Genomic DNA, 56,879 nt, shown 5'->3' with positions numbered 1-56,879 from the left:
ACCACCGAGCGTTTTATCGGTAACTGGTTCAAGGAACGCGGTGATCGTGCCGACTGGGTGCTGGCGAGCAAGATCGCCGGCCCCGGCAACGGCATCGACTACATCCGTGACGGCCACCTCAAGCACAACCGCAGCCATATCGTGCAAGCCCTGGACGCCAGCCTCAAGCGCCTGCAAACCGACTGGATCGACCTCTACCAGTTGCACTGGCCCGAGCGCAGCACCAACTTCTTCGGCCAGTTGGGTTACACCCACAACGCCGACGAAGACTTCACCCCGCTGGAAGACACTCTCGAGGCACTCGACGAGCAGGTCAGGGCCGGCAAGATCCGTCACATCGGCCTGTCCAATGAAACGCCGTGGGCCACCATGAAGTTCCTGCAACTGGCCGAAAGTCGCGGCTGGCCGCGCGCCGTATCGATCCAGAACCCCTACAGCCTGCTCAACCGCAGCTTTGAAGTGGGCCTGGCGGAAATCGCCATTCGCGAACAATGCGGCCTGCTCGCTTACTCGCCCCTGGCGTTCGGCATGCTCTCGGGCAAGTACGGCGGCGGCGCCCAACCACCAAAAGGCCGCCTGACCCTCTACAGCCGCTTCTCGCGCTATTCAAACCCGCAGGCCGTGGCTGCCAGCGAGCGTTATGTGGCACTGGCCCGCGAACATGGCCTGGACCCTGCGCAAATGGCCCTGGCCTTCGTCATCCGCCAACCGTTCGTCACCAGCAATATCATTGGTGCCACGACCATGGAGCAACTCGAAAGCAATATCGCCAGCTTCGACCTGAAACTGTCGGATGAGGTGCTGGCCGGTATCGACGCCATCCACAAGGACCAGCCAAACCCGGCACCTTGACCCACCGCCCCCTTGCGGGAGCGGGCTTGCTCGCGATGCAGGCGACGCGGTGTTTCAGAGAAACCCCATGGATGCCATCGCGAGCAAGCCCGCGGCTACAAAAGCAGCAACCTCTGGACACACAGGAAAAAACATAAGACGATCCAGCCGTAAGTTGACCAATTTCACCTATAAGAATAATCAAAATATGTCTATGTCTAATCAACTCTCCACGCCGCTGCGGCGTGTCAGCATTTTGGCCATCGATCGGGTTTTCGCGTCGACCCTGATGCATGCCAAGGATTTCTTTCACCTCGGCAGCCTGCGTCACGGCAAGCAGCTGGGACAAGGCCTGACCCCCACTTTCGAGACACGCCTGGTCAGCCCCGACGGCAAACCGGCCACCAGCTTCAGCAATGTGGTGCTCCCTGTGGACGGCGGCCTGGAGGATAGCGACATCATTATCCTGCCGGCCTTCGGTGACGATTTCGACACCCTCTGCCAGCGCTATCCGCAAGTACTGCCCTGGCTGCGCGAACAGCATGCCCGTGGCGCTGTCCTGTGCGCTGAAGCCACCGGAGTCTTCTGGCTCGCTGAAGCCGGGCTGCTCGATGGCAAAGAGGCCACCACCTACTGGCGTTTCTTCGACACCTTTGCCCGGCGCTACCCCCTGGTGCACCTCAACCAGGACAAACACCTTACCGACGCCGACAACCTCTATTGCGCCGGCGGGCCTACCTCAGCCTGCGACCTCTACATTTACATGATCGAGCGTTTTTGCGGCGCCAATATCGCCCAGGCCGTGGCCCGCGACATCCTTTACGAAGTACAGCGCAATTACACCCCGGGGCGCATCGGCTTTGGCGGCCAGAAGCTGCACCAGGACGTGATCATCCTGCAAATCCAGCATTGGCTCGAAGAGCACTTCGCCGACAAGTTCCGCTTTGAAGATGTCGCCCGCGATCACGGCATGAGCATCCGCAACTTCATGCGCCGCTTTCAGCTGGCCACCGGCGACAAACCCTTGCACTACCTGCAACGCCTGCGCATAGAAACCGCCAAGGGCCTGCTCTCGGCCACCCGCAAAAGCATCAAGACCATCAGCTATGACGTGGGCTACGACGACGCAAGCTTCTTCGCGCGCCTGTTTCGCCAACACACAGAGCTTTCACCAAACCAGTATCGTCAGCAGTTCCTGCATGCAGGCCTCAATCAGGTCGCTTAAATCTAAGCGTTGTACTACACACCAAGCGGAACAATCTGATTTCTCCGCCAGCCCAAAAAGCCTCTGATGAAATGCCCTCCAACCAGGGGCACTCACAAGAAGAGGCTTCACCGGCCACTGGCGGAGGTACGCAGCATGGCGCAAAGACTCAATCACAACTCCCTGCCCATCCTTTCCATAGGAGCCCTGGGTGGCACCGTGAGCATGCGCACAACACAGCCCGGCTCAGGCGCACAACCCGTGATCACTGGCGAAGCACTGCTTGACGGCATTTCGCAGCTGCACGAAGGGCTGGACGTTCATATCGAGACCCTGTGCCTGGTTCCCAGCGCCTCCCTGGATTTCAATCTGCTGCTTGAAGTGCTGATCTGGGCCCAGGAGCAAGTGAAGCTGGGCGCGCTGGGCATCGTCATCACCCAAGGCACCGACACCCTGGAAGAAACTGCATTCTTCCTTGACCTGTTATGGGATGCCGATGTGCCACTTGTGCTGACCGGCGCCATGCACCCCAGCGATCATCCCGGCGCAGATGGCCCCGCCAATCTGCTGGATGCCTCCAGGGTTGCGCTCGATACACAGAGCCGCAAGCGAGGCGTTCTAGTGGTAATGAACGGCCAGATTCACCAGCCGCTGCATGTGCGCAAATGCTCATCAATAACGCTGGACGCCTTCAACTCGCCGTTTTTCGGCCCTGCCGGGCTAATGCTCGAAAATCGCGTGCTTTATCTGCGCAAAGCCTGCGCACGCACTGTCCTGCCCATGCCCCGCAGCATTCATCACAAGGTCGCATTGCTGCCAGCAACACTGTCTGCCGACACGGTACTGCTGGAGCATGTGCTGGCCCTGGGGTATGACGCGCTGGTGGTCAGTGCTTTCGGGGCCGGGCATGTCAGTGTCGAATGGGTCGACCTGATCGAACAGGTCACCACGGAAATTCCGGTTCTGGTGGCGTCACGAACAGGCTCAGGCCCCACCGCCGAAGCGTCTTACGGGTTTATCGGCAGCGAGATGGACCTGATCGACCGCGGCGCGCTGATGTGCGGGTTTCTCTGCCCGTACAAGGCGCGGATCCTGATATGGCTGCTGATAGGTTGCGGGCATGCCCGCGACATTGCCAAGTACGTGCAGCGCCTGGGGTTCAAGGCCGCCGAGGCCTGAGGCGGGCATAAAAAAGGCCTGCAATGCAGGCCGTTTTTTTGACTAGGGTTTGTGCGCCCGCGTCAGATATTCATGGGACTGCATTTCCAGCAAACGGCTGAGGGTACGCTGGAACTCGAAGTTCAGGCGCCCGCCCTTGTAAAGGTCTTTCAGCTCGACTTCAGCCGAGATGATCAGCTTGACGTTGCGGTCGTAAAACTCATCGACCATGTTGATAAAGCGTCGGGCGATGTCGTCCGTTTTCACTTCCATCTGCTCTACACCGCTGAGGATTACAGCGTTGAAGATCTTGCCAAGCTCGATGTAATCATTCTGGCTGCGCGGGCCGTCGCACAACTCGCGAAACTCGAACCAGGCCACATCATCACAGGTACGCAAGGCACGGATGGTGCGGTTCTCGATGATCAGATCATCGTTTTCGATCGCCCTGTTGGAGTTGTGAGTCAGCGCCTTGAAGCTTTCTCTCAAGCTCTTCTCGGACTCTTCGTTCAACGGAAAGTGAAACAGTTCGGCCTGCTCAAGGTGACGCAAGCGATAGTCGACGCCGCTGTCGACGTTGACGATTTCGGTGTTCTGCTTGATCAGCGCAATGGCGGGCAAGAAGCGCGCACGCTGCAAGCCGTCCTTGTACAAACCGTCAGGCACAATGTTCGACGTAGCCACCAGGGTGACACCGTTTTTGAACAGTTCTTCCATCAAGGTGCCGAGAATCATGGCGTCGGTAATGTCCGACACAAAGAATTCATCAAAGCAGATCACCCGCGCCTCGTCAGAAAAACGCTTGGCGATAATGGTCAGCGGGTTCTTTTCGCCATTGAGGGTGCGCATTTCTTCATGCACGCGCTTCATGAAGCGGTGGAAGTGGGTACGCACCTTCTCCTTGAACGGCAGGGCATCGAAAAACGTATCGACCAGATATGTCTTGCCACGGCCTACACCGCCCCAGAAGTAGAGGCCCTTGACCGGCGTCTGCTCCTTTTTGCCGAACAGCTTGCCGAAAAGGCCCGGCTTGCTCTGCGAGGAAGCGACCAGGTCGTCGTACAGGCGCTGCAAATGGCGCACAGCGTTTTCCTGCGCGGCATCGTGGAAGAAGTCCGGGCGTTTCAGATCTGCTTGATATCGTTCTAGAGGCGTCATAATTCGTTAGCAAGGCAACAAAAACGGGCCGACACTGTAGCGACGACCCTTGGGAATGGCAATCAAACCTGAGACGAAACGTCGCACTTTCTCAGTCTTGAACGGGTACCAGCGCAAGGCGCAACGCTTCGATTGCCTCATCTCTGGCTGTGGCATCGGCAAATACCGGGCTGTCAGCCACGCAGGTGTCGCCCAGCCAGACACTGAAGCTCAACGCGTCACTGCGCACATCCAGAGGCTCGCCGGATTGCAGCTGCTTGGTCACCTGACCGGCGGTTTTACCGTCGGCAAAGCTGCGCGACAGCAGCAATTGTTCGCCAGCAGCGGCCAGCAGGCGGAAACGGAAGCTGCCGTCTTCGTCGCGGAAGCTGACAAAGCGCGGGCCCTTGGCGGCTTTCTTTTTGCTCGCAGCAGTGGTTTGCGCGGCACTGACAAACGAGCGCAAGCCAACGGCTTCACGCAATTCGACAAGGAAAGGCGCTGCGATCTTGCGAGCTTTTTGGGCGCCAGCCAGCAGGATGTCTTCCATATCATCAGGACGCGACATCAAGTCGTGGTAACGCTCGCGGGACTCGCCCAGCTCGGCGTCCAGCAGCTTGAACAGGCGCTCTTTCGCTTCGCCCCAGCCCAGGCCCTGCAACAGCTCGCTGCGGAACTCAACCGACTGCTCAGGCGTGGAGAATGCCTGGTACAGGGTGAACAGGTGCGAGTTGTCCGGATCCTTCGCCTCGCCCGGTGCACGGGAGTCGGTAACGATGCGCGAAATCGCGCTTTTCATGTCCTTGGCGCTGCTGAACAACGGAATGGTGTTGTCATAGCTCTTGGACATCTTGCGACCGTCCAGACCCGGCAAAGTGGCCACGCTTTCTTCGATCAGCGCTTCGGGCATGGCGAAAAACTCTTTGCCATTGCCGAACAGGTGGTTGAAGCGCTGGCCAATGTCACGGGCCATTTCAACGTGCTGGATCTGGTCACGCCCCACAGGCACCTTGTTGGCATTGAACATCAGAATGTCCGCAGCCATCAGCACCGGGTAGCTGTACAGGCCCATGGTGATGCCCGCATCCGGGTCTTCGCCGTTTTCCAGGTTCTTGTCTACCGAGGCCTTGTAGGCATGGGCCCGATTGAGCAGGCCCTTGGCCGCTACGCAGGTCAGCAGCCAGGTCAGCTCGGGGATTTCCGGAATATCGGACTGACGGTAGAAGGTCACACGCTCGACATCAAGGCCGGCCGCCAGCCAGGTTGCAGCGATTTCCTGACGCGAACGCTGGATGCGCAGCGGGTCATCGCACTTGATCAGGGCATGGTAGTCAGCCAGGAAGTAAAACGAATCGGCGTTGGGGTCGCGGCTGGCCACGATCGCAGGGCGGATGGCCCCGGCGTAGTTGCCCAGGTGCGGCGTACCGGTGGTGGTGATGCCGGTGAGGATACGAGTACGAGAGGTCATGGGTAATCGCTTATCAGGCTGCAATCAATTCGAAAGGCGTGGCGCTACCAACTCTTTGAGCTCGGGCAGCTTGCCGTGAAAAAAGTGTCCGCATTCTGCCACTTTCAGCAGCTCATGGGGGCGCGACAGGTCGTTTGACCAGTTATAGACCAGCTGCGGGTCGATCACTTCGTCGGTTTCAGGCTGGATAACGGTCAGCGGGCAGTTATGTGGCAAGGCATCTTCGTCACGCAAACGCATCACCGCAGGGGCGATCATAAACACGCGCTCAAGCTTTTCGCCCTGGGCTTCAAGGCGACCACCCAGGCTGGCGGCAACAAAACCACCAAACGAAAAACCGAACAGGGTGATCGGCAAGTCAGGGTGTCTGGCGCGCAACCACCGGGCTGCTGCAAAGGCATCGTCGACTTCGCCGGTGCCCATATCGTGGCTGCCTTCACTGGCGCCGGTGCCGCGGTAATTAAATCGCAAGGTAATCAGGCCAGCATCGCGGGCAGTGCGTTGCAAGGTCGAAACCACTTTATTCATCATGGTGCCGCCCTGTACCGGATTGGGGTGACACAGCAGCGCAAGGCCCTTTGGCTCAGCACAATCAAGGTACAAGGCTTCCAGTTGGCCGACCGGGCCAGCAATTACTACGGGGGTTTCGCGGGTAAGCAAGAGGGAACTCCGTGACCTCAGATTGGGTCGACTCGTCTAGCTGATAGATTCTGTCTGACATATTTGCGAGTGCATCGCGGTATACAGCGCAGGTCCGAGCCGTTAACGTAAAGCAAAGCCGTTTATAGAGGAAGGACTCGTGGAACACTCGCTCTTGATTTGGTTGTTGCCGACTCTCGCCCTGGTTGCCGGTGTCGCCATTGGTTTTCTGGTTGCTCGTCTGCTGCCCAATGCCGTGCCTAACCGCACGCAGCGTCAGCTGGACGACATCCAGGAACGTTTTGACAGTTACCAAAGTGAAGTGGTTACCCACTTCAACACCACCGCCAACCTGGTGAAGAAACTCACACAGAGCTATCAGGACGTGCAAGAACACCTCGCCGAGGGCGCCAACCGTTTGGCCCTGGACGAGCAGACTCGCCAACGCCTGCTGGCTGCCCTGCACCCGGATGTGCCACAACCGCATCGCGAGCGCATCACCCCGCCGCACAGCACCGAGCCGCCATTGGACTACGCACCAAAAAGCCCGAACGGTCCTGGCATGCTGGATGAGCATTACGGCCTGAAGAAGTAATTTCCCAGCCGGATGCCCAATAAAAAGCCCCGCGATCTGCAAGGATCGCGGGGCTTTTTGTTGTGTGTCTTGCGCCCCCCCGTAGCCGCTGCCGCAGGCTGCGTTCGACGACGAAGTCGTCGCAATATCAGCCAAACCCCGCACTCAGGGTTTACGACTGCTGCGCAGCCGAACGCAGCCTTCGGCAGCTGCTACGAGGTAATGATCAAGGGTACTGCTGCACCTGACCCGGCTGCTGGTATTGCATGCCCGGGATTGGCGCCAGTGTCACTTGTACGCGACGGTTCTGTGCGCGGCCATCTGCGGTGGCGTTGCTGGCAATCGGATCAGCCGGGCCCATACCTTTGACTGACAGGTACTGGCCGCTCACACCTTGAGACGTCAGGTAGGTCGCTACGCTTTGCGCACGCTGCTGGGAAAGCTGCATGTTGTAGTTGTAGTTACCGGTGCTGTCGGTGTAACCCACGATCTGGATCAGGTTCTGGTTGTTGAACTGCTTGAGCGAATTCGCCAGGTTGTTCAGCGGCTGATAGAAGCTGGGCGCAATGTTGGCCGAGTTGGTCGCGAAGGTAATGTTGCCTGGCATCACCAGGGTGATGTTGTCGCCCTGACGCTGAACTTCAACGCCCGTGTTGGCCATGCTCGCACGCAGGGCTGCTTCCTGCTTGTCGGCGTAATAGCCATAACCGGCTGCACCCAGGCCTGCCACGGCAGCACCGATCAGCGCGCCCTTGCCACGGTTGTTATGATCGATGGCAGCACCCGCCACAGCACCCGCCAGAGCCCCCAGGCCACCGTAGGTGGCAGTCTTGCTCAAGCCCGTCCCGGAAGACCCCTGGCCCTGGTTGTCATACGGGTTAGGCGTAGCGCAGCCAGCCAGCAAGGCCACCGCACTTGCAGCAACAATCAAACGACGCGAAATGAACATGGTGAAGCTCCTGATCAATCTTTCTAGGGGCAAAGGCCATTGGCATTAGACCTTTATAAATCTTGGAACACGACCAACGTTAAAAATTCCTTGGGTCGTAAACATTCGCACCCCACAAACAATAGTCGCCCGAACGCCTCCCAACAAATTCCGGCCTAGAACTTCACACCCATCGTCAGCGCCACAAAGTCGCGGTCGCTGAGGGTGTTGTAGCGCCCACCAAAAAAATTGGTGTACGACAGGCTGCCGGTGTAGGTGCTTTGATAGTCACCCTCCAGCCCCAGGGAGATGGCTTTGCGGCCCTCTTCGAAGCTGGCATCGGGCCCCGGCGAATAGCCGCTGACATCATGGGACCAGCCCAGATTGGGCTTGAGGTTCACCCCGGGAACAACGCTTCTGTATTCCCACACTGCGCGACCACGGTAGCCCCAGGAGGTGGCCGTGGTGAGGCCGTCATTACCTTCAGAGCCAAACACCGGATCACGCCCGTAACGCAGCCCTGAAGGGCTATCCAGGCCACCAACCCGGGTCACCCCCACTTCACCGGTCACGGTCAGGTGATCGGCACCCATCGCGTTGTCGAACACATGGCTGAGGGACGTCTGGAACCGGGTGACTTCCTTGCGCCGATAGCCCTGCACATCTGCGCCGGGAGTGACGCTCAGTGGCGATGCATCGGCAAGCCCGGGCAGCAACGTGACATTGGCGTACAGCAAGTCGTTGCTGTTGAGTTGCACCGGCGCATTGGGACGGTAACTCAACTCGCCCTTCCAGGCCGTGCCTGTGGATAAAGTGCTGGAGAAGCTCAGGCCGTAAAGGCGGATGTCTTCAGGGTATTCAACGTAATAGCCCGAATTGCCGGCAACAACCATCGGCGCCAGCCCTCCGGCGCCTGCTGCCGCGTTATAGGCCGACTGCGGCGCCGCGCTGGCGCTGAGGATCGGGTCGCGACTGTGGTAGTTCATGAAGTAGGCACCGAACTCGGTGCCCAGCGGCTCGAACACATAGTGCATGGCCACCCCGAACTGCCCGTTGTTGCGCGCATAACGATTGGCGCCACGGCGTACCAGCACGCCCTCCTCGTTCACCTCAACCCCGGCACCGGTCAGCGCGGCGAGGTCGGCCACATCGAGTGCCGAACGCTTGCTCATGACCCGGTAATTGCCGCTGCAGCCGTCAGCCATCACGTCTGACCGGGAGAAAAACGTCCCGCAGTTGTCCGCTTCGGACGGCTCCCAATCCAGCTGATAAAAGGCTTCAGCCGACAGGTTGTCGGTCAGGTTTTGCGAGAGATAGAACAGGTTGACCGGCACCAGGCCATCTTTGAACTCAGTGCCAGGCCGACGATAGGCGGCAGGGTCGGTGGGGTTGATCGCATTGATGCCGCCACCGATAAACGCACTTTCGCCCCAACTGACCACCTGTTTACCCAAGCGGACTGCGCCGGGCTGATCGGCAATGGCGTAGTTGTGGTAAACGAACGCATCGAGCAGTTGCGCGCCGGCCGATTGCGCACTGGCTCGGCGGCCTGAGTCACTGATGGGCTTGAAGGGGCGGCTGTCGTCCTGCAACTCGAAGTCATACCAATACTTGCCACGCACATACAGGCCGCTGTCGCCGTACTTGAGTTCCAGTGCGTGCATGCCGGTAAAGATTTTCGAAAAAGTTTCGCCGCGTTTAAAGTTAAGGCGGCCATCGTCAGAAATGGCCGATTGCCCCGTGCCGCCATTGTTGGCGCCTATCAGTTTGCTGTCGGCCCTGGCGGTGGACCAACTGGCGCCGATGGACAGCTCGGTATCGATCTGCCCCTCAACCGGGCCGACATTGAAGCTCACGCCCCAAGCGGACGTCGACGCAAGGCTGACTGCCAGCGCCAGCCTGGCGCGGCGCCAGGACCGGTGGACTGAGGACATCGATACTTCTCCGTGGGCACACTGCAATAAGCCCGCAAGGATGAAGCAAATCCAGATTTTGACAAGAACCCGACCATCTCCCCGTAGCTGCTGCCGGACGCAGCCTTCGTTCCTCGGCAGCTGCTACGGAACCAAGGTGTGTCAATGCATCTCGGTAAACGCCAGTTTCACGCCCAACGCCACCAGTACCGCCCCCATGGTGCGGTCAAACCAGTGACCCATGCGGGCAAAGCCTGTACGCACGCGCTGATGGCTGAACAGCATCGCGACCATGCAGAACCACACACCGGTTGCCACTGCCAGGTACACGCCATAACCGGCCTGGATCGACAGCGGGGTGTGCGGGTTGATCACCACGGTAAACAGCGACAGGAAAAACAGCGTCGCCTTGGGGTTCAGGCCGTTGGTCACAAAGCCCGACGTGAAAGCCCCGCGTGCCGTGCGCTCGCCCACCGGCAAGCTGGCCGCCAACGCCGCAGGATCAGCCGGTTTGGCCCGCAGTGCCTTGATGCCGATATACAGCAGATAAGCCGCTGCCAGCCATTTCAGGGCGTTGAACAGCACAATCGATTGCGACACGATGATGCCGATACCCAGCAATGAATAGCCGACATGGACAAAAATCGCCGTGCCCACACCAAACGCGGTAAACATCCCGGCACGGCGGCCGTGAGTGACGCTCTCGCGCACTACCACGGCAAAATCAGGCCCGGGGCTGGCCACCGCCAACAGGTGAATCAAGGCTACGGTCAAAAATTCTGTCCAGTACATGCACGGCTCCATTACAAATTGTTTCTTCTGTTAGGCTCGCCACATTACGCCTTCATTTCACAGCACAAAAGGTACAGTTGATGACTAACACTCAGCGCGCCGTATTCCTTGATTACACCTCACTGGACCTGGGCGATCTCGACCTCGACCCGCTGCGTCGCAGCTTCGGCGACTTGCAGCTGTGCGCAGACACCACGCCAGCCAATGTGATCGAGCGTCTGCAAGGCGCCAGTGTGGCCATCAGCAATAAAGCGCTGCTCAACGCCCAGACCCTGGCTGCCTGCCCGGAGCTGAAGTTGATTCTGGTGGCAGCCACCGGCACCAACAACGTCGACCTTGAGGCCGCCCGAGCCCTGGGGATCACCGTGGCCAACTGCCAGGGCTACGGCACGCCATCGGTGGCGCAGCACACCCTCGGCCTGCTGCTGGCACTGGCTACGCGCCTGGTCGATTACAACAAGGCCGTGGCCGACGGCCAGTGGCAGCAAGCGAAGCAGTTCTGCCTGCTGGACTTCCCGATTGTCGAGCTGGAAGGCAAGACCCTGGGCCTGTTCGGTCACGGCGAGCTGGGCAGTGCGGTCGCGAAACTGGCCGAAGCCTTCGGCATGCGCGTGCTGATCGGTCAGATCCCGGGGCGCCCGGCCCGTGCCGGGCGCCTGACGCTGGACGAACTGCTGCCCCAGGTCGACGCGCTGACCTTTCACTGCCCGCTCACCGAGCATACGCGTAATTTTATCGGCGCCCGCGAACTGGCACTGCTCAAACCCGGGGCCTTTGTAGTCAATACCGCACGTGGCGGCATGATCGACGAACAGGCACTCGCCGACGCCCTGCGTAGCGGCCATCTGGGTGGCGCGGCCACCGACGTGCTCAGCGTCGAACCACCACGCGACGGCAACCCATTGCTGGGGGCCGACATTCCGCGCCTGATCATCACCCCGCACAGTGCCTGGGGCAGTCGTGAAGCACGCCAGCGCATCGTCGGCCAACTGGCGCAAAATGCCGAAGCGTTCTTCAACGGTACAGCGCTGCGGGTCGTCAGTTGATAGACTGCGCCCCTTTTTGAGGAGCAGATTATGGATCCGCGCAGTGAAGTACTGCTTCGTCAGCCTGAATACTTTCAAGGCTCGGTGCTATTGGTCGGCTTGCCCGCTGACGAACTGCTGGGCGAACTGCCCGATGCCCATGGCTGGTGCTGGCATGCCGGCGACCAGGCCGCGCTCGACGCCCGCTTTGCCGGGCGTGTGCAGTTCGGTGTCGATATCCCTGAGCGGGCGTTCGACACCGCCGTGGTGTTCCTGCCCAAGTCCAAGGAACTGAGCGACTACGTGCTCAAAGCCGTGGCCGCCCGCCTGCCGGGTGCCGACGTGTTTCTGGTCGGTGAAAAAAAGGGTGGCATTGAAGGCGCGTCCAAGCAACTGATCCCGTTCGGCAAGCCGCGCAAACTCGATAGCGCGCGGCATTGCCAGCTGTGGCAAGTGACGGTGGATAACGCCCCGCCCGTGCCGGTACTGCACGACCTGGCGCAACATTACGAACTGCCGCTGCCCGAAGGCCCGCTCAAGGTCGTGAGCCTGCCGGGCGTGTTCAGCCACGGTCGCCTGGATCGCGGCAGCGCCCTGCTGCTTGAGCATCTGGACAAGTTGCCCAGCGGCCACGTGCTGGACTTCGGCTGCGGTGCGGGTGTGCTCGGGGCTGCGGTCAAGCGCCGCTACCCGCACAACAACGTCACCCTGCTCGACGTGGATGCCTTCGCCACCGCCAGCAGCCGTTTGACCCTGGCGGCCAACGGTCTGGAAGGGGAAGTGATTACCGGCAACGGCATCGACGCCGCGCCCATGGGTTTGAACACGATTCTGAGCAACCCGCCGTTCCACGTGGGGGTGCATACCGATTACCACGCCACCGAAAACTTGCTGCAAAAAGCAGTGAAACATCTGAAATCAGGTGGCGAACTACGGATTGTCGCCAACAGCTTCCTGCGATATCAACCGCTGATCGAAGAGCATTTCGGTGCCTGCACGGTCAAGGCCGAGGGCCAGGGTTTCCGGATTTACAGCGCCAAGCGCCGTTGAGCCTGCGGAAAAATAAGAGCTTGCCGGATCGGATTTGCCTAGGCAGAATCCGCTCCGTCCTAGGGGAGTAGTCTCCCACGAGCGTCAAGCTCGTCCGGCATACGTCAACATACTTGGTCAACAGACCATGGCGTATGCGACCCAGGTGTCCGCACAGACGGACCGGGGTTTGACAAGACCTATGACACGAACACCTTACCCGGGGCGGGGAGGCTGTACGTGTCATAGCCGTGTCGACCCGCCCCTGGAAACCACCTGATGATGCTCGATTCCCTGCTTGTCCCTACTGCAATCGTTGCCTTGGCCGAAATCGGCGACAAGACGCAACTGCTCGCCCTTATTCTGGCCGCACGCTTTCGCAAACCCTGGCCGATAATCGCCGGTATCGTGGTCGCGACCCTGGCCAACCATGCCGCCGCCGGTGCTGTAGGCGCCTGGTTCAGCACGTTCTTCAGCGACGCCATGCTGCACTGGATCCTCGCCGCGAGCTTTACCGCCACCGCGCTGTGGACCCTGGTGCCGGACAAGATGGACGACGACGAAGCCAGCACCGCACGCAAGTACGGGCCGTTCGTGACCACATTGATCACCTTCTTCATTGCCGAAATCGGTGACAAGACCCAGGTGGCGACGGTGATGCTCGCCGCACAATACCCGGATCTGTGGCTGGTGATTATCGGTACAACCCTGGGCATGCTGATTGCCAACGTGCCGGTGGTTTTGGCGGGCAACTTTGCCGCTGACAAACTGCCGTTGACCCTGATCCGCAGACTGGCTGCCACCGCGTTCGTAGTACTGGCTGTAGTGGCCGTGTACAAGGCGATGCAGATCAGCGGCTGGGTGTAACCCACACTTTGTGTGGAAGCGGGCTTGCTCGCGATACAGGCACTGCGGTCTTTCAGTTGAACCGCGTAGACGCCATCGCGAGCAAGCCCGCCCCCACAACAAGCGTCACGATTTCGGCGCTTGCTGATACAGCGGCATCACCTTCGGAATGGCCGCCTCCAGCGCAGCAATCCGGCTGCTTGAAGCCGGATGGGTGCTCATGAATTCAGGCGGCGCATTCTGTGATTGCTGAGCCATTTTCTGCCACAGGGTGATCGCCGCATTCGGGTTGTAGCCCGCACGGGCTGCCAGCTCCAGACCGATCAGGTCCGCTTCGTTTTCATTGCTGCGGCTGTTGGGCAAGGTCAGGCTGTAGTTCACCACCGTGTCGGCCAGGCCCAGGCTGTCCTGGCCCAGGCCCAACAAGGCGCCAGCACCCTGCTTGGCGATTTCGATGCCATAGGCCTTGGACATGGATTCACGCCCGTGCTCACGCAAGGCGTGGGCAATTTCATGGCCCATGATCGCGGCAATTTCATCGTCACTCAGTTTGAGTTGCTCGATGATCCCGCTATAAAAGATGATCTTGCCGCCAGGGCCGCAGTTGGCGTTGAGCTCGTCACTCTTGATCAGGTTGACTTCCCAGTTCCATTGCGCGGCATCCGGGCGAAAGGCCGGCGCCTGGGCAATCAGTCGGTTGGCGATCGCCTGCAGGCGCCTGGCGTTGGCGCTGGTCTTGTCCAGGACGCCCTTGGTGCCCGCCTCGCTGACGGTCTGTTGATACGACTGGGCGTACATCTGGTCAACCTGCTGGCTCGACAGCATGCTGAACATGTACTGCTTGCGCTCTACGCCCACGGCGCCGCCATGGGTGGTATTCACCGCCTGGCATCCACCCAGCAACAACCCGGCGCCCACGGCGCACACTACCGCTAACTTACCCATCAAAAATCTCCATAAAGATGGCGCGTATCGTATCTCAACCCGGCGTCAGGCACTCGGGCGCGTTGAGTTTTGGATCGTTGACCAGATTGGCCAGCGGTCTTTCTCGCAGCGGCATCTGCGCACTGGCCAGCAGTGCCTGCAAGGCCTGCAGCGGAGTCTGAGGGTCAAGCCAGGCCTGCTGGCCAGCCTCATCCAGAATCAGCGGGCGACGCTGGCTGGCCGCTGCCTGTGTAATCACGGCGGTGCTCAGCCACACATGCCCCTCAACGGGGTATGCCTCCCAGATACCGGCAAAAAACAGCGAGGAGCCTTCACCCGGCGTCAGCCAGTAGGGGCGTTTACGGGTCGTGCCGCGCCATTCATAAAAGCCGTTGGCCGGGATCAGGCAGCGGCGCTCACGCAAGGCATCGCGGAACATGGGCTGCTCGGCCACGGTTTCAGCACGGGCATGGGCCGGAGTCCGTGACAGGTCGGTCAGCCACGCCGGGGTCAGGCCCCAGCGCGCTCGCGCCAGCTCTCGCTGGCCAGGCTCAGCACCGGCGCGCAGAATCAATACCGAATCATTCGGCGAAATATTCCACTGGGCCTGCTGATCCGCCGGGAAACCGGGCAAGGCTGCAAATGCAGGGTTCCAGCGAAACAGGGCAAAACGTCCACACATGGGGCAGCACAACTCTTCTTTTGTATAGCAATGAATAAACCGTCGCTGGCATCAGCAATCCAGCACATCGGGGAAACTCTCAGGCTCATCACCAGCCACCGGTGACGCGGCATTGTACGCATCGATCAACTCCCGTGCGTATTGCGCCCGATCATTGGCCACCGCCAGGCCGAGCAAGCCGAACACCGGCAGCTCCCCCGTGGCGCCGACCAGATCACGGCCCTGTAGCCGGGCCTCGACCCCTTCACTGGCCAGCATGCCCAGCAACAGTTCGGCTTCCATCAGGTTTTCCGGCTCGTAGATGCGTTGCATGGTCTTCACTCACTACTCATTCTCGGTATGTACATCGAGCATCCATTCATGGCCATCGGTCTGAAGGTGAAAAAGGATCGGCCGACAGCACACCGGGCAGTCTTCGATGTAGCTCTGATCACCCCCCGACAGGTCGAGCACCGCTTCAGCCGGCTCGCCGCAATAGGGGCATTCATAGTGTTCAGTTTCAAGCATCGCGGTCTCCAGAGTGACTTGTGCGTATAATCGCCGGTCTATTAGCAGGGCTATTATTTTTGCCCTGCCCTGCGTACCAACCCTAGTCGTTTCCAACAAGAGAGCATGATGGGCCAATTCGATAGCATCCGACCTTACGACGACGCCGAAGTACCAGCAGTGCTGGCCCGGCTGCTCAGCGACAAGGCGTTTCTGGATATCCTGACCCACTTTCGCTTTCCGCGCCTGGCCGGCGCTTTCGGTTGGCTGTTAAAACCACTTATAGCTCATCGCCTGCGCAAAGAGTTCGCCAGCGTCAATTCGGTCGCGGCCCTGCAGGACAAGGTCGAGGTGTACGTCGATCGCACCATCGAACATGCCACCGACGGCGTAACCTATACCGGCGTCGAGCAACTGAAATCCGGCAGCGCCTACCTGTTTCTGGCCAACCACCGCGATATCGTGATGGACCCGGCGTTCGTCAATTACGCCGTGTACCACGCCGGCCTGCCAACGCCGCGCATCGCCATTGGCGACAACCTGCTGCAAAAGCCGTTTGTCAGCGATCTGATGCGCCTGAACAAGAGCTTTATCGTGCACCGCTCGATCACCGGGCGCCGGGAAAAGCTCGCGGCTTATCAACTGCTGTCGGCATACATCAACCACTCGATCCGCAACGACTGCCAGTCAATCTGGATCGCCCAGGCTGAAGGCCGGGCCAAGGACGGTGATGACCGTACCGATTCGGCGATCCTCAAGATGTTTCATATGAGCCGTAAAAACGAGCCGTTTGCCGAGGTCATTCAGTCATTGAACCTGACCCCGGTTTCCATCAGCTACGAATACGACCCCTGTGACCAGGCCAAGGCCCGCGAGCTGTTTATCCGCGCCACTACCGGCACCTACAGCAAGGCTCCTGGCGAGGACGACACCAGCATCGCCAACGGCATTACCGGCTACAAGGGTCGCGTGCACGTGAACTTCGGGGCGCCGGTGACCGAGTTGTTCGAAGACAGCAAATTGCTGGCCGCCGAAATGGATCGTCATATCCTCGGTGGCTACCGCCTGTTCCCCGCGCACTACCTGGCGTATGCGCAGTGGAGCGACCACGACCCCGAGTTACAAGTGCCGACGGCCGCAGAGGTATTCGGTGCCGAAGAACTGGCCAAGGCCCAGGAAGAATGGCAACGCCGCCTGGACGCCTGCCCGGCCGAGCACCGTCCGTATCTGGTGCTGCAATACGCGATGCCGGTGCGTAACCAGTATCGGATCAAGGCTGGCCTGGCGCTGTAACCCAATAAACCCGTGGGAGCGAGCCTGCTCGCGAAGGTTGTTCGCGAGCAGGCTCGCTCCCACAGAAGGGCTTAAATTCTGCTGTCACCGTATCGTCATATTGAGAGGCCACTCTGTGGCCCCTCGACACCGACACGGAGCTTGTCATGCTGCACGCAGAAAACCAGGACCGCCTTTACCTTATCGCGCCCAGCGACGAACAACAGGCATTGATCGAGGGTTTGGCCTTTAACGTGCAAGACCGCCACTGGCTGGTTTACTGCGCCCTGAGCGGCCACGCCCATGCCGACCTGCCCGAGACAGACCTGCTCACCGGCGTCAGCCGGCTGGAGCTGTATGCCGAAGCGGCCTGAATGTTTCGAACACAAAAAAGCCCGAGCTCACTGAGTTCGGGCTTTTTATTTTACCGGCTTACTCGCTGAGCAAACGACCGATGGACGGGTCCTTGAACACACGGGTCAGAGCATCACTCAACACATCGCTCACCAGCTTGGTGTTGGTCTCCTGGTTCGGTGCCATGCCGAAGCGCTGATCCAGGGACGCGCCATAACGGCCGCTGTAGGTACGACCACCGTTCTTCACATCGGAACGGAAGGTCGCGCCAATGGTGGCTTCAGTCACGTACATGGTGTCCTTGGGCGACTGATACTTGAGTTCGGCCAGGGTCACGGTCAGCGTTGGCGCGTTCATCGCATTGGCTGTCGGGGTGAAACCCAGCAAGCGCACGGCTGCTTCAGCCTGGGCTTGCAGCTTGGGGACCAGGTCGGCACTGCTGACGCTGATCGCGCTGGTCTCGGGGTACATGCCACCACGGGTCCCCAGGGTTGGGGAAGGACGACCGTCCACCACACGCACAACCACCGGCTGGCCACGACCCACTGGTGCAAGCTGGGTGGTCAGCTTGGGTTGCGGGCTGAGTTGTTGCGGGCTGTGGGCGCAGCCGACCAGGGTCAAACTGGTCACAGTAATCAAACCGAACAACAGGCGTTGCAACATGCTTATCTCTCCAGGACTGGGTATAACAGGCCGTCAGTATAGGGTGCCGGACGCCTGCGAACTAGCGGCTTGCCGTCACCCGCCTGTCATCGCCAATTCATCCGTATGTCACCTGCACAGGGCATAGTCTCGACGACTGACTCAACAGGTGCCGCCATGAACATGCTCTTGACCCTGCTCGGCTTCAACCGCCCCGAGCGCTGCTTCGCCCGCCTGGATTCGGCAGGTCGCTGCCAGGCCTTCAAGCAGTGCAAACAACCGCCGGTCGGCGACAGCTGGGTCGAAATCGAAGAAATCCGCCTTAACTGGTTGCACCAGGTGCTACCTGCCAACGCCCGTATTGCCTCGCCCGCAAGGCATTCGTCAGGGCACCCGCTGCCGGGCCTCTGAACGGCGCACCAATAAAAGTCATTTAACAGGATCAATTGCCCACGTTTCTTCGCTACAATCTCCCCCCGATTATAAGGACGTCTCCTGATCGGGCCCCGCAACATCGCTAATGCGCTTGTATTGGCACCCCAAAACCGCCCACAGAGAGCCGCCCACACAGATCATGTGAAGCTGGCGCGCTTGAATTTCATTGCGTAACCCCCACTTTCTGCATGGTCTGCCAGAGCTGCCACAACGTTCGGCCACTGGTTCGGTGCCCAGCGTGCGGTAGCCCTTTTTTGAGGTTCACGTCTTCAAGAGAGCGTGAAAAAAACGGGTTTCACAACTTCACAAGAGTGTGGCGAGCAAATGAAAAGTTTTGCGTCTGAACATGCACCATTAGCGTCTGATATTGCCTCACCAAGCAGGATCGAAGTCGGCTCCACAGCACGAGACTGAAAGCCTGTCCGCTTACGGATTTGGTTGCACAAACGGACGCTCTAGACATTAAGTCGAATTGCCTCCCGAGTACTGAAATGCGTTCATATGAACCTTGAAGGCCCGGTTGGTGGCGTCCGCTAAAGTTGCAAGAAATTGCGAAGAATCGGACATGGCGATCCTGGCCATGAGTGGCCCGGGGCTAATCAGAACCACGCCCCGGACACCTGGCAGCTATGCCGTCAATTTGGTGCCGTAGATTTTGGAGACGCGTTAATGGCGCATAACGAAGCAGTCGACGTAGTACTGGTTGGGGCGGGCATCATGAGTGCCACCCTCGCCGTACTGCTCAAAGAGCTCGACCCCGGCATTAAGCTGGAAGTTGTTGAGCAAATGGACTCAGGTGCTGCGGAGAGTTCCAACCCGTGGAACAACGCAGGCACCGGTCACGCCGGCCTTTGTGAGCTGAACTACACGCCGCAGGCGGCTGATGGTTCGATCGACATCAAAAAGGCTGTGCATATCAATGCCCAGTTCGAAGTGTCGAAACAGTTTTGGGCCTACCTGGCGCAAAAAGGCACCTTCGGTTCCTGCAAGTCCTTCATCAGCCCGGTTCCTCACCTGAGCTACGTTGAAGGCGAAAAAGGCGTGTCGTTCCTGAAAAAACGCTTTGACGTGCTGAGCAAGCACCATGCGTTTGCCGACATGGAATACACCGAAGACAAGGCCAAAATGACCGAGTGGATGCCCCTGATGATGCCGGGCCGCCCTGCGGATCAGCTCATCTCGGCCACCCGTGTGGAACATGGCACCGATGTCAACTTCGGCGCCCTGACCCAGCAACTGCTCAAGCATCTGGCCAGTGCACCGGACACCCAGATCAAGTACAGCAAAAAAGTCACCGGCCTCAAGCGTAACGGTAACGGCTGGACAGTAAGCATCAAGGACACCAACAGCGGCAATACTCGCCACGTTGATGCCAAGTTCGTATTCCTGGGCGCCGGTGGCGCGGCCTTGCCGCTGCTGCAAGCCTCGGGCATCGAAGAAAGCAAAGGCTATGGCGGCTTCCCGGTCAGCGGCCAATGGCTGCGTTGCGATAACCCGGAAGTGGTCAAGCTGCATCAGGCCAAGGTTTACAGCCAGGCTGCCGTCGGCTCGCCGCCGATGTCGGTGCCGCACCTGGACACCCGTGTGGTCGATGGCAAAAAGTCGCTGCTGTTCGGACCTTATGCCGGTTTCACCACCAAGTTCCTCAAGCATGGTTCGTTCCTTGACCTGCCGATGTCGATCCGTCTGGGCAATATCGGGCCGATGCTGGCCGTGGCTCGCGACAACATGGACCTGACCAAGTACCTGGTCAGCGAAGTGCGCCAGTCGATGGAACAACGCCTGGAGTCCCTGCGTCGTTTCTATCCACAGGCCAAGGCTGAAGACTGGCGTCTTGAGATTGCCGGGCAACGGGTACAGATCATCAAGAAAGACCCGAAAAAAGGCGGTGTGCTGCAGTTCGGTACCGAACTGGTTGCGGCCAAAGACGGTTCGCTGGCCGCTCTGCTGGGGGCTTCGCCGGGCGCCTCGGTAACCGTTTCGATCATGCTGGACCTGATCGAGCGCTGCTTTGCGCAGAAAGCCACGGGCGAGTGGGCGACCAAGCTCAAGGAAATCTTCCCTGCACGGGAAAAGGTCCTCGAAACCGACGCCGACCTGTACCGCGAAATCAGCACCCGCAACTCCGAGCTGCTGGAACTGGTTACGCCTAAAACAGCCAGCACCAGTATCGCTTAATGCAACATTGACGTTTCATGCGTCATAAAAAGCCCCTCGCCCTGTTTCAGGGCGAGGGGCTTTTTTGTTGCCCTGATTCGGGGCACTGCAAAGGCGTAAGCCCAATGCAAGGTAACTCGTGAATCAGAACATGAAACAAGATCCGTAGCAGCTGCAGGAACACTGCAGCTGTGGGAGCGAGCCTGCTCGCGAAGGTCGTTCGCGAGCAGGCTCGCTCCCACAATAGGGCTTGACCTGCAACAGAGTATCTACAGGGTGTGGATCAACCGCGAGCCTGGTTGATCAGCTCGATGTAGTCGTCAGCATTGCGCTGGTCCTTGATGATGTCCACGAACGTCTGGCCCTGTTCGTCTTTGCCATCCAGGTCGTAGCCAGCTTCCTTGAAGAAAGCCAGGAAGCGCCCGAAGTCATCGATGCGCAGGCCACGATAAGCCTTGATCAGTTTGTGCAGCGACGGTGAAGTAGCGTCCACAGGCTCAAAGTCCAGGAACAACTTGATCTGCTCGTCGCCGATCTCGTCACCAATCAACTGCTTTTTGTCTTTACGCATGTCCGGCTCCAGCCTGTTGATACTTCACGGGGCCCGCAGTTTACCCAAGGCTTATCGTGCGCGCACGCTGCCGGTGTGCAAGTCGGCCCAAATATGGCCATTGGCATAGGTCAAGAACTGGACATAAAGCGTGTCATTACGCAGCAAATCAATCACGACCCGGTACTGGCTCTGTGGATAAGACAAGCTCAGGGTTCGCGTCTTGCTGTCGAACACGGGCTTTTTCAGGCTTTTGCTTTCGCCATCAAATGAAATCAGCACCTGGCGCACGGTAGCGCCCTGGCTCATCGGCTTGCCCTTCAAGCGCACCAGCAGTGGCGAAGTCACCGGGATAGGCTGCTGATTGGACTGGCGCTGGCTACCCACCACCACCGAGTACGAAGTCACCAGCATCAACTGCTGTTGCTCGGGTACTTCGCTGCGCACTTGCAGATCATCGGCAGGCAGAAACTGCCCGTGCAACAGCGGTGTGGCCACAGGAGCCGCCGCCAGAGGCAAGCTTGCCAGCAGCAGGCTCAGGGCAACACTGCGAAATAGAAGACTCATGTCAGGTTCCAGAAAGCGGGAAGCAGCACTCTAGCATGTCGCGCGCCCGCCTCTTCTACTGTGCAACCAGTTGCCCCGCCACGATCCGCACATGCTGCGGATGAAAGCGCGCCAGGCTGCTGCGATGGCCCACGCTGACAATGCTCAAGCCCGGCAGTTGATCGATCAGGGCCTGGTACACCATGGCCTCGTCTTCCTCGTCCATTGCCGAGGTTGATTCATCCATATACAGCCACTGCGGGCGATACAGCAGCGCGCGGGCAAAAGCCAGGCGCTGCTGCTCACCACCGGACAGCAAGCGTTGCCAGTGATTGATCTCATCAAGCTTGGGAATCAGGTGCTCAAGCCGGCAAGTACGCAGCACCTCTTCATAACGCTCAAGGGTGTAGGTGTCCCCGGTCTGTGGATAACTCAGGGCATCGCGCAAGGTGCCTATGGGCAAGTAGGGTTTTTGCGGCAGAAACAGCGCACGCTCGCGGGGCATGCAGATCGCCCCGCCCCCTCTAGGCCAAAGCCCGCCCATCGCCCGGAGCAAGGTACTCTTACCACTGCCGGAGCGACCGCTGAGCATCAGCCTCTCACCCTCCTGCACCTGCAGGCTGGCGTCACGCAGCAGCGGGCGACCATCGGCCAGATCCAGGCTCAAGTCATGGATCTGCAAGTTTTCGCCCAGATGCTGCACTTCAATCGCCGGGCTGCGCTGCTCGTTGTCGGTCATGGCCTGACGAAAACTCAGCAACCGGTCGCAGGTGGCACGCCATGCCGCCAGAGTCACGTAGGCATCGATAAACCAGCTGAAGTTCTCTTGCACATTGCTGAAGGCCGAGTTGATTTGCATCAGCTCACCCAGCTCGATCTTGCCGGAAAAGTAACGCGGGGCCGCGACGATAAACGGAAAGATAATGGCGATCTGCGAGTAACCGGCGGTGAAAAACGTCAGGCGCTTTTGTACCTTCATTTGCGTCCAGAAGTTTTTCCAGACCTTGTTGAAACGCGTGCTCAGTTGCTCATGCTCATTGGCTTCGCCGTTGTACAAGGCAATGCTCTCGGCATTCTCGCGCACCCGCACCATCGAGAAACGCAAGTCAGCTTCGAAGCGCTGTTGCTGGTTGCTCAAGCCAATCAGCCGCCGACCGATCAGATGCGCCAGCCAACTGCCCACGGCGGCATACAACAGCGCGCACCAGAACATATAGCCGGGGATGGTGACGCCAAAGACTTCGATGCTGCCCGAAACGCCCCACAGGATGATCGAAAACGACACCAGGCTGACCACGTTGCGGATCAACCCCAGGCCCAGGGTGAGCGTGCTGTCGGTGAACGAATTGATATCTTCACTGATGCGCTGGTCAGGGTTGTCGGTATAGCCGCCCTGCTCCAACTGGTAGTAGTTCTTGTGGGCCAGCCAGCGTGCGAAGTGCTGCTCGGTCAGCCAGCGACGCCAGCGAATGGTCAGCATCTGGGTCAGATAAAGCCGGTACACGGCGCCGACAATGCCTGCCGCGGCAATGATGCCGAAGTAGCCGATCAGGCTCCAGAACGCCTTGGCGTCCTTGTTTTCCAGGGCATTGTAGAAGTCCTTGTACCAGTGGTTGATCCACACCGAAATGCCCACGCTGACAGTGACAAGGCAACCACGGCGATCAACAGCAACCACGCCCTGGCGCGTTCTTCACTGCGCCAGTAGGGGGTTATGAGGCGCCACACCCGAGGGATGAAATCCCCACGCACAGCATCATTCACGACAGAAGGCTCGGCGTTCTGATTCATCGTTCAGGCTCGTTCGGAGTAAAGAGCAACCTGCAAGCCGGTCAGGACAACCGGCCCACGACGCTGGGACACGTCTTGTTACAGGTTAGAAGCTGTAGCCGTCAGCATGCAAGGCGCAATGCAAATGCTACAGCTCCCGTTCAGCGTCGCACCGGACGCTTCTGCAATTTGCGCTGCAAGGTACGCCGATGCATGCCCAGGGCGCGGGCAGTGGCCGAAATATTGCCTTCATGCTCACCCAGCACGCGCTGGATGTGTTCCCACTGCAGGCGGTCAACCGACATCGGGTTGTCCGGCACCAGGGTTTCCAGGTCGGCATGCTGGGACAGCAAGGCGGCGAGCACGTCATCGGCATCGGCTGGTTTGCACAGATAGTTGCAGGCTCCGCGCTTGATCGCCTCAACGGCGGTGGCGATGCTCGAATAACCGGTGAGGATCACCACCCGCATCTCCGGGTCGAGTTCCAGCAGCTTGGGCAGCAGGACCAGGCCGGAATCGCCGTCCATTTTCAGATCTAGCGCGGCAAAATCGGGCAGATCCTGTTGTGCCAGGATCAGCCCCTCTTCGGCGGAACCTGCCGTGCTCACGCGAAAACCGCGTCGGCTCATGGCGCGAGCCATCACACGGGTAAAAGTGGCGTCGTCATCTACCAACAACAAATGCGGCAGTTCTTCGCCTTCGACCTGAATTTCTTCACTCATTTTCATTTCCTCGGGCGACACGTGGCAGGCGCAGCTCAGTGAGCGTACCGCCATCCTCATGACTGTAGAGTTTTACCGAGCCGCCAGCGCGGGTCACGCTGGCCTTGCTCAAGAATAGGCCCAGACCGAAGCCTTTGCCCTTGGTAGTAAAAAAGGGTTTGCCGATTTGTTCGGCGATGGCCAACGGTACACCCGGACCGTGGTCACGAATACTGATTGTCAGATCAACCGCATCCCAGTCGACTGTCACTTCCAGCCCTTCCGGGCAGGCATCGGCGGCATTGTTGAGCAGGTTGAGCAGCGCCTGGGTCAAGTCAGGTGGCGGCGCCAGGCGCGGAACCGGCGCGTGGCCCAGGCACTGGAAGCGATAAGTGGCTTCAGGCCGCATCAAGTGCCAGCGGTTCAGGGCCTCATCCAGCCATTGCGTAACGTCCTGAACCTCGATCGCCAGCCGACGGTTGGCCTCGGCTGCGCGCACCAGTTGCTGCAGGGTTTCCTTACACAGTTTGACCTGATCCTGCAGCACGCTCAGATCGTCCTGCAAATCCGGGTCAAGGTGATCGCGACGCATCTCCTTGAGCAGCACGCTCATGGTCGACAACGGCGTCCCCAGTTCATGGGCTGCACCGGCCGCCTGCGTGGCCACGGCCAGCAATTGCTGGTCGCGCAGGCCTTCTTCACGGCGCAGGGCGCGCAGTTCTTCCTGACGGCGCAGCTCCTCACCCATTTTGGCGGCAAAGAACGTGATCACCGCAGCTGACAGGGCGAAACTCAACCACATGCCATAAATCTGCAGCTTTTCGCGGAAGAACGGCACGGTATCTATAGGGTAGAACTGCATCAACAGCAGCGTATACAGCGCCAGCGCAATCCCGGTCAGCACCAGCGAATAGCGCCAGGGCAGCGTGACGGCGGCGATGGTCAGCGGCACCAGATAATACGAAACAAACGGGTTGGCCGAGCCACCCGAAAAGTACAGCAGGGCACTGTGGATAAACAGGTCACAGGCCAGTTGCAGCGCATATTCCAGCTCAGTCACCGGCCAGGAGGTGCGCAACCGGATCGCGGTAAACGCGCACAACAGCATGGAAAACCCAAGGGTGATGCTGAGCTGAAACCAGGGTAATGGCAGCAGGTTGAACAGATAGGCAAAGCCCACTGAACCCGCTTGCGCGGCCAGCACCAACATGCGGATAAACGTAAGACGCCAGAGGTTCTGGCGTGTTGCGGACAATAACTGAACGGGGGCGAGCATGAGCTCTCCTGATGAGCGCTCCAGGCGGATCACCGGGAGTATAACCAAGCAGGCGGCCCCGCAGGCAAAAGTGCGGCAAACAGCCACAGTGTTTTTTATGAAAATGCGGCTAAAAGCCTGCGCAAAAAACGCCCTCGTAGCAGCTGCCGAAGGAACGAGGCTGCGTTCGGCTGCGAAGCAGTCGCGAAATCAGACATTGCGATCTATTAGTTAAATCTGGTTCTCAGCATTGACGACCGCTTCGCGCTCGAACGCAGCTCGTTCCTTCGGCAACTGCTACGCAATCTGTGGAGACCATATGTATCGAAAATGTAATTGGGCGAACTGATGGCCACTGATTAGAGTCATATGGCCATTGCTGTTCTCAATCAAGGAGCTTCCATGTCCAACTTCCAACGCACCGCTGCCCTTTTGACCCTGAGCATCGGCGCACTTGCCAGCCTGCCGGCCCTGGCAGATGACATTCATTACAACCAGATTTCCCTGCGTGCCGAAGCCAGCCAGGAAGTGCCTCGCGACTTGATGATCGTGACGCTCTATACCGAAGCGCAAAATACCGACGCCGCCAAGCTGGCCGCAGAAATCACTACGTCGATGAACAAAGCCATCGGCCAGGCCAAATCCGTCAAGGAAGTCACCCTGCGCCAGGGCAATCGCAACAGCTACCCGATTTACGACAACAAAACCCAGAAGATCACCGGTTGGCGTGAACGCGCAGAACTGCGCCTTGAAAGCACCGATTTTGCAGCTCTGTCCAAGCTCACCGGCGATCTGATGCAAACCCTGAAAATGGGCAGCATGCAGTTCACCGTCGCCAATGCCACGCGCAAAACCAGCGAAGACGCGCTGCTCAAGGACGCTGTCAATGCGTTCAAGGCCCGCGCCCAGTTGGCCACCGACGCCCTGGGCGGCAAGGGTTACAAGATCGTCAACCTGAACCTCAACACCAACGGCTACCCGCAACCTTACCTGCGCAGCGCAATGATGATGAAGGCCGCAGCCCCGGCGATGGACTCGGCGCCTACCCCGGAAGTCGAAGCCGGCACCAGTGAAGTCAGCATGAGTGCCGATGGCGTGATTGAAGTGCAGATGCAGTAAGCCTGATACGCCCTGCCAACCCCTAAAGCCAGACCGTTTCAGGGGTTTTTTTATGCCCCCGGGAAAACGCCTGCAATCGTTCTAGAATTCTAAGGTGATTACCTGCAGCAGCGCTGCCCTTCACAACAATGTTTCCCGCACAGGGGTATTGATTAGTAACAACACTGTCCTAAAACAGTGCAAGAAGGTCGCAAAAGCCCCCCGCAGATGTAAGCAAATGAGTCGAAATGCCATGCGCAAACGATCAAATGCGTCATAAGTTATATAAAAGCGACATTCCTGTACGATCGTCCCACCTTTTCAAGCTTCAACTGCTTCCACATATTGCATTGGGTATGGGCTGTGCATAAGTATCGCCGGGTCGACTCATAAGGTCGCCCTCAAACCAAAAATGACAAAAATCATGAGGCCACCATGTTCAAACACGCGGTCATTCCGTTTTTAGTAGGCGCCAGCCTGTTGGCAAGTGCACCTTTCGCCCACGCTGCTTCCAACCTGGTGTTTTGCTCTGAAGGCAGCCCGGCAGGTTTTGACCCTGGCCAGTACACCACCGGTACTGACTTTGATGCGTCGGCCGAGACCATCTTTAACCGCCTGAGCCAGTTCGAACGTGGCGGCACCAAGGTTGAGCCCGGCCTGGCGACCAGCTGGGATGTCTCGCCAGATAACCTGACATGGACTTTCCACCTGCGTGATGGCGTCAAGTTCCACACCACCCCTTACTTCAAGCCAACCCGCGATTTCAACGCCGACGACGTGCTTTTCACGTTCAACCGCATGCTCGACAAAGACATGCCGTTCCGTAAGGCTTACCCCACCGAATTCCCTTATTTCACCGACATGGGCATGGATAAAAACATCGCCAAGGTGGAAAAAATCGACGACAAGACCGTCAAGTTCACCCTGAACTCGGTCGATGCCGCGTTTATCCAGAACATGGCGATGCACTTTGCATCCATCCAGTCCGCCGAGTACGCCGACAAACTGCTCAAGGAAGGCAAGCCTGCCGACATCAACCAGAAACCGATCGGCACCGGCCCGTTTGTGTTCAAGAGCTACCAGAAAGACTCGAACATCCGCTACACCGGCAACAAGGACTACTGGAAGCCAGAAGACGTCAAGATCGACAACCTGATCTTCGCCATCACCACCGACCCCTCGGTACGCGTCCAGAAGCTCAAGAAGAACGAGTGCCAGGTCACCCTCTTCCCGCGTCCGGCCGACCTCAAGGCCCTGAGTGAAGACCCGAATCTGAAGATGCCCCATCAAGCGGGCTTCAACCTCGGTTACATCGCCTACAACGTGATGGACAAGATCAAGGGCAGCAACGAGCCAAACCCGATGTCCCAGCTCAAGGTCCGCCAGGCCCTGGACATGTCGGTGAACAAACAGCAGATCATCGACTCGGTGTACCAGGGTGCAGGCCAACTGGCGGTGGGTGCCATGCCACCGACCCAATGGTCCTATGACACCAGCATCAAGGACGCACCTTTCGATCCGGAAAAAGCCAAACAACTGCTCAAGGAAGCAGGCGTCAAGGAAGGCACCGAGATCGTGCTGTGGGCCATGCCGGTGCAACGCCCGTATAACCCCAATGCCAAGTTGATGGCTGAAATGCTCCAGTCGGACTGGAGCAAGATCGGGATCAAGGCCAAGATCACCAGCTACGAATGGGGCGAGTACATCAAGCGCTCCAAAGGCGGCGAGAACGGCGCTATGCTGATTGGCTGGAGCGGCGACAACGGTGACCCGGACAACTGGCTCGGCACCCTGTTTGGCTGCGACTCGCTGGAAGGCAACAACTTCTCCAAATGGTGCGACCCGGAGTTCGACAAACTGGTCAAAGCCGCCAAGGCCACCACTGATATTGCAGAGCGCACAAAACTGTACCAACAGGCGCAGCAACGACTCAAAAGCCAGATTCCGATGACACCTATCGCACACTCGACGGTGTATCAACCGATGCGCAAAAACGTAGAAGATTTCAAGATCAGCCCGTTTGGCCTGAACTCCTTCTACGGGGTCAGCGTCGGCAAATAACAAGGACCGGTGAATGCGGCTACAAGGCTGCATTCACTTATCTACCAGGACGGTGGAAATCACCTACAGCCTAAAGCCATATCTGACTACATCAGAGGCTATAGGAAGCCAAGACGATTCCTACAAGATTGTCAGATCCCATGTATTTACTGCTGAGCGCCGGCTGCTTAACTTCGGCCAAGGGCAGTCTATTGCAGCGGGTGAGGCGCAGTAGTTGATGGCATCGACGCCCTGAACCGTACGCCTTCGATCAAGGCGCGCTCAGGACTCAAAAATAAAAAAAGGATAGGGAACGCCATGCGCAACCCTCTGGTTTTATCAGTATTGATCGGCGCCGGCGTACTTGCCGGCAGCCCACTCGCAAACGCAGCCAACAGCCTGGTGTTTTGTTCCGAAGGCAGCCCGGCCGGTTTTGACACCGCGCAGTACACCACCGCCACCGACAACGACGCGGCCGAGCCCATTTACAACCGCCTCGCTGAGTTTGAAAAAGGTGGCACCGCAGCCGTTCCGGCCCTGGCAACGAGCTGGGATGTTTCCGAAGACGGCCTGACGTGGACGTTCCACCTGCGTGACGGGGTCAAGTTCCACACCACAAAATGGTTCACCCCGACCCGCAACTTCGATGCCGATGACGTGCTCTTTACGTTCAACCGTATGCTCAACCCGGACCATCCCTTCCGCAAGGCCTACCCCACCGAGTTCCCGTACTTCAACGGCATGAGCCTGGACAAGAACATCGCCAGCGTCGAAAAAACCGGTCCCATGACCGTGGTCATGAAACTCAACTCGGTAGACGCCGCCTTTATTCAAAACCTGGCCATGAGCTTTGCCGCCATCCTGTCGGCCGAATACGCCGACCAGTTGCTCAAGAGCGGCAAGCCCAGCGATATCAACCAGAAGCCTGTCGGCACCGGCCCGTATGTGTTCCAGCGTTATCAGAAAGACTCGAACATCCGCTACGCCGCCAACAAGGACTATTGGGCCCCCAGCCAGGTCAAGCTCGACAACCTGATTTTCTCGATCAGCGTCGATGCCTCGGCGCGCATGCAAAAGCTGCGTAAAAACGAATGCCAGGTCTCGCTCAACCCGCGCCCGGCCGACGTTGCCGGCCTCAAGGCCGATCCGAAGCTGCAGGTGATTGAAAAGCCCGGCTTCAACCTCGGTTACATAGCCTACAACGTGCAGCACAAACCGTTCGACCAGTTGCAGGTGCGCCAGGCCCTGGACATGGCGGTCAACAAGGACGAGATCCTCAAGGCGGTGTATCAGGGCGCAGGCCAAAAAGCCGTCAACGCCATGCCGCCAACGCAATGGTCCTACGACGAAACCATTACCGACGCCCCCTACAACCCGGAAAAAGCCAAAGAGCTGCTCAAAGCCGCTGGGGTCAAGGACGGCACCGAAATAACCCTGTGGGCCATGCCCGTACAGCGCCCCTACAACCCGAACGCCAAGCTGATGGCCGAAATGCTGCAGTCGGACTGGGCCAAAATCGGCCTCAAGGTCAAGATCGTCAGCTATGAATGGGGCGAGTACATCAAACGCACCAAAAATGGCGAACACGACATCAGCCTGATCGGCTGGACCGGCGACAACGGTGACCCGGACAACTGGCTCGGCACCCTCTACAGCTGCGACGCGATTGGTGGCAACAACTACTCCATGTGGTGCAACAAGGAGTACGACACCCTGGTCAAGAATGCCAAGGTCGTGACCGATCGCGATCAGCGCACAGTGCTCTATAAACAGGCCCAGCAGTTGCTCAAGCAACAGGTGCCGATCACCCCCATTGCGCACTCCACAGTCAACCAGCCGCTGAGCGCCAAAGTCGAAGGGTTCACGGTCAGCCCCTTTGGCCGTAACGCCTTCTCAGGTGTCAGCCTCAAGGACTGATTACTCCAATAGAACAGTGCCACTGTGGGAGCGAGCCTGCTCGCGAAGTCCTCAAGAGCAGCGCGGTATCGCCAACGACCTTCGCGAGCAGGCTCGCTCCCACAACAGAGATCACAAACAACACCGCTCTTTCAGCAGGTCACTTAACCCATGGCCCGCTAAAACTTCGCCAAATCTGCACCAGGCAAACGTTTGCAATGCTTTAAATCGTTTCACAACAGCCGAGTCATCACAAAAAAAGACCGGCCATAAAAAGAAGAAACCAAAGAGGAGCCTCAACCATGAAACTCACCAGCCGCGCGTTATTGGCCTTGTCCATCAGCAGCATCACTGCGATGGCCAATGCCGATGAATTCATGCCGACCGAACTCAAAGCCAGCAGCGCTCAAAGCGAGACCAAGGGCTTTGTCGAAGACCAGACCCTGGGCGGCACTACCCGAAACTGGTACGCCAACGAGCTCAAGCGTCGCGATGACCGTTTCAGCTACAACAACCACGGCACCCGTGAATCCACCCCGCGCCGGATCAACTGGGTACAGGGCACCATCCTCGACTACAAGTCGGGCTTCACCGAAGGCACCGTAGGCTTCAGCACCCAGGTCGCGGCTTACAACGCCATTGCCCTGGATCGCGACGCCAAGGACATCGCCGGGCCAAACAACCGCACCCTGACCCACAGCGACGGCGACGCCGTCGGCCAGTGGAGCAAGCTGGGCCTGGCCAACCTCAGCGCCCGCATCTCCAACACCACGCTGACCGTAGGCCGACAGAACTTCAGCAGCCCGACCATCGACGTGATCGGTAACCGCGCACTGCCTTCCAGCTTTCAAGGGGTGGGCCTGCACAGTGAAGAGTTCAACAACCTGTCGTTCGATGCCGGCTCCTTTGACCGCGTGTCCCCGCGTACCGAGTCGAGCCTGAGCAAGTTCCGCAGCGAATACGGCGCAACCGGGGTTGAAACCGATCGCGCCAGCGTCGCCGGCCTCAACTACCAGCCGTTCAAGAGCCTGAAGACCACGCTGTACGCAACCCACGTTGAAGACTTCTGGAACCAGTACTACTTCGGCGCCGTACACGACATGGGCGACAACGCCACCCTGGGCCTGAATACCAACTTCAACTACTACAAGACCCTGGATACCGGCAGCAAGGCCCTGGGCAACATCAACAACGACGCCTACAGCCTGGCCTTTGCCCTGACCCACCAGGCCCACACCCTGAGCCTGTCGTTCCAGCAGATCGTCGGCGACGAATACTTCGACTACCTGCACGAAACCAACGGCATCTACCTGGCCAACTCCCTGCTCTCGGACTTCAACGGCCCGAACGAGAAATCCCTGCAACTGGCCTACAGCATCAACATGGCCCAGTACGGCATTCCGGGCCTCAAGTTCAACGCCTACCACGCCCGCGGCTGGGATATCGACGGCACCAAGTACACCGGCACCGCCTACGACGTGAAGAACATGGACGGCGAAACCCATTACGAGTACAGCGTTGGCACGTCCTATGCAATCCAAAGTGGCCCGCTGAAAGCCACCGCGATTCGCGCGACGTACACCACGCACCGCGCCAGCAAAAACCAGTCTGACGGCAACATCAACGAATTCCGCCTGGTGACCACCATTCCGTTCAACATTCTGTAAAAAACTGCTCAAACCCGAAGGCTGCGGCTGATTCGACGAATCAGCCGCAGCCGTTACGCTGGCTCACCCGACTCTGGAGAGGGTTGCTATGAAAAGATTCCCACTACGCACTGCCCTGGCCGCGGCACTGCTCTGCACCACTGTGAGTGTCAGCGCGAAAACCCTGGTGGTCTGCACTGAAGCCAGCCCTGAAGGGTTCGACATCGTCCAGTTCACCACCGCCGTGACTGCCGATGCTTCGGCCGAGACCATACTCAACCGCCTGGTCGACTTTGCCCCCGGCACCACGGATGTGGAGCCCGCCCTGGCCGAGCGCTGGGACATCAGCCCGGACGGGCTTGAATACACTTTTCACCTGCGTCCCGACGTAAAGTTTCACACCACTGATTATTTCAAACCGACCCGAACCCTGAACGCCGATGACGTGGTCTGGAGTTTTCAGCGCCAGCTGGACCCGAATCACCCGTGGCACAAACTGTCGCTGGTCGGTTACCCCTACTTTGAAAGCATGGGTTTCAAGGACCTGCTCAAGAGCGTCGAGAAAGTTGACGACCTGACGGTAAAAATCACTCTCAACCACCCTGAAGCGCCGTTTCTGCGCGACGTGGCCATGCCGTTCAACTCCATCTACTCCGCCGAATACGCCGACCAGTTGCTCAAGTCCGGCAAAACCGCCGACCTCAATGCCAAGCCGATCGGCACCGGCCCGTTTATCTTCGTGCGCTACAACAAGGATGCCCAGGTACGCTTCAAGGCCAACCCGGACTACTTCCGTGGCAAACCGCCCAGTGATGCGCTGATCTTCGCCATCGCCACCGACAGCAACGTGCGCCTGCAAAAGCTCAAGGCCAACGAATGCCAGATCGCGCTGTACCCCAAGCCTGATGAGGTCAAGAACATCCGCAAGGACCCCAACCTCAAGGTCGATGAGCTGGCCGCCCTGATGACCAGCTATATCGCCATGAATACCAGTCACAAGTACCTGAGCGATGTGCGCGTACGCAAAGCCATCGACATGGCCTTCGACAAGCAGACCTATCTGAACTCCGTCCACGGCGAAGGCAACGCACTGCTGGCCGTCAACCCTTACCCGCCGACCATGCTGGGCTACAACACCAGCATCCAGCGGCCGCCCCGCGACCTGGACAAAGCCCGGGCCTTGCTCAAGGAAGCCGGGGTACCTGAAGGCACGGTACTGACCCTCTTCACCCGCAACGGCGGCGGCCCGACCAACCCCAACCCGATGCTGGGTGCGCAGTTGCTGCAGTCCGACCTGGCACAAATCGGCCTCAAGCTGGATATCCGGGTCATGGAATGGGGCGAAATGCTCAAACGCGCCAAAAATGGCGAACATGATCTGGTGTCGACCGGTTGGGGCGGCGATAACGGCGACCCGGATAACTTCCTGACCCCGCTGCTTAGCTGCGAGGCGGCCAAAAACGGCGAGAACTACGCCCGCTGGTGCAACAAGGACTTCGAAAGCCTGATCACCAAAGCCCGTGGTATCACTGAACCCTCGCAACGGGCCGAGTTCTATCAACAGGCACAGATGATTTTTAATCAGGACCAACCCTGGATCAACGTAACCCATCCTATGCTGTTCACGGCGATGCGCAAAAACGTCGAGGGCTATACCCTTAGCCCCCTGACCAACAACAACTTCGCCACAACCCAGGTGAAGTAGAACAATAAAAACCCGCCAGGGTTTACCTCAACCCCGGCGGACCTGCCTGACCGGCTGATAAGGAACACCACACGATGTTTAGTTTTATTGCCCGCCGAGTGGGGTTGTTGATCCCCACGTTCTTCGGCATCACCTTGCTCACCTTTGCCCTGATTCGCATGATCCCGGGTGACCCGGTCGAAGTCATGATGGGTGAGCGCCGGGTAGACCCTGAAATGCACGCCCAGGCCATGGAGCGCCTGGGTCTGAACAAGCCGCTGCACGAGCAGTACATCGACTACGTCAGCAAACTGGCACATGGCGATCTGGGCGAGTCATTGCGCACCCGTGAAAGCGTGTGGAGCGAATTTTCCGCACTGTTCCCCGCCACGCTGGAACTGGCCAGCGCCGCCCTGTTGTTCGCCGGCATCCTCGGGCTACTGGCGGGAGTGATCGCGGCACTCAAACGCGGCTCATTGTTTGACCACGGCGTGATGGGTATCTCCCTGGCGGGGTATTCGATGCCGATCTTCTGGTGGGGCCTGATCCTGATCATGTTCTTCTCCGTGGGCCTGGGCTGGACCCCGGTGTCCGGGCGTATCGACCTGCTCTACGACATAGAGCCCAAAACCGGCTTCATGCTTATCGACACCCTGCTCAGCGACGAGCCCGAAGCCTTCTGGGACGCGTTGCACCACCTGATTCTGCCGGCCATTGTGCTGGGTACCATTCCGCTGGCCGTGATCGCGCGGATGACCCGCTCATCCATGCTTGAAGTGCTGCGCGAAGACTACATCCGTACCGCCCGCGCCAAAGGCCTGTCACCCGCCCGCGTGGTGTTCGTGCACGGCCTGCGCAACGCCCTGATCCCGGTACTGACCGTGGTCGGCCTGCAAGTGGGCACCCTGCTGGCCGGTGCAGTCCTGACCGAAACCATTTTTTCGTGGCCCGGTATCGGTAAATGGCTGATCGAAGCCATTGGCGCCCGGGACTATCCCGTGGTGCAAAACGGCATCCTGCTAATCGCCTGCCTGGTGATTCTGGTCAACTTCGTAGTCGACATCCTCTACGGCTTTGCCAACCCACGCATCCGTCACCAGCGCTGAGATCCTGACCATGAGCACCTCCCCAAGCACGACCGAAGTGGATCAAAGCCTGCTTTATCCATCACCGTACAAAGAATTCTGGCATGCCTTCTCCCGGAACAAGGGCGCTGTGGCGGGTCTGATTTTCATGACCATCATCGTGTTCTGCGCGATCTTCGCTCCGTGGGTCGCCCCCCATAGCCCGAGTGAGCAATACCGCGACTTTCTGCTGACCCCGCCGGTCTGGCTGGAAGGCGGCAACTGGCAATTTCTGCTGGGCACCGATGAACTGGGTCGCGACCTGCTGTCACGCCTGATCGAAGGTTCACGGCTGTCGCTGTTGATCGGTTTGTCGTCTGTGGTCATCTCGCTGATTCCGGGCGTGATCCTGGGCCTGTTTGCCGGCTTTTTTCCGCGCCTTCTCGGCCCGGGCATCATGCGGTTGATGGACATCATGCTGGCCCTGCCTTCCTTGCTGCTGGCCGTGGCGATTGTCGCCATCCTCGGCCCTGGCCTGATCAACACCGTGATCGCCATTGCCGTGGTGTCGTTGCCATCGTACGTGCGTCTGACCCGTGCCGCCGTGATGGGCGAGCTGAACCGCGACTATGTGACCGCTGCCCGCCTGGCCGGTGCCAGTCTGCCGCGCCTGATGTTTATCACCGTGCTGCCCAACTGCATGGCGCCGCTGATCGTGCAGGCCACCCTGAGTTTCTCCTCGGCGATCCTCGACGCCGCAGCACTGGGCTTTCTTGGCCTCGGCGTACAACCGCCAACCCCTGAGTGGGGCACCATGCTGGCTTCGGCCCGCGACTATATCGAACGCGCGTGGTGGGTCGTCAGCCTGCCTGGCTTGACCATTTTGCTCAGCGTGCTGGCAATCAACCTGATGGGCGACGGCCTGCGCGATGCGCTGGACCCGAAACTCAAGAACGCCGCCTGAGGAGATTCCCATGTCACTGTTAGAAATCAAGAATCTCAATGTCCGTTTTGGCGACGCTACGGCCGTGCCGGTGGTAGACGGCCTGAGCCTGTCTGTGGATAAAGGCGAAGTACTGGCAATTGTCGGTGAGTCGGGGTCGGGCAAGTCCGTGACCATGATGGCGCTGATGGGCCTGATCGAGCACCCCGGTATCGTCAGCGCCGACGCGCTGACCTTCGACGGCAAGAACATGCTGACCCTCAGCGCGCGTCAGCGCCGCCAGATCGTCGGCAAGGACATGGCGATGGTCTTCCAGGACCCCATGACCGCACTGAACCCCAGCTACACCGTGGGTTTCCAGATCGAGGAAGTGCTGCGCCTGCACCTGAAAATGTCCGCCAAGGCGGCGCGCAAACGGGCCATCGAGCTGCTGGAAAAAGTTGAAATCCCGGGGGCTGCCAGCCGCATGGACGCCTACCCGCACCAACTGTCAGGCGGCATGAGCCAGCGCGTGGCGATTGCCATGGCGATTGCCGGTGAACCCAAACTGCTGATCGCCGACGAACCTACCACTGCCCTGGACGTAACCATCCAGGCGCAGATCATGGACCTGCTGCTGAGCCTGCAACGCGAACAGAACATGGGCCTGGTGCTGATTACCCACGACCTCGCCGTAGTCGCCGAAACCGCCCAGCGGGTATGCGTGATGTACGCCGGCCAGGCCGTGGAAGTCGGCAACGTGCCGGGGCTGTTTGATGTGCCCGCGCACCCGTACAGCGAGGCGCTGCTGGCTGCGATCCCGGAACACAGCATGGGCGCTGCCCGTCTGTCGACCTTGCCCGGCATCGTGCCCGGTCGCTATGACCGACCCAAAGGCTGCCTGCTGTCACCGCGCTGCCCGTATGTACAAGAGCAATGCCGTCAACAACGTCCTGCGCTGGAGCAACAGGCTCACAGCCAGGTGCGCTGCTTCTTCCCCTTGAATCAGGAGGTGGCGTAATGACTGTTGTTCTTACCGCTCGCGACCTAACCCGTCACTACGAAGTATCCCGTGGCATGTTCAAAGGCCATGCGCTGGTGCGCGCACTCAACGGCGTGTCATTTGAACTGGAAGCCGGTAAAACCCTTGCCGTGGTGGGAGAGTCCGGTTGCGGAAAATCCACCCTGGCCCGCGCGTTGACCTTGATTGAAGAGCCCTCCTCGGGCTCGCTGAAAATTGCCGGGCAAGAAGTTGCAGGGGCCAACAAGGCCGAGCGCAAACAACTGCGCAAAGACGTGCAGATGGTGTTCCAGAGCCCCTACGCCTCGCTCAACCCGCGGCAGAAAATCGGCGATCAACTGGCCGAGCCACTGCTCATCAACACCAGCCTGAGCGCCAGCGAGCGCCGCGAAAAAGTCCAGGCCATGATGAAACAGGTCGGCTTGCGCCCCGAGCATTACCAGCGCTACCCGCATATGTTCTCGGGGGGCCAGCGCCAGCGTATCGCCCTGGCTCGGGCCATGATGTTGCAACCCAAGGTGCTGGTGGCGGACGAACCAACCTCGGCGCTGGACGTGTCGATCCAGGCGCAGGTGCTTAACCTGTTTATGGATTTGCAGCAGGAGTTCAACACTGCCTACGTGTTCATTTCCCACAACCTGGCGGTGGTGCGACATGTGGCCGACACGGTACTGGTGATGTACCTCGGTCGCCCGGTAGAGATGGGCCCCAAGGAAGAGATCTACACCCGGCCGTTGCACCCCTACACCCAGGCGCTGCTGTCGGCCACGCCGACGATCCACCCCGATCCGCTCAAGCCAAAAATCAAGATCGTCGGCGAGCTGCCCAACCCGCTGAACCCGCCATCAGGTTGCGCCTTTCACAAGCGCTGCCCGTATGCGACCGAGTTGTGCAGCACAGACGAACCTGTACTGCGCCTGCTCGACAACCGCCAGGTTGCCTGCCATCACGCGGAGCAGTTTTTGCAGAGCTAAACACGACCCGTAGCAGCTGCCGAGGAACGAAGGCTGCGTTCGGCGGCGCAGCCGTCGTAAAATCGAGGCCCGCGGAGTAACAGACATACCGCAAGCTCAGGTTTTACGATTGCTTCGCCATCGAACGCAGCCTTCGGCAGCGGCTACACATAGGGGTAATGCATTACGTCTGGCTATCGCCTTCATCGCCCTCATCGCCGTTATCCCCACCGTCACCGCCGCCATCACCATCGGTCTGGTCATCATCCCCCGAACTGCCGCCCTGCCCCTGGTCCCCAGGTTCGGAATCCGACTTGTAGATGGCATGAATTGTCGGCCCCGGCACGCCTGTTACTGAAAACCCGGCCCCCGTGCTGCTCAGCGGGTTGCTCGCCCAAGCCGCCGAGGCACTCACCGTCAGCAGCACCAGCACCTTGAGCAACAGCACAATGCGTTGAAAAAGCTTCATCGCGATTTCCATCCTGTTATGAGAAAAGCACCCTTTAAACCTAGTTCGCCCCTTTCAGCTTTTCCAGAAACTCACAGGCTGGGATATACCCATTCGGAGTAACGCAGCCGCGTTTGTCGATACTGTGTGGTGGGCCATACGCTCACTTGTAGCCGTTGACGAGCAGCGCGAGGCTACGTCCGGCTGCGTAGCAGTCGTAAATTGCTTCGGGCGCGATCGCAGCCTTCGGCAGCGACTATAAAGTTCGCGGGCAAAAAAAAGCGAAGCCCAAGGGCTTCGCTTTATTTCAACCAGACACCGAAGTGTTTAGTGATGCTCACGGGTAGCGCGGAATTTCACATCCGGCCAGCGCTCTTCCATCAACGCCAGATTGACGCGGGTCGGGGCCAGGTAGGTCAGGTGACCACCACCGTCCACAGCCAGGTTTTCCACCGCCTTGACGCTGAACTCTTCAAGCTTCTTCTTATCGTCGCAATCAATCCAGCGCGCCGAGTACACGGTGATCGGCTCGTAGGAGCATTCCACTTTGTATTCTTCTTTCAAGCGGCTGGCGACCACGTCGAACTGCAGCACACCCACGGCGCCCAGGATGATGTCGTTGCTGCGCTCCGGGAAGAACACCTGGGTGGCGCCCTCTTCGGCCAGTTGCTGCAAGCCCTGGCGCAATTGCTTGGACTTGAGTGGATCGCGCAGACGTACGCGACGGAACAGTTCCGGGGCAAAGTGCGGAATACCGGTGAAGCTCAGGCTCTCACCTTCGGTGAAGGTGTCACCGATCTGGATGGTGCCGTGGTTGTGCAAACCGATGATATCGCCCGCAAAAGCCTCTTCGAGCTGTTCACGCTCGGAGGAGAAGAACGTCAGCGCATCGCCGATACGAACATCTTTGCCGGTGCGCACATGGCGCATTTTCATGCCCTTTTCGTATTTGCCCGAGCAAATGCGCATAAAGGCGATACGGTCGCGGTGTTTCGGGTCCATGTTCGCCTGGATCTTGAACACGAAACCGGTGAATTTCTCTTCAACCGGCTCGACGGTACGCTCGTTGGCAACACGGGCCAGCGGCTTCGGCGCCCAGTCCACTACCGCGTCGAGCACATGGTCGACACCAAAGTTGCCCAGTGCGGTACCGAAGAACACCGGGGTCAACTGGCCGTCGAGAAATTCCTGCTGGTTGAATTCATGGCAAGCGCCCTGAACCAGTTCCAGTTGATCAACAAAACGATCGTACTCGTCACCCAAGTGGGCACGGGCTTCATCGGAATCGAGCTTTTCGATGATTTTGGTTTCGGTGCGCTCATGCCCATGACCGGCGGTGTAGACGATGATGTAGTCGTCTGCCAGGTGGTAGACACCCTTGAAATCGCGGTAGCAGCCGATCGGCCAGGTGATCGGCGCCGCCTTGATTTTCAGGACCGCTTCGATCTCGTCCAGCAACTCGATCGGGTCGCGAATATCGCGGTCGAGTTTGTTGATAAAGCTGACGATTGGCGTGTCACGCAGACGACACACGTCCATCAGGGCGATGGTACGTGGCTCAACGCCCTTACCGCCGTCGAGGACCATCAGCGCCGAGTCGACCGCGGTCAGCGTGCGGTAGGTGTCTTCGGAGAAGTCTTCGTGGCCCGGGGTGTCGAGCAGGTTGATCATGTTGTCGCGATACGGGAACTGCATGACCGACGTGGTAATCGAAATACCCCGTTGTTTCTCCATTTCCATCCAGTCGGAGGTGGCATGGCGGTCGGACTTTCGCGATTTCACCGTACCGGCGACAGCAATCGCCTTACCCATCAGCAAGAGCTTTTCGGTGATGGTGGTCTTACCCGCATCGGGGTGGGAAATAATGGCGAAAGTGCGGCGTTTCGCGACTTCGGCGGCCTGGTTGGTCATGGGAAATCGCCTGACGATTGATTCAAAAAAGGGCGCGGATTATAGCTCAAATCAGGCGCCTACAGCCACCGTTGGAACCGTGGCTCGTCGGACAAGGGTGGCAATGTGCCGTAAAAAATGTGAACCTTTTAAACAGTGGAGGCGTCCACTCTCCTGATACGACAAAGCGTCAGGGGCTGAAATATCAGCAAGTTAGCCTGACGAGGCTGCGCTAATGACAGGTGTTGAGGGCGCATTTTCGCCACCACCTGTTGCTCTTCGCGAACATATTGCCGGCAGCCAGGAATGGCCTTGCCACACGACGATGTGTTCGCCGACTGAAAAAAAAGGAGTCCGTCTATGGCGAATCGCTATGGAAAAGGGCTTATAGGATGCGCGGTCGTTATCGCGCTTCTGGCCCTGTTGGTCCACTGGATCGGCATCAGCACTATCGAACACTATCAAGATGATTTGTTGTTCTACCTGCAAGCCCACCTGTACCTGGTACTCGCTTCAATGCTCGCCGCCCTCCTTGTAGGGATACCTGCCGGCATTTTCCTCAGCCGACCTTCAATGGCCGGACGTGCGGAACGCTTCATGCAAGTCTTCAACATCGGCAACACCGTGCCTCCTCTGGCGGTACTGGCCATTGCCCTGGGTTTCCTGGGCATCGGTAGCGGCCCTGCCATCTTCGCCCTGTTTCTCGCCTCGTTGCTGCCCATTGTGCGCAATACCTACGAAGGCTTGAAAAACGTCCAGGGTTCGCTCAAGGAAGCCGCCGTCGGTATCGGCATGACCCCGCGCCAGGTGCTGTGGCGGGTCGAGTTGCCCAACGCCGTGCCCATCATCATGGGCGGTGTGCGCGTGGCACTGGCGATCAACGTCGGTACCGCCCCGCTGGCGTTCCTGATCGGCGCCAACAGCCTGGGCAGCCTGATTTTTCCAGGCATTGCCCTCAACAATCAGCCGCAACTGATCCTCGGCGCCGCCTGTACTGCGCTGCTGGCACTGCTGCTCGACGGCCTGGTGATACTCATCAGCCGCCAGTGGTTGGAACGCGGTCTGCGACCTGCTTAAGGTCTGGCTGAGCAAAGGAATAACCATGAAAAAAATTAGCTTTTTACTAGGCTGCATCCTGCTGTGTGCAGGAATTGCCCAGGCTGCGGAAAAACCCTTGATTCGCATTGGGGCGCGGGTGTTTACCGAGCAAACCCTGCTCGCGGAAATCACTTCGCAATACCTCAACAGCAAGGGCTATAACGCTCAGGTCACCGGCGGGCTGGGCAGCAGCCTGGCGCGTTCGGCCCAGGAGTCGGGGCAACTGGACATGGTGTGGGAATACACCGGCGTTTCGCTGGTGGCCTACAACCACATCACCGACAAACTCGACAGCCAGCAATCCTACGACCGGGTAAAAGAGGTCGATGCTAAACAAGGACTGGTCTGGCTGCATCCGTCCAAGTTCAGCAACACCTATGCGCTGGCACTGCCACAAAAGGTGGCCGAAGCGTTTCCGGGCATCAACAGCATCAGCGACCTGAACAAGGCAATGCGCGAACCGGACAACAAAAATGCGCTGGTGGCCCTGGACACCGAGTTCGCCAACCGCTCCGACGGCTTGCTGGGTATGGTCAAGCTCTACGACATGGACCTGACCCGTCGCAATATCCGCCAGATGGACGCCGGGCTGGTCTACACCGCGCTGAAAAACGGCCAGGTGTTTGCCGGACTGGTCTACACCACGGACGGTCGCTTGAGCGCCTTCAATCTCAAATTGCTTGAAGACGACAAGCACTACTTCCCGGACTACACCGCCGCGCCGGTAGTGCGTCAGGCCTACCTGGATCAGCACCCCGACCTTGCGGGGCTGCTTAAGCCACTGGCCGATCTGTTTGACGATGAAACCATGCGTCAACTCAACGCCCGGGTCGATGTAAACCACGAAAGCCCGTCCAAAGTCGCCGCAGACTTTCTGCGCCAGCATCCACTGAACTGAAAAGAGGAGAAGACATGGAATTTTTAAACGCCTTTTCCCACATGGACTGGTCGCTTGTTCTGCATCTGACCTTGCAGCACATCACCCTGGTCGGCATTGCCGTGATTCTGGCAATCCTGATCGGCGTGCCGCTGGGCGTGCTGATGACACGCTTTCCGTCGCTAGCCGGCCCGCTGCAAGCCAGCGCCACGGTGCTGCTGACCATTCCTTCAATTGCCCTGTTCGGCCTGCTGCTGCCGTTCTACTCGAAGTTCGGCCAGGGCCTTGGCCCTATGCCGGCCATTACCGCCGTGTTTTTGTACTCACTGCTGCCGATCATGCGTAACACCTTCCTGGCCCTCACCGGCGTGGAACCGGGGATTCGCGAAGCCGCTCGCGGTATCGGCATGACCTTCAGCCAGCGCCTGCGCATGGTTGAACTGCCCATCGCCGTGCCGGTGATTCTGGCCGGTGTGCGTACCGCCGTGGTCATGAACATCGGCGTCATGACCATTGCCGCCACCATCGGTGCCGGTGGTCTGGGTGTACTTATTCTTGCTGCAATCAGCCGTAGCGACATGTCGATGCTGATCGTAGGCGCCGTGTTGGTCAGTGTTCTGGCCATCATCGCCGACCTGCTTCTGCAATGGCTGCAACGCTCGCTGACTCCAAAAGGACTGCTCAAATGATCGAACTTCAAAACCTCAGCAAAACATTCCAAAGCAACGGCAAAGATGTAAAGGCCGTGGACTCGGTAAACCTGACCGTCAATGAAGGCGAAATCTGCGTATTCCTCGGGCCTTCGGGCTGCGGCAAAAGCACCACGCTGAAAATGATCAACCGTCTGATCAAGCCCACGTCAGGCAAGATCCTTATCAATGGCGAAGACACCACTGACCTCGACCCGGTAACCCTGCGTCGCAATATTGGTTATGTGATCCAGCAGATCGGCCTGTTCCCCAACATGACCATCGAGGAGAACATCACCATCGTTCCGCGCCTGCTGGGGTGGGACAAGCAAAAGTGCCATGACCGTGCCCGCGAACTGATGAGCATGATCAAGCTGGAGCCCAAGCAATACCTCAACCGTTATCCGCGCGAACTGTCTGGTGGTCAGCAGCAACGAATCGGCGTGATTCGCGCCCTGGCGGCCGATGCGCCGCTGCTGCTGATGGATGAACCGTTTGGTGCGGTGGACCCGATCAACCGCGAGATGATCCAGAACGAATTCTTCGAGATGCAGCGCGCGCTGAACAAGACCGTAATCATGGTCAGCCACGACATCGACGAAGCGATCAAACTGGGCGACAAGATCGCCATCTTCCGTGGCGGCAAACTGTTGCAAATGGACCACCCGGATACCCTGCTCGCTCACCCGGCGGACGACTTCGTGAGCAACTTTGTCGGCCAGGACAGCACCCTCAAGCGCCTGCTGCTGGTCAAGGCCGAAGATGCCGCGGACAACGCGCCATCGGTGAGCCCGGAAACCCCAGTGGCCGAAGCGCTGGAACTGATGGACGAACTGGACCGTCGCTACGTGGTGGTCACCTGTGCCGACAACAAGGCACTGGGGTATGTACGTCGTCGTGACCTGCATCGCCAGACAGGCACCTGTGGCCAGTTCCTGCGGGAGTTCACCGCGACCGCTGCGTCGGAAGAGCATTTGCGCATCCTGCTGTCGCGCATGTACGAGTTCAACCGCTCGTGGTTGCCGGTGATGGACGCCGAACGCGTGTTCCAGGGCGAGGTGACGCAAGAATCGATTGCGGCGTACCTGAGCTCGGGTCGTTCGCGTGGCGCCAAGACCAGCATTGTTTCACCGGCTGAAATAGCTTCCGCTTGACCCTGCAGCCGCTGCCGCAGACTGCGCTGGGTTGCGCAGCCTGCGGCAGCGGCTACAACCTGTTGTATCCAACACGAATCATGTTCTGAGCCATCACTGCATCGCCATTGATGGTGCTCCCCGCGTCCTTATGATGGTTCGCACGCCTCCCGCTGCGAGCCATCACCATGCCCCATGCCAAAACCCTCTACGACAAGCACATTGATGCGCACACCGTGTGCGCGCTCGATGATCAAGGTCACGTCTTGCTATACATAGACCGTCAGGTCATTAACGAATACACCAGCCCGCAAGCCTTCAGTGGTTTGCGTGAAGCCGGGCGCGAAGTGTGGCGCCCGGAAACCGCCCTGGCGGTGGTTGACCATGTGAACCCGACCGCCCCCGTGCGCGTGGCCGCCATGGCCGATGCAGGCGGCGCTTTGCAGGTGTCGTATCTGCAACAGAACTGCGAAAAGTTTGGCATCGAGCTGTTCGATGTGCTCGACCAGCGCCAGGGGATCGAACACGTTATCGCCCCCGAGCAAGGCTTCATCCTGCCCGGCATGATGATCGCCGCAGGCGACAGTCACACCACGACTTATGGCGCGCTGGGTGCCTTCGGCTTTGGTATCGGCACCTCTGAAATCGAGCACCTGCTGGCCACTCAGACACTGGTCTACAAACGTCTGAAAAGCATGCGAGTGACCGTCCAGGGCGCGCTGGGCCTGGGGCTGACGTCAAAAGACCTGATCATGGCCCTGATCGCCAAAATCGGCGCTTCAGGCGCCACCGGCTATGCCATTGAATTTACCGGCTCGACCATCGATGCATTGAGCGTCGAAGCGCGCATGACCATCTGCAACATGGCCGTGGAAGCCGGTGCCCGCGGTGCTTTTATGGCGCCCGATGACAAGGTGTACGCCTACCTCAAAGACAAACCCCGTGCCCCACAAGGCGAGTTATGGGAACAAGCGGTTGAGCATTGGTGCCTGCTTTATAGCGACCCCGACGCGCAGTTCGATCAAGAGGTGCAAGTGGACGCCACTGACCTGCAACCGATGGTCACGTGGGGCACCAGCCCCGATCAGGCCGCCGCCATTGGCAGCCGCGTACCGGACCCGCAGGCGATCAGCGACTTGATCTTGCGTCAGGACATGCGCCGGGCCTTGAACTACATGGGCCTGGAGGCTGGCGCGCCGCTCAATGAAGTGGTGATCAGCCATGCCTTTATCGGTTCGTGCACCAACGCCCGCATTGAAGATTTACGTGACGCCGCACAGGTGGTGCGCGGCCAGAAAGTGGCCACGCATGTGCGGGCGATGATCGTGCCGGGGTCGACTCAGGTGCGTGATCAGGCCGAGGCCGAAGGGTTGGCCGCGATCTTTATCGACGCCGGTTTTGAGTGGCGCCAGTCCGGGTGCTCCATGTGCCTGGCCATGAATGATGACGTACTCGCCCCCGGCGACCGCTGCGCCTCCAGTACCAATCGCAACTTCGAAGGCCGCCAGGGCGCCGGGGCACGCACCCACTTGATGAGCCCGGCGATGGTCGCGGCCGCCGCCATTACCGGCCATCTGGTCGACGTTCGCCAACTGTCAGGGAGAGTCTGAGCATGCAACCTTTCACCACCGTCAGCGGCAAGGCAGCACCGATGCTCGCGGCCAACATCGATACCGATGTGATCATGCCCAAGCAGTTTCTTAAAGGCATTGATCGCAACGGACTGGATCGCGGTCTGTTTTTTGACCTGCGTTTCCTGCCTTCGGGCGAGCCGAACCCGGCGTTCGTCCTTAATCAGCCGGGCTGGCAAGAGGCACGCTTTTTAGTCACCGGGCCGAATTTTGGCTGTGGCTCCAGCCGGGAACATGCAGTCTGGGGATTGAAGCAACTCGGTATCCGGGCCTTGATTGGCAGCAGCTTCGCCGGGATCTTTTATGACAACTGCCAGCGTAACGGGGTGTTGGTGATTACCCTGGAAGAGGCGCAGGTGCAGGCGCTAGGGCACACTGTCAGCCACGCAGACACGGCTGAAATTGCCGTTGACCTGCCGAGCCAAAGCATTTGTCTGGCCGATGGTTCAACGGTTGAGTTCCAGATCGACGGTCTGCGTAAAACCGCGCTGTTGCAGGGACTGGATGCCATTGGCAGCACCTTGCAACGCAGTCGGCAGATTCGCGAGTTCCAAGAGCGGCACTTGCAGGCCAACCCTTGGTTGAGCTGAAAAGCGCCCTCACGGCAGAGGTCACAACCGCCCCAACTGCTTCTGCAAAAACTCCACACACACCCGCAGCTTGCCCGAGTTAGCCAGCCGTGTCGGGTACACCGCCCACACGTCAGCGCTTTGCCAGTATTCAGGCAGTACCTGCACCAACCTGCCCTGTTCCAGCAGTGGCCTGACATCCCACATCGAGCGCAGCAACACGCCACGCCCGTCCAGTGCCCACTGCAACACTATCTCGCCACTGTTAGACGACAACGGCCCGCTGACGCGCACGCTGGCTTCGCCTTCCGGGCCTTGCAGTTGCCAGATGCCAAACGCGTTGTCGCGCTCTTTAAGCACCAGGCAATCGTGCTGCCCCAGGTCTTCCAGATGTTGAGGTACACCCCGGCGCTTGAGGTAGTCAGGGGAAGCGCACAACACGCGATTGTTGGTCACCAGCCGGCGCCCGATATGCTGGCCCGGAATGTCATCGCCCACATGAATCTCCAGATCGAAGCCTTCATGGACGATATTCACCACTCGATCAAATACGTCGAGGCGAATCTCCAGCTCGGGGTACTGCTCGGCCAGCAACGAAATGGCAGGCGCCACATGGTTGCGGCCAAAACCGAAAGTACTGCATACGTGCAAGCGTCCACGCGGGGCCGAATGCGCTTCGGACAGCTCATCCTGTAGCTGCTGAACATCATCCAGAATCCGTACCGCCCAGCGCTGCACCCGCTCGCCGTCATCGGTCAGCGCGATACGGCGGCTGGTGCGATGCAGCAAGCGACTGCCCAGGGTAGTTTCGAGAATTTGAATACGTTTGCTGACATAGGCTGGAGACAACCCCAGCTCTTCTGCCGCTGCGGCAAAGCCACCTTTGCGCACCACCGTGAGGAAGACCCGCAGGTCTTCAGGCAACGGCGCACTGTATTTTATTGGCGGCATGGTCATGAGCGGCTTGGCGGCAAGAGCGTACAGAATAGCTCAGCGCAGAAAAGGCAGCACATGTTCAAGCAGCAGTTCAGGGACTTCTTCGGCAATGTAGTGCCCGGACGGCAACGCCTGGCCACGCACATCGGTCGCGACTTTCTGCCATTCGCCAAGCGGGTCGAAACAACGCCCCACCGTGCCCTCCGCGCCCCACAACAGCAACACGGGCATATTCAAATACCGACCTGCGGCAATGTCCTCGCGGTCATGCTCAAGGTCAATCCCGGCGCTGGCACGATAGTCTTCGCAGATCCCCCGCGCCGCGCCCGGCAGTTTGATGCAGCGCACGTATTCAGCCAGCGCTTGGGCCGTAAACGGTTGCAAGCCCGCACTGCGGCTGCCCATCACGCTGAGCAGGTACTGCTCAGGATCGGCCTCGATAAGGCGTTCAGGCAACGGCGCCGGGCGAATCAAGAAGAACCAGTGCCAGTAAGCACGGGCAAAGGCCTCATTGGTTTGCGCATACATGGCCAGCGTCGGCGCAATGTCGAGCATGACCAGGCGGGTAATCGCCTGCGGATGGTCCATCGCCAGACGATGGGCAACTCGCGCGCCACGGTCATGGGCCAGTACCGAAAACTGCTCGAAACCCAGGCTGCTCATCAGCCTCAGCGAGTCACGGGCCATTTCACGCTTGCTGTAGTTGCTATGGTCGGCTACCGCTTCGGGCTTTTCACTGTCACCGTAGCCACGCAAATCGGCCACGACCACTGTGAAGTGCTCGGCCAATTGCCCGGCAACCTTGTGCCAGATCACATGCGTCTGCGGGTGCCCGTGAATCAACAGCAACCCCGGCCCGTGACCGCCGACCCGGAAGGCAATCTGCACGCCATTGACCTGGCGCTGTACTGTGTTAAAACCGGCGAACATGAGGCTGCTCCTTCTAATGGTCAGCCCATGCTAGAGCTCCCAGATTCGGCGACAAGGGCCAAACCGTGGCGGCTCGATTCATGAAGTGTGGTACATCAGCTCGGCATCAAGGTCGGTGACTCAAATAGATCTCCCTACCCCCCGGGTCAAGGCTTTTGAAGTTCCGACGTGTTGAGTTGCTCTCAAGCCTTTGCCTGAGCGCTTGCGCCCTCACCCTCCCTGAGCGGCAAGAAAATACAGGCGGTCAAACCTCCCCCTTCACGATTGCCAAGCACCAGGCTGCCCTTATGGCTGACGGCAATACGCCTGGCGATACTAAGCCCCAGTCCAAAACCGCCAGATTGATCATTGCGTGAGGTATCCGCACGTACGAACGGATCGGTGACTGAATGCAGAACAGATTGCGCTATACCAGGCCCGCGATCATTGACTCGCAACGTCACACCGCTTGACGAGCGCTCGACCTCAATCGTTATTTCCCGGGCATAGGCCTGCGCGTTCACCAGCAAATTCTGCAAGCAACGGTGCAGCAACACGCCGTTTGCGTAGAGCATCCCGCCCCGGCCGCTGACAGGCAATGGCTCGGCGGGTGTCGACAACTCGGTACACAGGTTGCGCAATACGCTGTCGAGATCAATAAACTGGCATGTGTGTTGGTTGGCACTCTGCAGATAGACGAGTACCTGAGTAATCATCTTGTCCATTTGATAAATGTTTTGCTTTAAGCGCTCACGCTGATCGAGATCGCTCAACCGCTCAATGCGTAAACGCATGCGGGTCAAGGGCGTTCGCAGATCGTGGGACATTGCCGCCAGAAAAAAACTCTGGTCATTGACCATCGCGACAATCTGTTTCTGCATGGTGTTAAACATCTGGGCGGCCTGGCGGACTTCCAGAGGCCCTTCAATCGCCAACGGCGTCTGATCAAGGTTATCGCCCAACGCATTCGCGGCGTCACTGAGCCGTTTTAGAGGGCGCAGGCACAGTCGCACAGCCAGCCAGCACATCCCGATGACGCCGATAATGCGCACCACATAGACCCGCAGAATGTAGTCGGCAATTAACGCCCATGCTGACTCGCCGCTCCAGCCCTGCAACTCGTGCCCCTCGATGCTCAACCAATGACCATCGGCCAGGGGCACGGCGAAATCCACATGGGCGGTGGCCGTTTGCAGGCCAAAAAGGCTGCGCCAGACCAGCGGCTGACCGGATGCATCGGTCAGGTCGACCTCTATCATCTCAATCGCTGGCGCGTAACCCAACTCATACGCCAGTGCCTGTTTCAACAGCAAAGCCGTGCGTCGAGCCGCGCGATCATTGCCGGGTTGAGTATCGGGTTTCGTGGCCAGGCACCTGGCCGTGTAATTGGCCGGTGCTGTCTGGGGTTGCCCCGCAATGCAACGGTCTTGGTTAATCAATTGTGCCGTTCGGCTGGCCATCAACCGGACAGGCGCTTCGAGGACTTGCGCATAGCGCACATCGAACCAGATGCTGCTCGACAACAATTGAATAGCCAGCGTGCCGCTGACCAGAATCAGCGTCAGTTGGCCGAACAGGGTTTTGGGCCACAGGCGCATCACCCCCCGCACCAGAGCATCGCGCACCTGGTTAAACCGCCGCTTCAGGGCTGTAGACACTTAGCAGGTAACCTTCATTACGCACGGTCAGTATCTGGACGTGCCCCTCCTTGAAATGCTGGCGCAGACGGCTGATGCACATGTCGATCGAGCGGTCGTCGGGCGAGTATTCTCGTCCCATCGCACTGAGTGTCAATTGATCACGCGACAACACTTGTTCACGGGCCTGGAGCAAATCACGCAACACCCTGAAGTCGGAGCGCGGCAAGGTCAGGGTCTGGCCACCCGGGGTGTGTAACAGGCGCTTTACATAATCGAGGCGATAGCCGACGAAGTCGCGGTGGGTCGTGACCGGGCGATCCGCGATGGGCTCGGCCCGTGCTTGCCGGCGCAGCACCGCCTTGATTCTGGCCACCAGCTCACGGGGCTCGAAAGGCTTGGTCAAATAATCGTCGGCACCAACCTCCAGGCCAATGATGCGATCCAGCGCTGATCCCTTGGCGGAAAGCATGATCACGCTAAGGCCGGGGCGCGATTGAAGCTGGCGACACAGACTCAGGCCGTCTTCTCCCGGCAGCATGACGTCGAGCACGACCAGATCGACAGCCTGGCGCTCCAACTGCGCCCACATCTCAAGGCCATCGGCTGCTGCCAGCACATGGTCGCCGTTCTCACTCAGGTAATCACATAACAACTCGCGAATTTCATCATCGTCATCCACCACCAACAGCGTTTTGGCGGCCACGGGAGGTTTTGACGTGGGTAAAACATGGCGCTCATTACATTCCATTACATACCCACACATATCCGTAATAGTGCCTGGCGGCGTGATACCTAAAATGCTACCAAACATTATCTGCAAATACGAAGTATTACCAATGACAACGCAGGGCATGATGACGGATCTCTCAGCACGACCTTTGATGCTAACCACCCCGGCTCGCCGAAATGCACCCCGCAACCAGGCCGCCCTCATGGCCGCTATCAGCCTCAGCGCCATGGTCGGCTTGGCCAGCCAACCGGCAATAGCGGGGACGATTGAACTGGCCCCCCTGAATGTCGAAGGTACCCAGCCATCAGCCGATGAAAACACCGGCCAACTGGGTTACACCGTCAAGAGCACCACCAGTTCTACGGGCATGAAACTCACCCCGCGCCAAACGCCACAATCGGTCACCACCATCACCCAGGAACAAATGGCAGACCGCCAGATCACCAATATCGAGCAAGCGCTGGACAGCGCACCCGGCGTCACCATGAGCAAGTCAGAAGTGGGCGGACGCACCGAGTACCGCGCACGCGGCTATCCGATTACCAACTGGAAAACCGACGGCCTGCAGTTTCAGGGCGGCTCGGACTTCAGTGGCGCAGGCAGCTCGCTGAACATGGATATGTACGAGCGTATCGACATCGTACGCGGCGCCAATGGCTTGCTGGGCGGCACCGGCGACCCATCGGCCACCGTCAACCTGATCCGCAAACGCCCTGGCTACGAGTTCGGCGGCAGTGCATACGCCACCTATGGCAGTTGGGACAAGCGACGCCTGGGCGCTGACCTGAACCTGCCCTTGTCTGAAGATGGCCGATTGCGCTCTCGCCTGGTCATGACGCAAGAGGACGCCAACTCTTTCCGCGATCAACAGTCCGAGCGTTCGCGGGCCGCGCTGGCCAATGTCGAGTTTGACCTGACGGATGCCACGACCCTCGGTGCCGGCTATCAATATGAGTACTACAAGATCGTGGGCGGCGGCTGGGGCGCGAACATCCCTATCTGGTACGGCGATGGCAGTAAAACAAGCCTGCCGCGCAGCACCAACGTGGTGCCCAGCTGGAGTTTTGGTGAGTACACCACGCGTACAGCGTTCGGCTCGCTGGAGCATCGCTTTGATAATGACTGGACGCTCAACGTCAAAGCGGCGCAAAGCACCACCGATGCGTTGAATCACCGCGGGCTGGCCAAGGTCAACTCCAAAGGTGGCGGCGCATTCGGCGGTTACTGGAACCAGGATGGTAGCGGGGCCATTCTCAATGGCCTGCACAGCTCCACCGACACGACCCAGCAATCGGCACAAGTCGACGTGACCGGACCTTTCAGCCTGTTCGGACGCACCCACCAGGCCATGTTCGGCTACAACGACAGTCGCACCGTCGCCTGGTCACCTCAATATCGTTGCAATATGGTCAGCGATGACCGCACCAGCCCTAGCGCGCTGGGGTGCCAGTTCCGGGCAAACAACGGTTTCCCGATTACCGACTGGCACAACGGGGTCGATAGCGACTACCGGATCAACGCTTACAAAACCGGCCTGCACAGCAAAACCACCACCCGCCTGCAAGGCATGTATGCGGCCACCCGCCTGAGCATTACCGAGCCGTTGTCGGTGATCCTGGGCGCGCGCATCAGCGATTACAGCAGCACCACGGTGTCGACCGCCGGAGTGCGCAGCAATCAACAACAAAACGGTATCGTCACGCCTTACCTGGGGGCGGTGTATGACCTCAACGACACCTACTCGCTGTACGCCAGCTACACCGATATCTTCAGCCCGCAAAGCGAAGAAAACGCCAGCGGCAACAAGCTCGAGCCGATTCGCGGCCAGAGTTATGAAACCGGTATTAAAGGAGAATGGTTTGACGGTCAGGTCAATGCGCAAGCGGCCTACTTCCTGACCCGCCAGGAAAACAAGGCAGTGACCGATGGCGCCAACCTGACGCCCACCGGAGCCCAGGCCTACACGACCGGCACCGGCGTAGAGACAGAAGGTATCGACCTCGAAGTCTCCGGCGCGTTGACGCCCAACTGGAATGTCTACGGTGGCTACACCTATCTGCACTTTCGTCGCCTTAACGCCGACGGCCAAAGTGACCCGTCGCACCTGTTCAAGGCTTCAACCACCTACCGCCTGTCGGGTGCTCTTGATCGCTTGACCGTGGGTACCGGTGTCACCGCGCAAACCAGCATTCGCGCCACCTCTACTCCGGCAGGCATTCCCACAGACGGTGTGAGCCGCGGCCCCACCGATGTGACCTGGGCAGGTTATGCCATCTGGAGCGCAATGGCCAAATACGACCTCACCGAAGATACGGCCGTTACCCTGAACGCCAACAACCTCTTCGACAAAACCTACTACACCCGCTACGGCTTCTACGCTGGCGCCATATACGGTGATCCGCGCAGCCTGTCGTTGACCCTGAGTACTGCATTTTGAGACCTGGCCTGTTCCTTCCCCCAAGGTAAGCCCTGCTTCAACATGCAACTACCGAAGCCCGCCCAATGGCGGGCTTCGTCTGTTTGGCAACGGCCAAAAAAGCCACTGGGGGAACATCACACCGTCATCAAGGTCGGTTACTTAAATGGCTCACTTTGGCCCCACGACGAAGGCTTATAAAATTGCGACATTTTTTGTTGATCTAAGCGCAGTCACGCCCTAAAGTTCGCGCCGAACATCCATGCTGGAAACGATCCATCCGGCTCAAGTACTGACGACGAGACAGCAAGGTCCATTTACCTTATTTGCTTTCGGCGGACATGCCTTGGGAAGTAGGCGAACCAAAGTGGGGATACGGAGGATGTTCAGCTGCACCCATTTATTGATGACGTTTGCCACAGGAGTTCCCCAGCATGTCGATCCAGGTCGAAGACTATTACGCGCGCGACACCTTCAACAAAATGAAGGCGTTCGCTGACACCCAAGAAACACCGTTCGTGGTGATCGATACCGCCATGATCAGCAAGGCTTACGATGACCTGCGCGCAGGCTTCGAATTCGCCAAGGTGTATTACGCGGTGAAGGCCAACCCGGCCGTCGAAATCATTGATCTGCTGCGCGACAAAGGTTCGAGCTTCGATATCGCGTCGATCTATGAGCTGGATAAAGTCATGGACCGCGGCGTCAGCCCGGACCGCATCAGCTACGGCAACACCATCAAGAAATCTAAAGACATACGTTATTTCTACGAGAAAGGCGTGCGTCTGTTTTCCACCGACTCCGAAGCCGACTTGCGCAACATTGCCAAGGCCGCACCGGGCGCCAAGATTTACGTGCGCATCCTTACCGAAGGTTCGACCACCGCTGACTGGCCTCTGTCGCGAAAATTCGGCTGCCAGACCGATATGGCCATGGACCTGCTGATTCTGGCCCGTGACCTGGGCCTGGTGCCTTACGGCATTTCGTTCCACGTAGGTTCGCAGCAACGTGACATTAGCGTGTGGGACGCAGCCATCGCCAAGGTCAAGGTGATCTTCGAGCGTCTGAAAGAAGAAGACGGCATCGTTCTCAAGCTGATCAACATGGGCGGCGGCTTCCCGGCCAACTACATCACCCGTACCAACAGCCTGGAAACCTACGCCGAAGAAATCATTCGTTTCCTGAAAGAAGACTTCGGTGACGACCTGCCAGAAATCATTCTGGAACCGGGCCGTTCGCTGATCGCCAACGCAGGCATCCTGGTCAGTGAAGTGGTTTTGGTCGCACGTAAATCGCGCACCGCCGTCGAGCGTTGGGTGTATACCGATGTGGGCAAATTCTCTGGTCTGATCGAAACCATGGACGAAGCCATCAAGTTCCCGATCTGGACTGAAAAGAAAGGCGAGATGGAAGAAGTGGTCATCGCCGGCCCAACCTGTGACAGCGCCGACATCATGTACGAAAACTACAAATACGGCCTGCCCCTGAACCTGGCCATCGGCGATCGCCTGTACTGGTTGTCGACCGGTGCCTATACCACCAGCTACAGCGCCGTTGAGTTCAATGGCTTCCCGCCGCTGAAATCGTTCTACCTGTAACAACTGGCCCCCCGCGCAAGCGTGCGGGGGGCAGCCCCTATCGGCTGATGTGCCGTAAGAAACGCAGAAAACCCGCCAGCTCTGCCGAGGCTTGCACCATCGAGTGCTCATTTGCATCAATGGCTGCATTGACCCGAGTGGAAAACACGGTCAACCCGTTGGCAATCCGCTTCATGTTGTCGACCCAGTACGCCCGCGCCTCAACCAGCTCTGCGTGACGCCTTATTTTTTCAGCGCGCTCCTTGAGCACGCGCCTGTCTGACTTGTCCCTGGATTTACGCATGCTCAAATCAGCCAGTTTGTCGGTGATTTTGTTGCGTGCTTCAATCAGCGAAAACATCCTGTACCCACTGTCAATAAAACCCAGGTACTGCGTTATACGCTCAATGGCAGCAATCACCACATCCGCCTCGACCTTTCCCACTGCAGCTGTTGTCACAAGTACCTGAATCTGTCCAATACTAGGCAGCAAATCCCTTGCATGATCAAGCCAGGTCCTGGACTGAAGGATCTCCAGAGCCGCGACAACAACCTGTTTGTCCGCACGCAATTGATCTTCTTCCAGTTGCAGCATAATCGCCTGTTGCTCCAGTTCATCCAGCTTGGCCACGTCATACGCCAGCAGCGGATCGGAATAGTGTTCGAGATTCAGTCCCTCGCCTTCGGCAGTACGCAATGCTATTTGCGCTTTGGCCGCCGCAACAGCACTCACCAGGCGCCGGCTTCGCTGAGTGAAAGTTTCATTCAGAATATGGATTGCAGAGGTGCGAGCCTCTGGCGTTAATGGGCCATGAGTGTGAATGGCTGCCCATTGTTCCGCCAGTTCATCAAAACCCGCACTGTCCACCATTACTTCAAGGCTACGCACCTTGTCGACAATACTGCGCGCACCACGACTCAAGCATCTGGCCGCCAGGCTTAAACGCTCCTGCAACGATGGAATAAAATCGTATTCATGACTGACCGCCACAGCATTAAACTTTTTTAGCCCGCTGAAAACACCTGGCATATCAGGGGTTTCATACTCCACTTCATCGACGCCCGCATTCATATTGTGACTTCCTTTTCAAATACGCTTTTCAATAATCTCATTAAATGCATTGGATATTTGCACACTGTAATCCTTAACACGCTTCCACGGATTCAGCAGCTGTGCAAAATCAACTTTAAGTTTGTATAAGCGACCAAAAGAATCCACGTACCCCAATTCATGATCAACTTCATCCAGGTAGTTACTGATATAGCTCCATACTTGCGCCAGACGCTTTGCGCCCTCTTCCGCTCCCAGCATGCGACTGCGCAAGTCGGTAAAACGCTGCTGGGTGGCATCCAGCACCATCGCGAGTTGCTCTTGCTCCTGGCTGCCTTGCCTGGCAATGTCACGCTCGGCAATCAGTTTGTTTTTTCGTGTGCGTATTGCTTCGGCCTTTACCCCGAATATCCCGCCTGTGACAGCCAAGCCGATAGGCCCCAGAAAAATCCCTGAGTGCCCGTACAAAACCTGAGACCTGTAATCCCTTATCAATCGCTCGATTTCGCTGTCCAGCTCTTTGATGCGCGCAGTCAGTGTTTCACGGTCCCTGGAAAGGCCCGCTTTGGCATAGGCATCCAGTTTGGCATTGACTTCATGAGTCAACTCATCGGACAGGACGCGCTCAAACTCGGCCGCCAATGCCCCCACTGCGTAGGCTCTTTTTATATAGGACTCGGTGCTGCTTTTGATCGACTTTACATGTTCGCGCATGATGGTGACTGCCTTGAGCTCTGTAGAGCTAAGCCCATCAGCCAACTGCGCGGTTTCCGCGGCCGTCAGATCGTCCAGCCCACCAGAGAACAGCCGATCGGAATCCAGCCTGTTTATTAATTCAATGATGCCATTGGCATGGGTAATGAAACTGTCCGAGAACCGGTTCAGTTGGCGAGCAAGTTCCTTTGTTTCCCGCTCGAGCGCCGACCAGCTGCCGGCATGCTGCACGACGCGTTGATGAAAAGACTGAATACTGGCGGGTTCTAGCCCCGGAATACTTGTAGTGTCCAGACCAAACCAGGCCACAATCTTGTTGTAGTCCACGGGTAACTTGCGTGACTCACTCACATAGGCTCGAACACTGTGAATATCACTGCGCCGGATAATAAAACCCAATTCTTCCTTTGAAACAGCGGAATCTTTTTCACCGGCCAGCATTTGAATATAATGCGATGGCAAATAGATAGCCGCTTCCAGAGCGCTCATTTTCTCAAGCGATCTGGCCTCCTCAGCACTGTTGCTGAACGCCTTATTATCAACCTGCATATTAATTCCCTTTAAAAAATGATCCTGTTCGAACAGCATCACTTCTCAAAGAGCATCCATCAATAACAGAACTACCCGAGTACCTGTAAGACCGGGACAAAAATAAAAATGAATAATTACCCGAATAAACAGTTATTGGCTAGGACACGCTTGAAAGCCGCGTACGAGCATTAACTTTGACGGTGTAATCACGGTCAGCCGTTGTTGCCCTGCAAGGCATCGATACGCACTTGCCAGGCAGCGCTCAGTGCCCGGATACGGGGTTCCCGAGCCTCTAGCAGGGTGCCCAGGGTGACCCGCAAGAAGTTCAGATTGCCGCCATTCAGGGCACGCTCGAACCAGCGCAACGCGTCATCAATATTGCCGTCTTCGGCCAGTAC

General features: G+C 58.6%; 52 protein-coding genes, 1 pseudogene and 1 riboswitch (2 of these 54 cut by a window edge). Of the genes and pseudogenes, 28 read left to right on the top strand and 25 right to left on the bottom strand.

Features of this window, described 5'->3' with window-relative positions; translation table 11 throughout:
* The 3 genes from FHL07_RS03525 to FHL07_RS03515 all read left to right on the top strand — a co-directional run.
* Positions 1–852: the 3' portion of an NADP(H)-dependent aldo-keto reductase gene (locus FHL07_RS03525; RefSeq protein ID WP_138738116.1), read on the top strand. The gene continues 189 nt to the left of window position 1, outside the view; 852 of the gene's 1,041 nt are visible here — the last part of the coding sequence; its start codon lies off the left edge, out of view; its stop codon occupies positions 850–852.
* A 268-nt stretch (positions 853–1,120) separates the two neighbouring features.
* Complete coding sequence (locus FHL07_RS03520) at positions 1,121–2,056, top strand: GlxA family transcriptional regulator (protein ID WP_178084369.1); 936 nt, start codon at positions 1,121–1,123, stop codon at positions 2,054–2,056.
* A 135-nt stretch (positions 2,057–2,191) separates the two neighbouring features.
* A complete protein-coding gene (locus FHL07_RS03515; RefSeq protein WP_095001550.1) occupies positions 2,192–3,214 on the top strand; it encodes an asparaginase in 1,023 nt (340 codons plus the stop codon).
* 42 nt (positions 3,215–3,256) lie between these two features.
* Here the strand turns inward: FHL07_RS03515 and zapE are convergent, their stop codons facing one another.
* The 3 genes from zapE to FHL07_RS03500 all read right to left on the bottom strand — a co-directional run bounded on the left by zapE (position 3,257) and on the right by FHL07_RS03500 (position 6,458).
* Entirely contained in the window at positions 3,257–4,351 is a 1,095-nt protein-coding gene (gene zapE / locus FHL07_RS03510; protein WP_095001551.1) for a cell division protein ZapE, read from the bottom strand.
* 91 nt (positions 4,352–4,442) lie between these two features.
* Entirely contained in the window at positions 4,443–5,798 is a 1,356-nt protein-coding gene (locus tag FHL07_RS03505; RefSeq protein ID WP_095001552.1) for a tryptophan--tRNA ligase, read from the bottom strand.
* Positions 5,799–5,822: 24 nt separating this feature from the next.
* Complete coding sequence (locus tag FHL07_RS03500; RefSeq protein ID WP_095001553.1) at positions 5,823–6,458, bottom strand: alpha/beta hydrolase; 636 nt, start codon at positions 6,456–6,458, stop codon at positions 5,823–5,825.
* Between the two features lie 139 nt (positions 6,459–6,597).
* Between FHL07_RS03500 and FHL07_RS03495 the strand changes: the two genes are divergently transcribed.
* On the top strand, positions 6,598–7,032 hold the full coding sequence (locus tag FHL07_RS03495; protein WP_016779504.1) for a YhcB family protein: 435 nt from the start codon (positions 6,598–6,600) through the stop codon (positions 7,030–7,032).
* 205 nt (positions 7,033–7,237) lie between these two features.
* On the opposite strand, the gene FHL07_RS03490 is transcribed toward FHL07_RS03495, so the two are convergent.
* The 3 genes from FHL07_RS03490 to FHL07_RS03480 all read right to left on the bottom strand — a co-directional run bounded on the left by FHL07_RS03490 (position 7,238) and on the right by FHL07_RS03480 (position 10,644).
* Positions 7,238–7,960: an OmpA family protein gene (locus FHL07_RS03490; RefSeq protein ID WP_095001554.1), complete on the bottom strand. Its 723-nt coding sequence runs from the start codon at positions 7,958–7,960 to the stop codon at positions 7,238–7,240.
* A 155-nt stretch (positions 7,961–8,115) separates the two neighbouring features.
* Complete coding sequence (locus FHL07_RS03485; protein WP_138738115.1) at positions 8,116–9,873, bottom strand: DUF1302 domain-containing protein; 1,758 nt, start codon at positions 9,871–9,873, stop codon at positions 8,116–8,118.
* A 141-nt stretch (positions 9,874–10,014) separates the two neighbouring features.
* Positions 10,015–10,644, bottom strand: coding sequence for a LysE family translocator (locus tag FHL07_RS03480; RefSeq protein WP_016779501.1), 630 nt, complete (start codon positions 10,642–10,644; stop codon positions 10,015–10,017).
* An 80-nt stretch (positions 10,645–10,724) separates the two neighbouring features.
* Between FHL07_RS03480 and FHL07_RS03475 the strand changes: the two genes are divergently transcribed.
* The 3 genes from FHL07_RS03475 to FHL07_RS03465 all read left to right on the top strand — a co-directional run bounded on the left by FHL07_RS03475 (position 10,725) and on the right by FHL07_RS03465 (position 13,565).
* Entirely contained in the window at positions 10,725–11,690 is a 966-nt protein-coding gene (locus FHL07_RS03475) for a 2-hydroxyacid dehydrogenase (RefSeq protein WP_095001556.1), read from the top strand.
* A 30-nt stretch (positions 11,691–11,720) separates the two neighbouring features.
* Complete coding sequence (locus FHL07_RS03470) at positions 11,721–12,719, top strand: class I SAM-dependent methyltransferase (RefSeq protein WP_095001557.1); 999 nt, start codon at positions 11,721–11,723, stop codon at positions 12,717–12,719.
* A 49-nt stretch (positions 12,720–12,768) separates the two neighbouring features.
* Positions 12,769–12,890, top strand: a riboswitch (yybP-ykoY riboswitch).
* 90 nt (positions 12,891–12,980) lie between these two features.
* A complete protein-coding gene (locus tag FHL07_RS03465; protein ID WP_086799543.1) occupies positions 12,981–13,565 on the top strand; it encodes a TMEM165/GDT1 family protein in 585 nt (194 codons plus the stop codon).
* Between the two features lie 105 nt (positions 13,566–13,670).
* On the opposite strand, the gene FHL07_RS03460 is transcribed toward FHL07_RS03465, so the two are convergent.
* From FHL07_RS03460 to FHL07_RS03445, 4 genes are read right to left on the bottom strand one after another with little or no spacing between them, the layout of a single operon-like run.
* On the bottom strand, positions 13,671–14,489 hold the full coding sequence (locus FHL07_RS03460) for a M48 family metallopeptidase (protein ID WP_095018289.1): 819 nt from the start codon (positions 14,487–14,489) through the stop codon (positions 13,671–13,673).
* A 34-nt stretch (positions 14,490–14,523) separates the two neighbouring features.
* Positions 14,524–15,150 carry an SOS response-associated peptidase gene (locus FHL07_RS03455; RefSeq protein ID WP_095001559.1) on the bottom strand — a complete coding sequence of 209 codons (627 nt, stop codon included), beginning with the start codon at positions 15,148–15,150 and terminating at the stop codon, positions 14,524–14,526.
* A gap of 51 nt (positions 15,151–15,201) precedes the next feature.
* The gene (locus FHL07_RS03450; protein ID WP_095001560.1) at positions 15,202–15,462 is read right to left on the bottom strand and encodes a putative signal transducing protein; all 261 of its coding nucleotides are present in this window, start codon (positions 15,460–15,462) and stop codon (positions 15,202–15,204) included.
* Between the two features lie 12 nt (positions 15,463–15,474).
* Positions 15,475–15,657 carry a CPXCG motif-containing cysteine-rich protein gene (locus tag FHL07_RS03445; RefSeq protein WP_095001561.1) on the bottom strand — a complete coding sequence of 61 codons (183 nt, stop codon included), beginning with the start codon at positions 15,655–15,657 and terminating at the stop codon, positions 15,475–15,477.
* Between the two features lie 105 nt (positions 15,658–15,762).
* Between FHL07_RS03445 and FHL07_RS03440 the strand changes: the two genes are divergently transcribed.
* Together FHL07_RS03440 and FHL07_RS03435 are read left to right on the top strand one after the other, a co-directional pair.
* Positions 15,763–16,929, top strand: coding sequence for a 1-acyl-sn-glycerol-3-phosphate acyltransferase (locus FHL07_RS03440; protein WP_095020337.1), 1,167 nt, complete (start codon positions 15,763–15,765; stop codon positions 16,927–16,929).
* A gap of 146 nt (positions 16,930–17,075) precedes the next feature.
* On the top strand, positions 17,076–17,282 hold the full coding sequence (locus FHL07_RS03435; RefSeq protein ID WP_016779492.1) for a hypothetical protein: 207 nt from the start codon (positions 17,076–17,078) through the stop codon (positions 17,280–17,282).
* A gap of 58 nt (positions 17,283–17,340) precedes the next feature.
* On the opposite strand, the gene FHL07_RS03430 is transcribed toward FHL07_RS03435, so the two are convergent.
* Positions 17,341–17,925, bottom strand: a complete 585-nt coding sequence (locus FHL07_RS03430; RefSeq protein WP_095001563.1) for a YajG family lipoprotein — start codon at positions 17,923–17,925, stop codon at positions 17,341–17,343.
* A 156-nt stretch (positions 17,926–18,081) separates the two neighbouring features.
* On the opposite strand from FHL07_RS03430, the gene FHL07_RS03425 reads away from it, so the two are divergent.
* Both FHL07_RS03425 and mqo read left to right on the top strand, forming a co-directional pair.
* Positions 18,082–18,315, top strand: coding sequence for a hypothetical protein (locus FHL07_RS03425; RefSeq protein WP_095018287.1), 234 nt, complete (start codon positions 18,082–18,084; stop codon positions 18,313–18,315).
* Positions 18,316–19,008: 693 nt separating this feature from the next.
* A complete protein-coding gene (gene mqo / locus FHL07_RS03420) occupies positions 19,009–20,517 on the top strand; it encodes a malate dehydrogenase (quinone) (RefSeq protein WP_095001565.1) in 1,509 nt (502 codons plus the stop codon).
* 262 nt (positions 20,518–20,779) lie between these two features.
* Here mqo and FHL07_RS03415 read toward each other — a convergent pair whose 3' ends face one another.
* The 5 genes and pseudogenes from FHL07_RS03415 to FHL07_RS03395 all read right to left on the bottom strand — a co-directional run bounded on the left by FHL07_RS03415 (position 20,780) and on the right by FHL07_RS03395 (position 25,339).
* Positions 20,780–21,067 carry a PA4642 family protein gene (locus FHL07_RS03415; RefSeq protein WP_095001566.1) on the bottom strand — a complete coding sequence of 96 codons (288 nt, stop codon included), beginning with the start codon at positions 21,065–21,067 and terminating at the stop codon, positions 20,780–20,782.
* A 51-nt stretch (positions 21,068–21,118) separates the two neighbouring features.
* On the bottom strand, positions 21,119–21,613 hold the full coding sequence (locus FHL07_RS03410; RefSeq protein ID WP_095001567.1) for a hypothetical protein: 495 nt from the start codon (positions 21,611–21,613) through the stop codon (positions 21,119–21,121).
* A gap of 55 nt (positions 21,614–21,668) precedes the next feature.
* Positions 21,669–23,383, bottom strand: a pseudogene (locus FHL07_RS03405) (ABC transporter ATP-binding protein/permease).
* A gap of 140 nt (positions 23,384–23,523) precedes the next feature.
* On the bottom strand, positions 23,524–24,084 hold the full coding sequence (locus FHL07_RS03400) for a response regulator transcription factor (protein ID WP_016779485.1): 561 nt from the start codon (positions 24,082–24,084) through the stop codon (positions 23,524–23,526).
* A complete protein-coding gene (locus tag FHL07_RS03395) occupies positions 24,077–25,339 on the bottom strand; it encodes an ATP-binding protein (RefSeq protein WP_138738114.1) in 1,263 nt (420 codons plus the stop codon). The genes FHL07_RS03400 and FHL07_RS03395 overlap by 8 nt, the downstream gene beginning before the upstream one ends.
* A gap of 381 nt (positions 25,340–25,720) precedes the next feature.
* On the opposite strand from FHL07_RS03395, the gene FHL07_RS03390 reads away from it, so the two are divergent.
* From FHL07_RS03390 to FHL07_RS03350, 9 genes are all read left to right on the top strand, one after another.
* Entirely contained in the window at positions 25,721–26,437 is a 717-nt protein-coding gene (locus FHL07_RS03390) for an SIMPL domain-containing protein (RefSeq protein WP_095001570.1), read from the top strand.
* A gap of 414 nt (positions 26,438–26,851) precedes the next feature.
* The gene (locus tag FHL07_RS03385) at positions 26,852–28,477 is read left to right on the top strand and encodes an ABC transporter substrate-binding protein (protein WP_095018283.1); all 1,626 of its coding nucleotides are present in this window, start codon (positions 26,852–26,854) and stop codon (positions 28,475–28,477) included.
* 297 nt (positions 28,478–28,774) lie between these two features.
* A complete protein-coding gene (locus tag FHL07_RS03380) occupies positions 28,775–30,373 on the top strand; it encodes an ABC transporter substrate-binding protein (RefSeq protein ID WP_095001573.1) in 1,599 nt (532 codons plus the stop codon).
* Between the two features lie 281 nt (positions 30,374–30,654).
* Positions 30,655–32,019: an OprD family porin gene (locus FHL07_RS03375; RefSeq protein ID WP_095024053.1), complete on the top strand. Its 1,365-nt coding sequence runs from the start codon at positions 30,655–30,657 to the stop codon at positions 32,017–32,019.
* Positions 32,020–32,107: 88 nt separating this feature from the next.
* Positions 32,108–33,703 (top strand): ABC transporter substrate-binding protein, encoded by a 1,596-nt coding sequence (locus FHL07_RS03370; RefSeq protein ID WP_095001575.1) that lies wholly within the window; start codon positions 32,108–32,110, stop codon positions 33,701–33,703.
* A 74-nt stretch (positions 33,704–33,777) separates the two neighbouring features.
* Positions 33,778–34,788 (top strand): ABC transporter permease subunit, encoded by a 1,011-nt coding sequence (locus FHL07_RS03365; RefSeq protein ID WP_095001576.1) that lies wholly within the window; start codon positions 33,778–33,780, stop codon positions 34,786–34,788.
* A 10-nt stretch (positions 34,789–34,798) separates the two neighbouring features.
* Entirely contained in the window at positions 34,799–35,710 is a 912-nt protein-coding gene (locus FHL07_RS03360; protein ID WP_095001577.1) for an ABC transporter permease subunit, read from the top strand.
* A gap of 10 nt (positions 35,711–35,720) precedes the next feature.
* Positions 35,721–36,689: an ABC transporter ATP-binding protein gene (locus FHL07_RS03355; RefSeq protein ID WP_095001578.1), complete on the top strand. Its 969-nt coding sequence runs from the start codon at positions 35,721–35,723 to the stop codon at positions 36,687–36,689.
* Positions 36,689–37,663, top strand: coding sequence for a peptide ABC transporter ATP-binding protein (locus FHL07_RS03350; protein WP_095001579.1), 975 nt, complete (start codon positions 36,689–36,691; stop codon positions 37,661–37,663). The genes FHL07_RS03355 and FHL07_RS03350 overlap by 1 nt, the downstream gene beginning before the upstream one ends.
* Before the next feature lie 163 nt (positions 37,664–37,826).
* Here the strand turns inward: FHL07_RS03350 and FHL07_RS03345 are convergent, their stop codons facing one another.
* Both FHL07_RS03345 and FHL07_RS03340 read right to left on the bottom strand, forming a co-directional pair.
* Complete coding sequence (locus FHL07_RS03345) at positions 37,827–38,111, bottom strand: hypothetical protein (protein ID WP_095024055.1); 285 nt, start codon at positions 38,109–38,111, stop codon at positions 37,827–37,829.
* 306 nt (positions 38,112–38,417) lie between these two features.
* Positions 38,418–40,001, bottom strand: a complete 1,584-nt coding sequence (locus FHL07_RS03340) for a peptide chain release factor 3 (protein ID WP_016779471.1) — start codon at positions 39,999–40,001, stop codon at positions 38,418–38,420.
* Positions 40,002–40,340: 339 nt separating this feature from the next.
* On the opposite strand from FHL07_RS03340, the gene FHL07_RS03335 reads away from it, so the two are divergent.
* From FHL07_RS03335 to leuD, 6 genes are all read left to right on the top strand, one after another.
* On the top strand, positions 40,341–41,057 hold the full coding sequence (locus tag FHL07_RS03335) for an ABC transporter permease (RefSeq protein WP_095001582.1): 717 nt from the start codon (positions 40,341–40,343) through the stop codon (positions 41,055–41,057).
* Positions 41,058–41,082: 25 nt separating this feature from the next.
* Entirely contained in the window at positions 41,083–41,976 is an 894-nt protein-coding gene (locus FHL07_RS03330) for a glycine betaine ABC transporter substrate-binding protein (protein WP_095001583.1), read from the top strand.
* Positions 41,977–41,990: 14 nt separating this feature from the next.
* Positions 41,991–42,644: an ABC transporter permease gene (locus FHL07_RS03325; protein ID WP_095001584.1), complete on the top strand. Its 654-nt coding sequence runs from the start codon at positions 41,991–41,993 to the stop codon at positions 42,642–42,644.
* A complete protein-coding gene (locus tag FHL07_RS03320; protein WP_095001585.1) occupies positions 42,641–43,798 on the top strand; it encodes an osmoprotectant ABC transporter ATP-binding protein OsmV in 1,158 nt (385 codons plus the stop codon). The genes FHL07_RS03325 and FHL07_RS03320 overlap by 4 nt, the downstream gene beginning before the upstream one ends.
* Positions 43,799–43,965: 167 nt before the next feature.
* Positions 43,966–45,387 carry a 3-isopropylmalate dehydratase large subunit gene (leuC, locus tag FHL07_RS03315; protein WP_095031994.1) on the top strand — a complete coding sequence of 474 codons (1,422 nt, stop codon included), beginning with the start codon at positions 43,966–43,968 and terminating at the stop codon, positions 45,385–45,387.
* Entirely contained in the window at positions 45,384–45,998 is a 615-nt protein-coding gene (gene leuD / locus FHL07_RS03310; protein WP_138738113.1) for a 3-isopropylmalate dehydratase small subunit, read from the top strand. Before leuC ends, leuD begins: the two co-directional genes overlap by 4 nt.
* A 21-nt stretch (positions 45,999–46,019) precedes the next feature.
* Here the strand turns inward: leuD and FHL07_RS03305 are convergent, their stop codons facing one another.
* The 4 genes from FHL07_RS03305 to FHL07_RS03290 all read right to left on the bottom strand — a co-directional run bounded on the left by FHL07_RS03305 (position 46,020) and on the right by FHL07_RS03290 (position 50,210).
* Positions 46,020–46,928, bottom strand: a complete 909-nt coding sequence (locus FHL07_RS03305) for a LysR substrate-binding domain-containing protein (protein WP_198417404.1) — start codon at positions 46,926–46,928, stop codon at positions 46,020–46,022.
* A gap of 39 nt (positions 46,929–46,967) precedes the next feature.
* The gene (locus FHL07_RS03300) at positions 46,968–47,843 is read right to left on the bottom strand and encodes an alpha/beta fold hydrolase (RefSeq protein WP_138738112.1); all 876 of its coding nucleotides are present in this window, start codon (positions 47,841–47,843) and stop codon (positions 46,968–46,970) included.
* Between the two features lie 182 nt (positions 47,844–48,025).
* Positions 48,026–49,432, bottom strand: a complete 1,407-nt coding sequence (locus FHL07_RS03295) for an ATP-binding protein (protein WP_178084368.1) — start codon at positions 49,430–49,432, stop codon at positions 48,026–48,028.
* Positions 49,433–49,451: 19 nt separating this feature from the next.
* Complete coding sequence (locus FHL07_RS03290) at positions 49,452–50,210, bottom strand: response regulator (protein ID WP_095001591.1); 759 nt, start codon at positions 50,208–50,210, stop codon at positions 49,452–49,454.
* Positions 50,211–50,394: 184 nt separating this feature from the next.
* Here FHL07_RS03290 and FHL07_RS03285 point away from each other — a divergent pair, with 184 nt between their 5' ends.
* Both FHL07_RS03285 and FHL07_RS03280 read left to right on the top strand, forming a co-directional pair.
* Entirely contained in the window at positions 50,395–52,629 is a 2,235-nt protein-coding gene (locus FHL07_RS03285; protein ID WP_138738111.1) for a TonB-dependent siderophore receptor, read from the top strand.
* Between the two features lie 413 nt (positions 52,630–53,042).
* Positions 53,043–54,206 (top strand): type III PLP-dependent enzyme, encoded by a 1,164-nt coding sequence (locus FHL07_RS03280; RefSeq protein WP_095001593.1) that lies wholly within the window; start codon positions 53,043–53,045, stop codon positions 54,204–54,206.
* Between the two features lie 37 nt (positions 54,207–54,243).
* On the opposite strand, the gene FHL07_RS03275 is transcribed toward FHL07_RS03280, so the two are convergent.
* The 3 genes from FHL07_RS03275 to FHL07_RS03265 form a co-directional block, all read right to left on the bottom strand.
* The gene (locus tag FHL07_RS03275; RefSeq protein ID WP_138738110.1) at positions 54,244–55,257 is read right to left on the bottom strand and encodes an alpha-xenorhabdolysin family binary toxin subunit B; all 1,014 of its coding nucleotides are present in this window, start codon (positions 55,255–55,257) and stop codon (positions 54,244–54,246) included.
* A gap of 15 nt (positions 55,258–55,272) precedes the next feature.
* A complete protein-coding gene (locus FHL07_RS03270) occupies positions 55,273–56,538 on the bottom strand; it encodes an alpha-xenorhabdolysin family binary toxin subunit A (protein ID WP_238705498.1) in 1,266 nt (421 codons plus the stop codon).
* Positions 56,539–56,693: 155 nt separating this feature from the next.
* Positions 56,694–56,879, bottom strand: partial view of a tetratricopeptide repeat protein gene (locus tag FHL07_RS03265; protein WP_095018272.1) — the 3' end only. It continues 576 nt past the right edge of the window; the window shows 186 of its 762 coding nt (coding positions 577–762); its start codon lies off the right edge, out of view; it ends in the stop codon at positions 56,694–56,696.

Source organism: Pseudomonas sp. FSL W7-0098 (assembly GCF_005930585.1).
In the GTDB taxonomy this organism is placed as follows: Bacteria; Pseudomonadota; Gammaproteobacteria; order Pseudomonadales; family Pseudomonadaceae; genus Aquipseudomonas; species Aquipseudomonas bubulae.
The sequence above is the reverse complement of the archived record's forward strand: the minus strand, read 5'-3'. Positions and strand labels throughout refer to the sequence as shown.

Bases quoted from the DNA above. Each gene is read 5' to 3' on its own strand.
- FHL07_RS03400 (WP_016779485.1), bottom strand. From the start codon at position 24,084: ATGAGTGAAGAAATTCAGGTCGAAGGCGAAGAACTGCCGCATTTGTTG.
- FHL07_RS03300 (WP_138738112.1), bottom strand. From the start codon at position 47,843: ATGTTCGCCGGTTTTAACACAGTACAGCGCCAGGTCAATGGCGTGCAG.
- FHL07_RS03350 (WP_095001579.1), top strand. From the start codon at position 36,689: ATGACTGTTGTTCTTACCGCTCGCGACCTAACCCGTCACTACGAAGTA.
- FHL07_RS03270 (WP_238705498.1), bottom strand. From the start codon at position 56,538: ATGCTGTTCGAACAGGATCATTTTTTAAAGGGAATTAATATGCAGGTT.
- FHL07_RS03480 (WP_016779501.1), bottom strand. From the start codon at position 10,644: ATGTACTGGACAGAATTTTTGACCGTAGCCTTGATTCACCTGTTGGCG.
- FHL07_RS03290 (WP_095001591.1), bottom strand. From the start codon at position 50,210: ATGGAATGTAATGAGCGCCATGTTTTACCCACGTCAAAACCTCCCGTG.
- FHL07_RS03395 (WP_138738114.1), bottom strand. From the start codon at position 25,339: ATGCTCGCCCCCGTTCAGTTATTGTCCGCAACACGCCAGAACCTCTGG.
- FHL07_RS03375 (WP_095024053.1), top strand. From the start codon at position 30,655: ATGAAACTCACCAGCCGCGCGTTATTGGCCTTGTCCATCAGCAGCATC.
- FHL07_RS03335 (WP_095001582.1), top strand. From the start codon at position 40,341: ATGGCGAATCGCTATGGAAAAGGGCTTATAGGATGCGCGGTCGTTATC.
- FHL07_RS03475 (WP_095001556.1), top strand. From the start codon at position 10,725: ATGACTAACACTCAGCGCGCCGTATTCCTTGATTACACCTCACTGGAC.
- FHL07_RS03490 (WP_095001554.1), bottom strand. From the start codon at position 7,960: ATGTTCATTTCGCGTCGTTTGATTGTTGCTGCAAGTGCGGTGGCCTTG.
- FHL07_RS03505 (WP_095001552.1), bottom strand. From the start codon at position 5,798: ATGACCTCTCGTACTCGTATCCTCACCGGCATCACCACCACCGGTACG.
- FHL07_RS03520 (WP_178084369.1), top strand. From the start codon at position 1,121: ATGCATGCCAAGGATTTCTTTCACCTCGGCAGCCTGCGTCACGGCAAG.
- FHL07_RS03370 (WP_095001575.1), top strand. From the start codon at position 32,108: ATGAAAAGATTCCCACTACGCACTGCCCTGGCCGCGGCACTGCTCTGC.
- FHL07_RS03360 (WP_095001577.1), top strand. From the start codon at position 34,799: ATGAGCACCTCCCCAAGCACGACCGAAGTGGATCAAAGCCTGCTTTAT.
- FHL07_RS03380 (WP_095001573.1), top strand. From the start codon at position 28,775: ATGCGCAACCCTCTGGTTTTATCAGTATTGATCGGCGCCGGCGTACTT.
- FHL07_RS03305 (WP_198417404.1), bottom strand. From the start codon at position 46,928: ATGCCGCCAATAAAATACAGTGCGCCGTTGCCTGAAGACCTGCGGGTC.
- FHL07_RS03425 (WP_095018287.1), top strand. From the start codon at position 18,082: ATGAACATGCTCTTGACCCTGCTCGGCTTCAACCGCCCCGAGCGCTGC.
- FHL07_RS03280 (WP_095001593.1), top strand. From the start codon at position 53,043: ATGTCGATCCAGGTCGAAGACTATTACGCGCGCGACACCTTCAACAAA.
- FHL07_RS03385 (WP_095018283.1), top strand. From the start codon at position 26,852: ATGTTCAAACACGCGGTCATTCCGTTTTTAGTAGGCGCCAGCCTGTTG.
- FHL07_RS03325 (WP_095001584.1), top strand. From the start codon at position 41,991: ATGGAATTTTTAAACGCCTTTTCCCACATGGACTGGTCGCTTGTTCTG.
- FHL07_RS03410 (WP_095001567.1), bottom strand. From the start codon at position 21,613: ATGAGTCTTCTATTTCGCAGTGTTGCCCTGAGCCTGCTGCTGGCAAGC.
- zapE (WP_095001551.1), bottom strand. From the start codon at position 4,351: ATGACGCCTCTAGAACGATATCAAGCAGATCTGAAACGCCCGGACTTC.
- FHL07_RS03455 (WP_095001559.1), bottom strand. From the start codon at position 15,150: ATGTGTGGACGTTTTGCCCTGTTTCGCTGGAACCCTGCATTTGCAGCC.
- FHL07_RS03465 (WP_086799543.1), top strand. From the start codon at position 12,981: ATGCTCGATTCCCTGCTTGTCCCTACTGCAATCGTTGCCTTGGCCGAA.
- FHL07_RS03445 (WP_095001561.1), bottom strand. From the start codon at position 15,657: ATGCTTGAAACTGAACACTATGAATGCCCCTATTGCGGCGAGCCGGCT.
- FHL07_RS03320 (WP_095001585.1), top strand. From the start codon at position 42,641: ATGATCGAACTTCAAAACCTCAGCAAAACATTCCAAAGCAACGGCAAA.
- FHL07_RS03390 (WP_095001570.1), top strand. From the start codon at position 25,721: ATGTCCAACTTCCAACGCACCGCTGCCCTTTTGACCCTGAGCATCGGC.
- FHL07_RS03355 (WP_095001578.1), top strand. From the start codon at position 35,721: ATGTCACTGTTAGAAATCAAGAATCTCAATGTCCGTTTTGGCGACGCT.
- FHL07_RS03470 (WP_095001557.1), top strand. From the start codon at position 11,721: ATGGATCCGCGCAGTGAAGTACTGCTTCGTCAGCCTGAATACTTTCAA.
- FHL07_RS03430 (WP_095001563.1), bottom strand. From the start codon at position 17,925: ATGTTGCAACGCCTGTTGTTCGGTTTGATTACTGTGACCAGTTTGACC.
- FHL07_RS03365 (WP_095001576.1), top strand. From the start codon at position 33,778: ATGTTTAGTTTTATTGCCCGCCGAGTGGGGTTGTTGATCCCCACGTTC.
- leuC (WP_095031994.1), top strand. From the start codon at position 43,966: ATGCCCCATGCCAAAACCCTCTACGACAAGCACATTGATGCGCACACC.
- FHL07_RS03345 (WP_095024055.1), bottom strand. From the start codon at position 38,111: ATGAAGCTTTTTCAACGCATTGTGCTGTTGCTCAAGGTGCTGGTGCTG.
- FHL07_RS03285 (WP_138738111.1), top strand. From the start codon at position 50,395: ATGGCCGCTATCAGCCTCAGCGCCATGGTCGGCTTGGCCAGCCAACCG.
- FHL07_RS03485 (WP_138738115.1), bottom strand. From the start codon at position 9,873: ATGTCCTCAGTCCACCGGTCCTGGCGCCGCGCCAGGCTGGCGCTGGCA.
- mqo (WP_095001565.1), top strand. From the start codon at position 19,009: ATGGCGCATAACGAAGCAGTCGACGTAGTACTGGTTGGGGCGGGCATC.
- FHL07_RS03460 (WP_095018289.1), bottom strand. From the start codon at position 14,489: ATGGGTAAGTTAGCGGTAGTGTGCGCCGTGGGCGCCGGGTTGTTGCTG.
- FHL07_RS03450 (WP_095001560.1), bottom strand. From the start codon at position 15,462: ATGCAACGCATCTACGAGCCGGAAAACCTGATGGAAGCCGAACTGTTG.
- FHL07_RS03435 (WP_016779492.1), top strand. From the start codon at position 17,076: ATGCTGCACGCAGAAAACCAGGACCGCCTTTACCTTATCGCGCCCAGC.
- FHL07_RS03440 (WP_095020337.1), top strand. From the start codon at position 15,763: ATGATGGGCCAATTCGATAGCATCCGACCTTACGACGACGCCGAAGTA.
- FHL07_RS03340 (WP_016779471.1), bottom strand. From the start codon at position 40,001: ATGACCAACCAGGCCGCCGAAGTCGCGAAACGCCGCACTTTCGCCATT.
- FHL07_RS03275 (WP_138738110.1), bottom strand. From the start codon at position 55,257: ATGAATGCGGGCGTCGATGAAGTGGAGTATGAAACCCCTGATATGCCA.
- FHL07_RS03415 (WP_095001566.1), bottom strand. From the start codon at position 21,067: ATGCGTAAAGACAAAAAGCAGTTGATTGGTGACGAGATCGGCGACGAG.
- FHL07_RS03330 (WP_095001583.1), top strand. From the start codon at position 41,083: ATGAAAAAAATTAGCTTTTTACTAGGCTGCATCCTGCTGTGTGCAGGA.
- FHL07_RS03515 (WP_095001550.1), top strand. From the start codon at position 2,192: ATGGCGCAAAGACTCAATCACAACTCCCTGCCCATCCTTTCCATAGGA.